Origin of the sequence: Streptomyces sp. NPDC049040, from assembly GCF_043197715.1 — a bacterium.
In the GTDB taxonomy this organism is placed as follows: domain Bacteria; phylum Actinomycetota; class Actinomycetes; order Streptomycetales; family Streptomycetaceae; genus Actinacidiphila.
Window position 1 is genome coordinate 1 of record NZ_JBICTO010000013.1, and the last position, 57671, is coordinate 57671.

Here is a 57671-nt window from a genome sequence, read left to right on the forward strand (position 1 = left end):
CCGGGCGTCACGCCGCCTCGCCCGCGGGGGGGCGGGGGGGGGGGGCGGCCCCCCCCGGGGGGGGGCCCCCGGGGGGGCGGCGGGGGGGGGGGGGGGGGGGGGGGCCCCCCGGCCGCGCGGGGCGCCCCTCCACCGGATTTCTACCGTACGGACGCGGTCAGCGGCCCGCGGGGGGTTGCTCCCGCCGGGGCTCGAGCCGGATGAGGACCGACTTCGCCGCAGGCGTGTTACTGGTGTCGGCGGTGTGGTCCAGCGGGATCAGGACGTTCGTCTCCGGGTAGTAGGCGGCGGCGCAGCCCCTCGGGGTCGGGTAGTGCACCACCCGGAAGCCGTCCGCCCGCCGCTCGCTGCCGTCGGTCCACTCGCTGACCAGGTCGGCGTGGTCGCCGTCGCCCAGACCCGCGGCGGCCGCGTCGTCTGCGTGCACCAGGACCACGCGGCGGCCGCCCTTGATGCCGCGGTAGCGGTCGTCGAGGCCGTAGATCGTGGTGTTGTACTGGTCGTGCGAACGCAGCGTCTGGAGCAGCAGCCGGCCCTCGGGCACCTCGGGGTATTCCACCGGCGCCGCCGTGAAGTTGGCCTTGCCGGTGGCGGTGGGGAAGGTCCGCGAGTCCCGCGGGGCGTGCGGCAGGGTGAAGCCGCCGGGGCGCCGCACCTTGGCGTTGAAGTCGTCGAATCCGGGCACGACGCGGGAGATGCGGTCCCGTATCAGGTCGTAGTCCGCCTCGAAGTCCGCCCACGGCACCCCGCTGCGGTTCCCGAAGACCGCCCTGGCCAGCCGGGAGACGATCGCCGGCTCCGACAGCAGCTGCGGGGACGCGGGCTTCAGCCCGCCGTGGGAGGCGTGCACCATGCCCATCGAGTCCTCGACGCTGACGAACTGCTCGCCGCCTGCCTGCACGTCCTTCTCGGTGCGCCCCAGGGTCGGCAGGATCAGCGCGCGGGCGCCGGTCACCACGTGCGAGCGGTTCAGCTTGGTGGACACGTGGACGGTGAGCCTGGCGCGGCGCATCGCCGCCTCGGTCACCTCGGTGTCGGGCGAGGCGGCCACGAAGTTGCCGCCCATCGCGAAGAAGACCCTGGCCTCGCCGTCCCGCAGCGCCCGTATCGCGCGCACCACGTCGAAGCCGTGCCCGCGGGGCGGCTCGAAGCCGAACTCCTTGCCCAGGGCGTCGAGGAAGGCCGCGGCGGGCCGCTCGAAGATGCCCATCGTGCGGTCGCCCTGCACGTTGCTGTGGCCGCGCACCGGGCACACCCCGGCGCCCGGGCGGCCCACATTGCCGCGCAGCAGCAGGAAGTTGACCACTTCGCGGATGGTGGGCACGGAGTGCTTGTGCTGGGTGAGGCCCATCGCCCAGCACACCACGACGCTCTTCGCGCCGAGCACCAGGGCGTGCAGCTTCTCGATGTCCGCCCGGTCGAGCCCGGTCGCGCGCAGCACCTCGTCCCAGTCGGTGGCCAGGGCCGCGGCCTCGTACTGAGCGAAGCCGTGCGTGTGCTCCGCGATGAAGTCCCGGTCCAGGGCCCCGTCCTCGATCAGCAGCCGGCCGAGGGCGCGGAAGAGCGCCTGGTCGCCGCCGAGCCGGATCTGCAGGAAAAGGTCGGTCAGCACGGTGCCGACGCCCGCCAGGCCCGCGGCCGTCTGCGGGTTGCGGAAGCGTTCGAGGCCCGCTTCCGGCAGCGGGTTGACGGTGACGATCGTCGCGCCGCCGCGCTTGGCCTTCTCCAGCGCCGACAGCATCCTCGGGTGGTTGGTGCCCGGGTTCTGGCCCGCGACGATGATCAGCTCGGCGCGGTCGAGGTCGTCCAGCAGCACGCTGCCCTTGCCGACACCCAGCGTCTCGGTCAGCGCCGACCCCGACGACTCGTGGCACATGTTCGAGCAGTCCGGCAGGTTGTTGGTGCCGAACTCCCTGGCGAAGAGCTGGTAGAGGAAGGCGGCCTCGTTGCTGGTGCGGCCCGAGGTGTAGAAGACGGCGCGGTCGGGGGAGTCCAGGGCGTGCAGCTCCTCGGCGACCAGCTCGAAGGCCCGCTCCCAGGGCACGGCCTCGTAGTGCTCCGCGCCGTCCGCGAGGTACATCGGCTGGGTGATCCTGCCCTGCTGGCCCAGCCAGTAGCCGCTGCGGCGGGCCAGGTCGGCGACCGGGTGCGCGGCGAAGAAGTCGGGGGTGACCCTGCGCACCGTCGCCTCCTCCGCGACGGCCTTGGCGCCGTTCTCGCAGAATTCGAAGGTGTGCCGGTGCTCGGGCTCCGGCCAGGCGCACCCGGGGCAGTCGAAGCCGTTCTTCTGGTTGACCTTGAGCAGCGTCAGCGTCGCCCGTCTCGCCCCCATCTGCGCCCCGGCCGCCTTCACGGTGTGCCCGATCGCGGGCAGCCCGGCGGCAGCCTGCTTCGGCGCGGTGACACGCGGTGCGTCCTGTACGGGGTCCCCTGCGGGCGGCTTCTTGGGCATGGGCCGATCCTGCCACCGTTTCCCGCCACGGGCGCCGGGCCTGTCACGGAGGGGAGGGACGGGAATGTCGGTGGTGCGTGGGAGGATCCGTACGTGGCAAAGAACGCATCGAAGACGACGAACGACCGCCCCCGCCTGATGCTGCTCGACGGGCACTCGCTGGCGTACCGGGCGTTCTACGCGCTGCCCGTGGAGAATTTCAGCACCGCCACCGGGCAGCCGACGAACGCGATCTACGGCTTCACGTCCATGCTGTCGAACACCCTGCGTGACGAGCAGCCGACGCATCTGGCGGTCGCCTTCGACGTCTCGCGCAAGACCTGGCGGTTCGACGAGTATCCGGAGTACAAGGCGACCAGGTCCAAGACGCCCGACGAGTTCCGCAGCCAGGTGGAGCTGATCGGCGAGCTGCTGGACGCGATGGGCGTGAACCGCTTCGCGGTCGACGGGTACGAGGCGGACGACGTCATCGCCACCCTGGCCACCCAGGCCGAGGAGCTGGGGTACGAGGTGCTGATCGTCACCGGCGACCGGGACGCCTTCCAGCTGGTCAGCGACCACGTCACCGTGCTGTACCCGACGAAGGGCGTCTCGGAGCTGACGCGCTACACCCCGGCGAAGGTCGAGGAGAAGTACGGCCTGACGCCTCGGCAGTATCCGGACTTCGCGGCGCTGCGCGGCGACCCCTCGGACAACCTGCCGGGCATCCCCGGCGTGGGCGAGAAGACGGCGGCCAAGTGGATCACCCAGTTCGGCTCCTTCGCCGAGCTGGTCGAGCGGGTCGACGAGGTGAAGGGCAAGGTGGGCGAGAATCTGCGCGCCCACCTGGACGCCGTCAAGCTCAACCGTCGGCTGACCGAGATGGTGCGGGACGTCGAGCTGCCGCTGACCCCCGAGGGCCTGGCACGGGTGCCGTACGACCGGCAGACGCTGGTCGGCGTGCTCGACGTGCTGGAGTTCCGCAACGCGAACTTCCGCGAGCGGCTGTTCGCCGCCGATCCCGGCGCCGAGCAGGAGGAGGCGGAGATCGCCGAGGGCGTCGCCGTCGAGGGCACCGTGCTCGCGGCCGGCGACCTGCCGGACTGGCTGGCCGCGCACAGCGCGGTGCCGCTCGGCCTGGCCAGCGTCGACACCTGGGCGCTCGGCTCCGGGAGCGTCACCCAGGTCGCGCTGGCGTCCGCCGACGACGCGGCCTGGTTCGACCCGTCCCAGCTGGACGAGACCGACGAGCGGGCCTTCGCCGGCTGGCTCGCCGACCCTCAGCTTCCCAAGGTGCTGCACAACGCGAAGAACACCGCCCGGGTCTTCGCCGAGCACGGCTGGTCGGTCGCAGGGGTGTCGATGGACACCGCGCTCGCGGCCTACCTGATCAAGCCCGGCCGCCGGTCCTTCGCGCTGGACGTGCTGTCGGTGGAGTATCTGGGCCGCGAGCTGGCGCCGGTCGACTCCGGCAGCGGGCAGCTGGCGTTCGGCGAGGAGAGCGAGGACGAGGGCGCGGCGGCCGCCGGTGCGCTGATGGTGCAGGCGCGTACGGTCCTCGACCTCGGCGAGGTCTTCGGCCTGCGGCTGCCCGAGGTCGGTGCGGCCGGGCTGCTGCACGACCTGGAGCTGCCGACCTCGGAGCTGCTGGCCCGGATGGAGCGGGCCGGGATCGCGGCCGACCGCGCCCATCTGGAGGGCCTGGAGCAGCAGTTCGCGGCCGCGGTGCAGCACGCGGTGACCGAGGCGCACGCCTCGGTGGGACACGAGTTCAACCTGGGCTCGCCCAAGCAGCTCCAGGAGGTGCTGTTCGGCGAGCTGAATCTGCCCAAGACCAAGAAGACCAAGACCGGTTACACGACGGACGCCGACGCGCTCGCGTGGCTGGCCGCGCAGACCGACCACGAGCTGCCGGTGATCATGCTGCGGCACCGGGAGCAGGCCAAGCTGCGGGTCACCGTGGAGGGCCTGGTCAAGTCGATCGCCCCGGACGGACGGATCCACACCACCTTCAGCCAGATCGTGGCCGCGACCGGGCGCCTGTCGTCCACCGACCCGAATCTGCAGAACGTGCCGGTCCGCACCGACGAGGGCCGGGCCATCCGCCGCGGCTTCGTCGTCGGCGAGGGGTACGAGTCGCTGCTGACCGCCGACTACAGCCAGATCGAGCTGCGGGTGATGGCCCACCTGTCCGAGGACGAGGGCCTGATCGCGGCCTTCACCACGGGCGAGGACCTGCACACCACGGTCGGCTCGCAGGTCTTCGGTGTCGGCAGGGACGCGGTGGACGCCGAGATGCGCCGCAAGATCAAGGCGATGTCGTACGGCCTGGCGTACGGCTTGTCGGCCTTCGGCCTGTCCCAGCAGCTGGCGATCGAGGCGGCCGAGGCGCGGGCGCTGATGGAGACCTACTTCGAGCGGTTCGGCGGGGTGCGGGACTACCTGCGCCGGGTCGTGGAGGAGGCCCGCGGGACGGGGTACACCGAGACGCTGCTCGGCCGCCGCCGCTACCTGCCCGACCTCAGCAGCGACAACCGGCAGCGCCGGGAGACGGCCGAGCGGATGGCGCTGAACGCCCCGATCCAGGGCTCCGCCGCCGACATCGTGAAGCTCGCGATGCTGCGGGTCGACGAGGGGCTGACCCGGGAAGGTCTCGCGTCCCGGATGCTGCTCCAGGTGCACGACGAGATCGTGCTCGAAGTCGCCCCCGGCGAGCGGGAGAAGGTCGAGGAGCTGGTGCGCCGCGAGATGGCCGGGGCCTATCCGCTGCGGGCACCGCTCGATGTGTCGGTGGGTGACGGCGCGGACTGGGAGTCGGCCGCGCACTGACCGCCGCGGGACGCCACGGCCGGCGCCCGGACGGTCGGGGCACGGGCGGTCGGGGCACGGGCGGCCGGCGGCCGGAAAGTGCGGGCCGGCGGGGGCTGGTGAGGGCATGCCGGGCCCGTCGCAGGGGCAGCGCACGCTGCCCCTGCGACGGGCGGGCGGCCACCCGCCGCGGTGCGCGCCCGGCCCGACGACCTGCGGATGACCAGCAGGGAAACGCTGCGCGGTGACAAGCGAACGGTGCCCGTTTGCGCACATTTTGAGCATGCCGACGCGGTGGTCACGTGATGCAAGTTGCCGTAGGGTCGGTCGAGTTGTGGCGCCGGGAACGGCGCGTTCTCACACATGGGAGGGGACCGCTCTATGGCAGCGCGGCGTTATGGCCGGAGGCTACGCAGGGGAGCGGCAGGCACCGCGGTCGCCGCCGCGGCGATGGCGGCGCTCAGCGCGTCACAGGCACCGGGCTTCCTCCCGGTCGCCCATGCCGCCGCCGCGGCGGAGCAGCAGGACCGCACGGTCGTCACACCGCCGCCCGGGCCGCCCATCGACGGCGGTTCGCCGTACATCACGGACCTGCCCCCGCTGAACACCCCGACGGGCCCGCCGCTGGCGTCCCCCACCACCACACCCGGCAGCCAGACGGTGAACGTGCCAGGCGGCGCGGGACTGCCCGCCTCGGTGCTCGCCGCCTACCGGCGGGCCGAGGCGTCCGTCGCCCAGAGCGACCCCGGCTGCCACCTGCCGTGGCAACTGCTGGCCGCCATCGGGCAGGTGGAGTCCGGCCAGGCACGCGGCGGGGCGGTCGACGCCGACGGCACCACGTACTCCCCGATCCTCGGGCCGGTCCTGAACGGCAACGGCTTCGCGAACATCAGCGACACCGACGGGGGCCGCTACGACGGCGACCCGGTGCACGACCGGGCCGTCGGCCCCATGCAGTTCATCCCCTCGACGTGGGAGCACTGGGGCGCGGACGGCAACGGCGACGGGATCGACAACCCCAACAACGTCTACGACGCGGCGCTCGCCGCCGCCCACTACCTGTGCGCCGACGGCCGCGACCTGTCCGTGCCGCAGCAGATGGACCGGGCGATCCTCGGCTACAACCACTCGCAGGCCTACCTGAACCTCGTCAGGTCCTGGTACGACCACTTCGTGCAGGGCGGCGCCGTGTCGGTGCCCGACCGCTCCGGCACGCCCGGCGGCCCGGCGGTCTCCCCGACCGGCACCCCGGCCGCGCCGCCCACCACACCGGCGGGCACCCCCACGCCGTCGACCAGCCTGACGCCGCTTCCGCCGCGGACGCATCCGAGCGGCCCGTCCAAGCCCAGCACCGGCCCCACGACCGGCGAACCGAGCACCGGCCCCAGCACCCCGCCGACCGGTCCCACCACGACGCCGCCGACCGGCGACCCCACCGACCCGCCGACCACACCGGCGTGCCCCTCGCCGTCCGCGACCGGGACGCCGACGGCCACAGCGACCCCGACCCCGACGGACACGCCCACCGACGACCCCTGCGCCACCCCGACGCCGTCGGACTCCGCGACGCCCACGCCGACCGGCAGCGGTGCGGCGACCCCCGACGCGGCACTCTCCCCGGCGCCCTGACCGCGCCCTGACCACAGCCAGGACCGGCGCGCTCCGAACTGAGCGCGCCGATCCTGGGGGTTCGGCTCCTGCCCGCCGCCGCGCCGGCCGTTCCGCGAAAGCCGGCCACGACGAGGCCGGCGGCGGCATCGTCCCCGAGCAGCCCGCCGCCAGGGCCCGATTCCCGGTCGCCGGCCGGTGCGCTCCCGCTCGCACCCGCCGGCCGGCGCGCGCCGATCCGCGGGCTCAGCCGCGCCTGGTGTTGGTGCGCCGGGTCGGCGGGGCCGTCGACGGGTCCTCCGGCCAGGGATGCCGGGGATAACGGCCGCGCAGTTCGGCACGCACCGCGCGATAGCCCTCACGCCAGAAGGACGCCAGGTCCGCGGTCACCGCGGCCGGGCGTCCCGCGGGGGACAGCAGATGCACGAGCACGGGCACCCCGGCGACCCGCGGGGTGTCCGCCAGGCCGAACAACTCCTGCAGCTTCACGGCCAGTACGGGCTGCTCGCCGCCGTAGTCGACCCGGATCCGCGAGCCGCTGGGCACCTCGATCCGCTCGGGCGCCAGCTCACCGAACCTCGCCGCCGCGCCGCTCGCCCACGGCAGCAGCCGGGGCAGTGCGGCGCCCGCGTCGATCCGCTCCAGGTCGGCGCGGCGGCGAGCGGTGGCGAGTTCCTGGCCCAGCCACTCGCCGGCCCTGGCCAGCAGCGCGTCCTCCGCGACATCGGGCCACGGGTCGCCGAGCACCCGGTGGAGGAACGCCATCCGCTGCCTCAGCTCCCGGGAGTCCCGGGTCCACCGCAGCAGCCCGGTGCCCTCGGCCGCGAGGCCGTCGAGCAGCGCCGCCCGCACCGCCTCCCGGTCGGGGGAGCGCAACGGCGCAGCGCTCAGCTCCACCGCCCCCAGCCGCTCCACCCGCCTGGCCACCACATCGCCCTGCGCCCAGCGCACCTCCTCGTAGCGCTCGAGCGCCCAGGCCGCCGCCGTACGCGCCGTCTCCTCGTCCACCACCGCGGCCAGCCGCACCCGCGCCGCCGCCCGCCCTACACCGCGATCGGCCACGGCCACCGCGATCCACTCGGCCCCGCCGAGCCCCGCACCGACCTCGGCGCCGGTGCCGGACACCATCAGATACGCGCCTTCCGCCCGCCGCCGCGCCAGCCGCTCGGGGAAGGCCAGCGCCACGACGAGGCCCGCGGCGGCATCGTCGCCGAGCGACGCGCCGCCGGGGGAGGAGTCCCGCTTGCCGGTCAGCGCGCTCCCGGCCGGTGAGCCGCCGGCCGGTGAGCCGCCGTCCGGTGAGCCTTCGGCCGTGCGCAGGGCGGTCGACAGGCGGCGGGTCTCGGTGCGCCAGCGCGCGCCGTACGCGTCACCGGCGCGGCGGGCCGCGTGCCAGGCGGCGCTGAGGTCGGGCCCGTAGCCGGCAGGTACCTCCTCGGAGAGCAGCGCGGTGACCTCGGCGGCACGTTCTGCGCCCAGCACCGGGGCGGCGTCCAGCAGGGCGCGCGCGAGCCGCGGGTGCAGACCGAGCCGGCCGAGACCGCGCCCGCGTGCCGTGGCGCGGCCCGCCGCGTCGACCGCGCCCAGCGTGCGCAGGGTGCCGCGGGCGGCCGCCAGCGCGCCGGGCGGCGGCGGGTCGAGCAGGGCAAGGCCGGTGGCGTCCGGCTCGCCCCAGCACGCGGCCTGGAGCGCGAAGCCGGTGAGGTCGGCCAGCGCGATCTCCGGCGCGGGCTGCCGGGCCAGCCGGTCGTGCTCGCCCTGCGACCAGCAGCGGTGGACCGTGCCCGGTGCCTCACGCCCGGCGCGCCCGGCCCGCTGCTCGGCCGCGGCCCGCGACACCCTGACGGTGGTCAGCGCCCCGAGGCCCCTGGCGTGGTCCATCCGCGGCTCGCGGGCGAGGCCGCTGTCGACCACGGTCCGCACCCCGGGCACGGTCAGGCTGGACTCGGCGACCGAGGTGGCCAGCAGCACCCGGCGGCGCTCTCCCGGCGCCAGCGCCGCGTCCTGCACCGCCGCCGGCGCCCGGCCGTGCAGTTGCAGGACGTCGACCCCGAGACCCGACAGCATCCCGGCCACCCGGGCGATCTCCCCGACGCCGGGCAGGAAGCACAGCACGTCCCCTTCGCCCTCGGCCAGCGCCCGGCGGACGACCGCCGCCACATGGTCGAGCAGCGCCGGGTCGACGCGCATGCCGTGCGGCGGCCGGACCTGCCGGGGCGGCGGCGCCCAGCGCACGGCCACCGGGTGCAGGACGCCTGCCGCCTCCACCACGGGGGCGTCGAGCAGCGCGGCCCAGGCCGCCGTGTCCGTCGTCGCGGACGCGGCGACCAGCCGCAGGTCCGGCCGCAGCGTGGCGCGCACGTCCAGCAGGAAGGCCATCGCGGTGTCCGCGTCGAGGTGCCGCTCGTGGCACTCGTCGAGCACGACGGTGCCGACGCCTGCCAGTTCGGGGTCGCGCTGCAGCCGCTGCAGCAGCACACCGGTGGTGACGACCTCCACGGCGGTGGCCGCCGACACCCGCCGCTCGCCGCGCACGGTGAAACCGACGGTCCCGCCGACCTGCTCACCGAGCAGCCAGGCCATCCGCCGGGCGGCGGCCCTGGCCGCCATCCGGCGCGGTTCCGCGACGATCACCCGCCCCGCGGGGCGCCCGTCCGCACCGGCCAGCAGCAGCGGCACCAGCGTGGTCTTGCCGGTGCCGGGCGGCGCGGCCAGCACCGCGCAGCCGCGGTCCGCGAGCGCGTCGAGCAGCGCGGGGACGACCGCGGCCACCGGCAGCGCGCGCCCCTCGGGCCTGATCGCCAGGCCCCCGGCGCCGCCTGCTCCCGCCCCGCCGGCTACCGGCCCGGCCACGGCACCGCCCGGCCTGCGGCGGCCCGCGCACGGGCGCTCCGGCCGCCGGCGGCCCGCGGTCGGGCTTTCCGGCCGCTGACGGCTTGCGTACCGGCGCGACGCACCCGGGCGTCCCGCGTACCGGCAGGCCGCGTACCGGCAGGCCGTTTACCGGCGCTCCGCCCGGCAGGCGCCGCGCCCGTACGGCCGGGTACCGTCATTCCGCCACGCAGACGAAGATCGCCGTGCCCGGCAGCAGCCGGCCGCGCAGCGGGGACCAGCCGCCCCACTCCTGCTCGTTCCACGCCGGCCACTCCGGTTCGACCAGGTCGACCAGCCGCAGCCCGGCGGCGGCGATCTCACGGACCCGGTCGCCCAGCGTGCGGTGGTGCTCGACGTAGACGGCGAGGCCGCGGTCGTCCTGCTCCACGTAGGGCGTCCGGTCGAAGTACGAGGAGGCGGCGGTCAGCCCCTCCGCGCCCGGCTCGTCGGGGAAGGCCCAGCGCACGGGGTGGGTGACCGAGAAGACCCAGCGCCCGCCCGGCCGCAGCACCCGGCGCACCTCGCGCTGCACCCTGCCGGTGTCGGCCACGAAGGGCAGCGCCCCGTACGCCGAGCAGGCCAGGTCGAAGGAGCCGTCGGCGAAGGGCAGGAAGGCGGCGTCGGCCTGCACCAGCGGCAGCGGCTCCGCCCCCTGGGCCTCCTCGGCCTCCAGGTCGATCCGCCGGGCGTGCTGGAGCTGCCGCCGCGACAGGTCGAGGGCGACGGGGAGGGCTCCCTGGGCGGCCAGCCAGCGCGAGCACTGGGCCGCGCCGGCGCCGATCTCCAGCACGGCGAGCCCCTTCAGGCCGGCCGCGGGGCCCAGCAGCCCGGCATCGGCCTCGTCCAGCCCCTCGGGGCCCCAGACGAAGCGGTCGTCGCCGAGGAAGTCGCCGTGCTCGACCTGGTAGTCGTCGGCATTGCGGTCCCACCAGCCACGACTGGCCCGGCTGCTCTCCGTGACCCCTGCATTGCGCCGGGTGGCTTCGGGTTCAGGTCCTTGGATCATCGCGGTAGTCGTCGTACTCTCTGAAAAGACCTGTGGTCGTGGGACTTACGCCGGTTTGGTTCGTTACGCGCCCGGTGCGGTCTTCGTGCATTGACCGTGCCCGGCTGCCCCCGTATGCTACAAGTTGCGCTGCGAGCCTGCGCGCCTCAGACGGAGCAGGCCACGCTCGAATCTGTTGCAGATCCCACAGCCCCAGGCTGGCGGTATCAGGGCAGGACCGAAAAAGGCTCCCGGCGTAGCTGTACCTACGACTTACTGTCCGTACCGGAGTCCTTTCCCTAATGACGAGCAGCACCGAGGCCCCTCGTACCACCCCGCAGGTGGCGGTCAACGACATCGGCAACGAGGAAGCCTTCCTCGCCGCGATCGACGAGACGATCAAGTACTTCAACGACGGCGACATCGTCGACGGCGTCATCGTGAAGGTCGACCGGGACGAGGTCCTGCTCGACATCGGTTACAAGACCGAAGGTGTCATCCCCTCCCGCGAGCTGTCCATCAAGCACGACGTCGACCCCAACGAGGTCGTCGCCGTGGGCGATGAGATCGAGGCCCTGGTCCTCCAGAAGGAGGACAAGGAAGGCCGCCTGATCCTCTCGAAGAAGCGCGCGCAGTACGAGCGCGCCTGGGGCACCATCGAGAAGATCAAGGAAGAGGACGGCATCGTCACCGGTACCGTCATCGAGGTCGTCAAGGGCGGCCTCATCCTCGACATCGGCCTGCGCGGCTTCCTGCCCGCGTCGCTGGTCGAGATGCGGCGCGTCCGCGACCTCCAGCCCTACGTGGGCAAGGAGCTCGAGGCCAAGATCATCGAGCTGGACAAGAACCGCAACAACGTGGTCCTGTCCCGCCGTGCCTGGCTGGAGCAGACCCAGAGCGAGGTCCGCCAGACCTTCCTCACCACCCTGCAGAAGGGTCAGGTGCGCTCCGGCGTCGTCTCCTCCATCGTCAACTTCGGTGCGTTCGTGGACCTCGGCGGTGTCGATGGTCTGGTGCACGTCTCGGAGCTGTCCTGGAAGCACATCGACCACCCCTCCGAGGTCGTCGAGGTCGGCCAGGAGGTCACGGTCGAGGTCCTGGACGTCGACATGGACCGCGAGCGCGTCTCCCTGTCGCTGAAGGCGACCCAGGAAGACCCGTGGCAGCAGTTCGCCCGCACGCACCAGATCGGGCAGGTCGTGCCCGGCAAGGTCACCAAGCTCGTTCCGTTCGGTGCGTTCGTGCGCGTCGACGAGGGCATCGAGGGCCTGGTCCACATCTCCGAGCTGGCCGAGCGCCACGTGGAGATCCCGGAGCAGGTCGTCCAGGTCAACGACGAGATCTTCGTCAAGGTCATCGACATCGACCTGGAGCGTCGCCGGATCTCGCTGTCCCTCAAGCAGGCCAACGAGTCCTTCGGCGCCGACCCGGCCTCGGTCGAGTTCGACCCGACCCTCTACGGCATGGCCGCGTCGTACGACGACCAGGGGAATTACATCTACCCCGAGGGCTTCGACCCCGAGACCAACGACTGGCTCGAGGGCTACGACAAGCAGCGCGAGGAGTGGGAGGGCCAGTACGCCACGGCCCAGACCCGCTTCGAGCAGCACCAGGCCCAGGTCATCAAGTCCCGCGAGGCCGACGAGCAGGCGGCGGCCGAGGCCGGCACCGCGGCTCCGGCGCCCGGCGGCGGCGGTGGCACCGGTGGCGGTTCGTACTCCTCGGAGTCCGACGACACCTCCGGCGCCCTTGCCTCCGACGAGGCCCTGGCGGCCCTGCGCGAGAAGCTGGCCGGCGGCCAGAGCTGACCGCTTGCCACCAGCAGTCGCGGCCCCGCTCCCCTTTCCGGGGGGCGGGGCCGCACCGCGTGGTAGGCCCCGCGCCGCCCGGTGGTGGCCGCACGGCGGGAATGGCGGGCCCCCGCCGTTCGTTGTGGTGACCAGATAACGAGGAGGACGATCATCGTGCTGGATCCGCAAGGGCTGTATGAGTACGTGCCGGGCGGGGCCGAGGCCGTGGACGAAGCGGTCGGGGACGCAGGTCCCGTGCTGCTCTACCACTTCGAGGGGTTCATGGACGCCGGCGAGACCGGCGAACAGATCAGCCAGCAGCTGCTCGACCGGCTCGACAACCAGCTCATCGCGCGTTTCGACGCCGACCGGCTGGTGGACTACCGGGCCCGCCGCCCGCTGATGACCTTCGAACGCGACCACTGGACCTCCTACGAGGCGCCGGAAATCGACCTCTATCTGGTCCGCGACACCACCGGCACCCCGTTCCTGCTGCTCACCGGCTCCGAGCCGGACGTGGAGTGGGAGCGCTTCGCCGGCGCGGTCCTCGAGGTCATCGAGCGCCTCGGCGTCCGGATCGCCATCAACTTCCACGGCATCCCGATGGGTGTTCCGCACACCCGCCCGGTCGGGCTGACCCCGCACGGCAACCGGGTGGACCTGATGCCCGGTCACCGCGCCTGGTTCGACGAGGCCCAGGTGCCCGGCAGCGCATCCGCGCTGGTCGAGTTGCGGCTGGCCGAGGCAGGCCGTGACGTGCTGGGCGTCGCCGCCCACGTGCCGCACTACCTGGCACGCTCCCCCTACCCGGACGCGGCCCTGGCCGTGCTGGAGGCGATCACCGCCGCCACCGGGCTGGTGCTGCCCGAGATCGCGCACGCGCTGCGCAACGAGGCGCACACCGTCAGGGTCGAGATCGACCGGCAGGTCGCCGAGGGCGACGGCGAGCTGGTGTCCGTGGTGCGCGGCCTGGAGAGCCAGTACGACGCGGTCGCCGGGTCCCAGTCCCGCGAGAGCCTGATCGCCGAGCCCGTCGACCTGCCTTCGGCCGACGACCTCGCGGCCGAGTTCGAGCGCTTCCTGGCTGACCGTGAGGACGACGGCGGCCGCTGAGTAGGCTGGCCGCCATGCTGACAGTAGGCCTGACCGGCGGAATCGGGGCCGGCAAGAGCGAGGTGGCGCGCCTGCTGGCGTCCTACGGGGCGATCCTGGTGGACTCCGACCGCATCGCCCGCGAGGTGGTCGAGCCCGGTACCGAGGGGCTGGCCGCGGTGGTCGCCGAGTTCGGCGCCGGTGTGCTGGCAGCCGACGGGTCGCTCGACCGGCCGAAGCTCGGCGCGATCGTCTTCGCCGACGAGGGCCGCCGCAAGGCACTCAACGCGATCGTGCACCCGCTGGTCGGGGCCAGGTCGGCGGAAGTCCAGCGCAGCGCGGGCCCAGGGGACATCGTGCTGCACGATGTGCCGCTGCTTGCCGAGAACGGCCTGGCCCCCCACTACGACGTGGTCGTCGTGGTGGACGCGGATTCCGGCACCCGTCTCGACCGCCTGGTGGGGCTGCGCGGCATGACGCCGGACGAGGCCCGGTCCCGGATGGCCGCCCAGGCGAGCCGGGAGGAGCGGTTGGCCGTCGCCGACCTCGTGATCGACAACGACGGCCCGCTCGACGCGCTGGAGCCGCAGGTGAAGGCGGTGTGGGCGCGGCTGCGCGAGCGGCTGCGGTCGCGGGACGGGGCATAGCCGCCCCGGGGTGGCGGCCGTATGGGGGGAATGCGGTTGCCGACCGTCGCGTTGGGTATGTCTGACCAGACGATCATTCGTCCCCGTACCCCGATGTCAGGGAGGCGGACGTGCCCGAGCGCACCCCCGAGACCGACGTGATCGACTTCCGTGCCGCCGAGCAGCTGCTCGCGGCTCGCGACCCGCGCGGCGCGGTCAAGCTGCTTGACCCGGTCATCGCGGCCCACCCGGAGAACACCGCGGCGCGGCTGCTGCGTGCCCGCGCCTTCTTCCTCGCCGCGCAACTGCGCCCCGCGGAGCTGGAATTCCAGATCGTGCTGGAGCGCGAGCCGGACAACGCGTTCGCCCACTTCGCGCTCGGCCGCACCCTGGAGCGCGCCGACCGGGCCGACGAGGCGAAGCGCCACTTCAGGCTGGCCGCGGCCCTCGAACCCCGCCCCGACTACCTCGCCGCGGCCCGCTTCGACGCTTAGGGCCCGCCGTCCGGATCTCCCGCCGGGGCTGATCGCGCGGCCTGCCGACGGCTCGTCAAAGTCCTGTCAAGAAAGCGCCCTCCGGTAGGCAACCGGCGGGCGCCGCCGTTATCTTCACACCCTTGACCGAGGGGAGCGGGGGGACATGGAAGTCGTCGTGGTGCTGGTGGTCATCGCAGCGGTGGTCGGCCTGATATCGCTGGTGAGCGGCGTCCGGGTGGTCAAGCAGTACGAACGCGGGGTCGTCTACCGCTTCGGCCGGGTCAGCGCGCTGCCCAAGGAGCCCGGGCCGCGCCTGCTGGTGCCCTTCATGGACCGGATGACCAAGGTCAACATGCAGGTCGTCACCATGCCCGTCCCCTCGCAGGAGGGCATCACCCGCGACAACGTCTCGGTCCGGGTCGACGCGGTGCTCTACTTCCGGGTCGTCGACCCGGTCAGGGCGACCGTGGACGTGCAGAACTACCAGTTCGCGATGCTCCAGGTCGCGCAGACCTCGCTGCGTTCGATCATCGGCAAGAGCGACCTGGACGACCTGCTGTCCGGGCGGGAGAAGCTGCACGAGGGCCTGGAGCTGATGCTGTCCACTCCCGCCACCGGCTGGGGCGTGCACATCGACCGGGTGGAGATCAAGGATGTGGCGCTGCCCGAGTCCATGAAGCGCTCCATGGCGCGGCAGGCGGAGGCCGACCGCGAGCGGCGGGCCAGGATCATCACCGCCGACGGCGAGCTCCAGGCCTCGCACAAGCTCTCCGAGGCGGCCAGGACCATGGACGCCAACCCGGCGGCTCTGCAACTGCGGATGCTGCAGACCGTGGTGGAGGTCGCCGCGGAGAAGAACTCGACGCTGGTGCTGCCCTTCCCGGTGGAACTGCTGCGCTTCTTCGACCGTGCCTCCCAGGGCGCGGCCGCCGCCGCACCGGCGCCTGAGGCGGGCCGGGAGCCGGCCGTGGAACACGAGCCCGCGGCGGCCGAAGGGCCCGCCGAGGTCGAGCAGGCCGCAGGCCGCACCGAGCTGCCGGGAGCCGCCTCCCCGCTGCCGATCCCCGACCCCAGGGCATCGGAGGAGTGACCGCGCGCCGCCGTGCCCCGCGGTCGCCATGACCCGGGGCCTGGCCGGCGCGGCACGCGCCGGCCCGGCGGCTCTGCGCGCAGGCCCGCGCACCCTTCGTACCGCCGGTGGCGCCGGTCAGAACAGCGGCGCGGGCAGTACCCCTTCGAGTGCCAGCAGGCTCCGCTTGATCTCCAGGCCGCCGCCGAAGCCGCCTATGCCCCCGCCGCTCTCGATCACCCGGTGGCACGGCACCACGACCGGCAGCGGGTTGGCGCCCATCGCGCCGCCCACCGCACGGGCCGCGTCCGGCTCGCCGACCCGGTCGGCCAGATCCTGATACCCCACCACCGTGCCGTACGGCACACCCTCGGCGAGCTCGCGCAGCACCCGCCGCTGGAAGCCGGTGATCAGCGACCAGTCGAGCGGCAGGTCGAAGCCCTGGCGCGTGCCCGCGAAATAGCCGTCCAGCTGCGCGGTCACCGGGGCGAGCCGCGCGGCGTCCTCGACCGGGGTGCAGCCCAGCCGGCGCCCGAGCGCCGCCACCGCCCGCGCGGCGGTCTCCTCGTCGGCCCTGAAGACGACGAGGAGAAGGCCCTGCTCGGTGGCCGCGAGCAGCAGCGGTCCGATGGGCGCGTCGTACATGGTCCAAGCGGCACTCGTCATGTCGGCAACCCTAGGCGCAGGGTCTGACAACGCGTCGGGTGGCGAGGCGGCGGCGGCAGGGGCCGGGCCGCAGGACCGGTCGGGAGGCCGTGCCGCCCTGGCCTCTCACGTTCGGTCGCCGGATGGTCACCTTCGGTCAGGCGCCGGCCGCGATCGGGGCCGGGTGCGCCGGCGCGGTCGCGGCGCGTGTCCGGGGCGGGGCGGCCCGGCGCGCTGCCGTGGTGGCGGCCGGGCGGCCGTGCCGCGGCCCGGCGCGCCGCCCGTGGTCCCGCGGCCCGGCCGATTGTCGGTGGGTGGTCGTACCGTGGTGGGATGCGGCCCGTTTCAGACATCGAACGTACTGTGGCGCCTTTCGAGGTCGTCAGCCCCTTCCAGCCCAGCGGCGACCAGCCCGCTGCCATCGACGACCTGGAGCGGCGGATCCGCGCGGGCGAGCAGGACGTGGTGCTCCTCGGGGCCACCGGCACCGGCAAGTCGGCCACGACGGCCTGGATGATCGAGCGGCTGCAGCGCCCCACCCTGGTGATGGCGCCCAACAAGACCCTGGCGGCGCAGCTGGCCAACGAATTCCGCGAGCTGCTGCCGAACAACGCGGTCGAGTACTTCGTCTCGTACTACGACTACTACCAGCCCGAGGCGTACGTCCCGCAGACCGACACCTACATCGAGAAGGACTCCTCGATCAACGAGGAGGTGGAGCGGCTCCGGCACTCCGCCACCAATTCCCTGCTGACCAGGCGCGACGTCGTCGTGGTCGCCTCGGTGTCCTGCATCTACGGCCTGGGCACCCCGCAGGAGTACATCGACCGCATGGTGCGGCTCAAGGTCGGCGACGTCATCGACCGCGACCAGCTGCTGCGCCGCTTCGTTGACATCCAGTACACGCGCAACGACCTGGCCTTCACCCGCGGCACCTTCCGGGTGCGCGGCGACACCGTCGAGATCTTCCCGGTGTACGAGCAGCTGGCCGTGCGGATCGAGATGTTCGGCGACGAGATCGAGGCGCTGTACACCCTGCACCCGCTCACCGGCGAGGTCATCACCGAGGACGAGCAGATCTACGTCTTCCCCGCCACCCACTACGTGGCCGGTCCCGAGCGGATGGAGCGGGCCATCGCCGGGATCGAGAAGGAGCTGGAGGGCCAGCTCGCGCAGATGGAGAAGCAGGGCAAGCTGCTGGAGGCCCAGCGGCTGCGGATGCGCACCACCTACGACATCGAGATGATGCGGCAGATCGGCAGCTGCTCCGGCATCGAGAACTACTCACGGCACATCGACGGCCGCGAGCAGGGCAGCGCCCCCGACACCCTCATCGACTACTTCCCCGAGGACTTCCTCCTGGTCATCGACGAGTCGCACGTGACCGTGCCGCAGATCGGCGCGATGTACGAGGGCGACGCGTCCCGCAAGCGCACCCTGGTCGACCACGGCTTCCGGCTGCCGTCCGCGCTGGACAACCGCCCGCTGAAGTGGGAGGAGTTCCTGACCAGGGTCGGCCAGTCCGTCTACCTCTCGGCGACTCCCGGCCCCTACGAGCTGTCCCGCGGCGACGGGGTGGTCGAGCAGATCATCCGCCCGACCGGCCTCATCGACCCGGAGGTGGTGGTCAAGCCCACCGAGGGCCAGATCGACGACCTGGTGCACGAGATCAGGCTGCGCACCGAGAAGGACGAACGGGTCCTGGTCACCACGCTGACCAAGAAGATGTCGGAGGACCTCACCGACTACCTGCTGGAGCTGGGCATCCAGGTCCGCTATCTGCACAGCGACATCGACACGCTGCGCCGGGTGGAGCTGCTCCAGGAGCTGCGGGCCGGCGAGTACGACGTGCTGGTCGGCATCAACCTGCTGCGCGAGGGCCTCGACCTGCCCGAGGTGTCGCTGGTGGCGATCCTGGACGCCGACAAGGAGGGCTTCCTGCGGTCCGGCACCTCGCTGATCCAGACCATCGGCCGCGCGGCCCGGAACGTGTCGGGACAGGTCCACATGTACGCCGACCGGATCACGCCCGGCATGGAGCGGGCGATCGAGGAGACCAACCGCCGGCGCGAGAAGCAGATCGCGTACAACACCGAGCGCGGGGTCGACCCGCAGCCGCTGCGCAAGAAGATCGCCGGCATCCTCGACTCCTTCGCCCGCGAGGACGCCGACACCGAGGAGCTGCTCGGCTCCGGGCGGCAGCGCTCGCGCGGCAAGGCGCCGGTGCCCGGCCTGTCGGGGAAGGCGGGCAAGCGCGCGTCGGGGTCGGTGCCGGCCGAGGAGCTGGCCGACCTCATCGGGCAGCTGACCGACCAGATGCACGCGGCCGCGGCCGAGCTCCAGTTCGAGGTGGCCGCCCGGATCCGGGACGAACTGGGAGACCTGAAAAAGGAGTTGCGCCAGATGCGGGAGGCGGGAATGGCGTGACGGCGGCCGAAATCGCCGCAGGACGAACCGGGATACGGTCGGTCCGCGTCTTGTTAGGGTGCGGGCAGCAACCGCACACATCAGGTGACGGGTGAGAGGGGCAAGCGCGTGACGGTCAACATGACCAAGGGCCAGAAGATCAGCCTGAGCAAGGCCGACGGAGGCTCGTTGACGGCGGTCAGGATGGGGCTCGGCTGGAAGGCGGCGCCGCGCCGCGGGCTGTTCGGCAGCCGCACCAGGGAGATCGACCTGGACGCCTCCGCGGTCCTCTTCGCCGACAAGCAGCCGGTCGACGTGGTGTTCTTCCGCCACCTCACCAGCGACGACGGTTCCGTCCGGCACACCGGTGACAACCTGGTCGGCGGTGTCGGCCAGGGCGGCGACGACGAGTCCATCATCGTCGACCTGTCCCGAGTCCCCGTGCACGTCGACCAGATCATCTTCACGGTCAACTCGTTCACCGGCCAGACCTTCGCCGAGGTGGAGAACGCGTTCTGCCGCCTGGTCGACGAGACCAACGGGCAGGAGCTGGCCCGCTACACGCTGACCGGCGGCGGCGCGTACACCGCCCAGATCATGGCGAAGGTGCAGCGCGGCGCGACCGGCTGGTCGATGACGGCGATCGGCACCCCGGCCAACGGCCGGACGTTCCAGGACCTGATCCCGGCCATTCTTCCCGCGCTCTGACGGCGGGTCCGGCCGGACGGCCGTAGCAGTTCACCTACACAGGAAGACGGGGGCGGCGGACATGGCGGCCGAACTGGTCCGGGGACAGAACCACCCGCTGCCCGGCAACCGGCTGGAGATCCGGGTGTCGGCGGGTACACCGGTAGTGGCCGCGGTCACCCTGGGGGACGAGGCGGGCCGGGTCGTCGGCGACGGCGAATGGATAGCCCACCCCGGTGAGCCGCAGCTCGCCGGGGTCGAGGTGCCGCGGCAGGCCGCCGCGGACCACCGCCTCGCCGTGGACCTCGGCGCCATGCCGCCCGCGGTGCACCGGGTGCACGTGCTGCTCGCGCTGCCCGGTGCCGCGGCCCGCCCGGGCGCGCCCGCCGACTTCGGCGCCGCCCCCGCCCCCCGGCTCGCCGTCACCACACCGGACGGCAACGCCATCGCCGGCTTCACCATCACCGGGCTCGGCGCCGAGACCGCCCTGCTGGCCGTCGAGCTCTACCGCCGCCAGTCCGCCTGGAAGGTCCGCGCGGTCGGCCAGGGCTACCGGGGCGGCCTGCCCGCGCTGTTCCTCGACCAGGGGGTGCCGGACCCGCGGGGTACCGCCGAGGCGGTGCACACCGCGGTGGACCGCGAGCAGGCCCGCTCGATCGACCTGCCCGCGCCGCCGCCCACGGGCGGATCAGGCGTGGGCTACCACCGGGCGGACCGCGGCGCCGCCGGCGGCGCGAACCGCCCGGGCACCTCGGCGTACAGCGACGGGCGCGGAACCGGCGCGGGCGCCGGGGCGGGGGCACCGCAGACCTCGGGGCCCGGCACCGAAGCCGGGACACCGGCGGCAGGCGCGGCGGGACCCGTGGACTACCGGCACCCCAGGCGCCGCAACGCGCCCCCCGCGGCGCCGCGGGACACGCCCGCGCGCCCCGCGCAGGTGCCGCCGCCGCGGGAGACCGCACCCGGGCAGGGCTACCCGCCGCCGCCCGCGCAGGCGCCCCGGGTGCCGGTCGCAGGCGACGCGGCCGGGCGCTCCATGGAGGAGCGGCTGTACAACCAGGTCTGGGGCATGTTCGAGGACCTCTCGCGGACCGTGGCTGCCTACCGCAGCGCCGCGGACTTCGCCGAGTCCCGCTTCGAGCAGGAGCTCGACCGGCTGCTGGCCGACCCGCGCACCCGGGGCGGCCCGGCGGCGGAGGCGGCCCGTGAGGCGGCGCAGGGCAAGCAGGCGGCACTGGTCGACCAGGCCAGGGCGGTGCTCGACCGGGACCTGGCGCAGCTCGCCGCGGAGGCGGAAGCCGTCGAGCCGGCGCTGCCGCCGGAATTCGCCGGCTGGGAGAATCCGGCCTGGCACGGCTACCGGGTGCCGGGCCGGCTGCCGCTGGCGGTGCGGCTGGGGAGCCTGTGCCTGCCGGAGGCGCCCGAGCTGCGCATCCCGCTGCTGAGCCGGCTCCCGCTGGAGCGCGGCCTGTGGGTGGACAGCTCGGAGAACCGCCGTGCGGCCATGGAGGTCGCGGTGTCGACAGCGGCCAGGCTGCTGGCCTCGCATCCGGTGGGCAGCTTCGCGGTGCACGCCCTCGACCCCGCGGGTTCCGGCGCCACGGCACTCGCCCCGCTGCACGCCGGCGGTGCGCTGGTGCTGCCGCCCCCGGCGGCGGGCGCGGCAGGGGTCAATGATCTGCTGACCCGGCTCACCGAGCGGGTCGACCTGATCCAGATGGCCAGGCGCGGCGGGGCGGCCGACGACCTGCCGCCCGGTTTCGACACCGCGGAGCAGCTGCTGATCGTCAACGAGTTCCCGTACGGCTTCGACGACCGGTCGGTCAACCTGCTGCGGTATCTCGCCGACGAGGGCCCGTCGGCGGGTGTCCACCTGCTGCTGGTGGCCGACCGGGAGGACGCGGCGGCCTACGGCCCCGTGCTCGATCCGCTGTGGCGTTCGCTGCTGCGGCTCACCCCGCTGCCCAGCGACCACCTGGCCGACCCGTGGGTGGGGCACGCCTGGACGTACGAGCCGCCGCTGGTGCCGGCGGGCAGCCGGATCCTCGGCGACGTGCTCAGGCAGCTGGCCGCAGCACGCCCGGCGTACGGCACCTGACCTGCGTTTTTACTTCCTCCTTTACCATTTCTTGGTTATTCGTGTACGGTTCTTTGACTGAGTCGTTTCGACCCGCCGGAGGACCTGTGGACGTCTCCCTCGCCCTCTGGGTGCTGACCATCGCCGGATTGTGCGCGCTGATCGGCGCGGACTTCCTGGTCGGTCGCACCCCTCACGACGTGTCCGTCCGCGAGGCGGGCCTGTGGACCGCGGTCTGGGTGGTCCTCGCCGCCCTCTTCGGCCTCGGCCTGATGATCTTCTCCGGCGGGCAGCCAGCCGGGGAGTTCTTCGCGGGCTACATCACCGAGAAGTCGCTCAGCGTCGACAATCTCTTCGTCTTCGTGCTGATCATGGGCAAGTTCGCGGTGCCCTCGCAATACCAGCAGCGCGTCCTGCTGGTCGGTGTGCTGATAGCGCTGGTGCTGCGGGCGGTCTTCATCGCCGCGGGTGCCACGATCGTCGCCAGCTTCTCCTGGGTGTTCTTCGTCTTCGGCGCCTTCCTGATCTGGACCGCCTGGAAGCTGGTCAAGGAAGCCCGCACCGAGTCGCAGGACGACGACGAGTTCGAGGAGAACCGGCTGCTGAAGATGGTCGAGAAGCGGGTGCCCGCGACCGACCGCTACCACGGCACGAAGCTGTTCATCACCCGCAACGGCAAGCGGCTGATGACCCCGATGCTCGTGGTGATGCTGGCCATCGGCACCACCGACGTGCTCTTCGCCCTGGACTCCATCCCGGCGATCTTCGGCCTCACCCAGGACCCGTACATCGTCTTCACCGCCAACGCCTTCGCCCTGATGGGCCTGCGCCAGCTGTACTTCCTGATCGGAGGCCTGCTCAAGAAGCTGGTCCACCTGTCCTACGGGCTGTCGGTGATCCTCGGCTTCATCGGCGTGAAGCTGGTGCTGCACGCCCTGCACGAGACGGGCGTCCACGTCCCGGAGATCTCCATCCCGGTCTCGCTCGGCGTCATCGTCACCGTCCTGGCCGTCACCACCGCCACCAGTCTGCTGGCCACCCGCGGCGCCCCCGCGCCCGGTGAGGCCGCGGAGATCAGCGGGGCCGCGGAGGCCGGCGGGGCCGCGGAGATCGGCGGGGCCGACGACGACAGCGACACACCGGCGGACACGTCCGACCAGCGGATAGAGGCCTGACCTCCCCCTGCGTGCCGCGCACCGCCCGCCGGGGTCTACCGTTGCCCCGTATCGGACGGTAGACGTGGAAAGGCGCGGATGTGGCGAGCCCCCAGGCCCTCCCCGAGCTGACCGGAGCCCGGTATCTCGACACCTGGCAGCTCGACTCGGTGGCCCTGGTCGCCGTCCTGCTGCTCGGTGCCTGGTACGCCCACGGGGTGCGCCGCCGGAGACGCGCAGGGGAGCGCTGGCCGCTGTGGCGTAGCGCCGCCTTCTACGTACTGGGGCTCGGCACGCTGGTCGTCGCCACCATGTCCTCGCTGGCGGTCTACGACCGGGTGCTGTTCTGGCCGGCAGCCGTGCAGAACATCCTGCTCGACCTCTTCGCACCGCTCGGCCTCGCCCTCGGCGACCCGCTGGGGCTCGCCGACCCGGGCGGCCGGCTGCACCGGGCCTTCTCCTCCCGGCCGGTGCGCGCCCTCACCTATCCGCTGGTCAGCTCGCTGCTGGTGCTCGCCTCCGAGCTGACCATCTACTTCACGCCCTACTTCGCCACCGCGCTGGGCAACCCGCTGGTCCGCCAGCTGATGCACCTTCAGCTGCTGCTCACCGGCAGCCTGTTCGTCCTGCCGATGCTCAGCCGGCAGGAACTGCTGCCGCGCTGGTGCACCCACCCGGTGCGGGCGGCGCTGGTCTTCCTCGACGGCCTCTTCGACTCGGTGCCGGGCATCGTGGTGATGACCAGCGGCACCCTGGTCGCGGGGCACTGGTACACCGATCACCCCCGCAACTGGGGGCCCAGCGTGGACCACGACCAGATGCTCGGCGGCGGGCTGATGCTGACGCTGGCGGAACTCGTCGGGCTGCCCTTCATCCTGCTGGTCTTCCTGGAGTGGTGGCGGGCGGAACGCACCAAAACCGCGGAACTGGACGCCCGGCTGGACCGCGAGGCACTGGCGGCGGTCCCGCCCGCCGCCGCGCCCGCGGCGGCCACGGCCGGTGCCCCCGCGGCTGCCCCCGCGGCGGCGGCCCCCGCCGCGGCGCCCGCCGTGCCCGGCATGACCAGGCCCTGGTGGGAGACCGACCAGGGGGAAGTCGGCGAACGGATGCGACGGGGCCGCTGACCGCCCCCTCTTCTGCCCGCAGGAGCGTTCGACCGGCCACCCGGCCGGTGCACCGGGCTCACCTGATCAGGTGAAACGCTCGGTCATCTGCCCACATCGCGCAACTGCGGCCCGGCGTGGCACGTCACTCAGAGTGCATCATTCGTGACTCAAGTGACGGTATGGGGTGGGGACCATGGACACGGTCATCGTGCAGCTTCCCGAGGCGCGCGGGCTGCGGCATGCCGAGCGGCCGGGCCGGCCGCGGCTGCTCAGGCTGGGGCCGGGGGAGACCGCCGACTTCGGCCGCGGCACCCCGGGGCGCCCGATGCCGATCCCGCTCACCGACCCCGGGGTGTCCCGGTGCGCCGGGCAGATCACCGCGGCCGAGGACTACTGGCGGCTGTCCAACTACAGCCGTACCGCCACCTACGTGGTGGAGAACCTGGAGGGCGCCGGCGAGCACATCAAGGTGGCGCCGGGGCGGCTCGGCGCACCCGTGCCCTTCGAGTTCGCCCGGGTCGTGCTCCCCTCGGAGGGTGCCGGGGCCGGCTTCAAGGTCTTCGCGCCGCAGCACGCCTACCGCGACGACCCCGGCGGCGGCCCGGCCGGCGGGGAGCACACCGTCATGCCCTTCGCCCTCGACCCGACCGCGAAATACTTCCTCGTCCTGCTCGCCCTGTGCGAGCCGAGGCTGCGCAACGCCTCGACCGGCGCCGTCCCCCGGGTCGGCGACGTCCTGGACCGGCTGCGCCCGCTGGAGAGCTGCCGCGACCTGACCCGGTCCGCCGTCAACTACCACATCGACTACCTCGCCTCGGCCAAACTGCGGCTGCGCGACGAGACCGCGGACCAGGACACGGACACCCTCGCCGGCGGCAAGCGCGCGGAGCTGGTGGCCTTCGCCCTGCGCTTCGACCTGGTCAGGGAGGAGCACCTGGCGCTGCTGCCGCCGCGGCTGCCCACCCGGTCGCCGTCCGCCGCCCGGCAGCCCGCCGGGGCGGGCTGACCCGTGCCCGAGCGCGAGCGCACAGCGGAGGGCGCCAAGGGTCGCAGGCCGCCGGTCGACGTGCCGGACGGCTACCGGGTCGGCGACTGGACCGTCACCGGGCTGATCGGGTCGGGCAGTTGGGGCAGCGTCTACACCGCCGACGGCGCGGACGGCACCCCGGCCGCGGTGAAATTCCTCGGCACCTCGCTGCTGAGCCCCGGCCAGCAGGCCGCGATGGCGGACCTCGTCGGCCGGGAGGTGCGCTTCAGCCTGGCCGCACACCACCCGCATCTGATCCGTACGGTCGAGGCGCTGACCGTCCGCGACAGCGCCCACCCCGGCCTCGACGGCTGCACCGCCCTGGTCATGGACCGCGCCGAACGCAGCGTCCAGGACGTCCTCGACACGGTCGCCGCCGGCCGACCGCCCGCCCGGGCCGAGCGGATCCTGCGCGGTGCCGCCGCCGGGCTGGCGCATCTGCACCGCCAGGGCTGGGTGCACGGCGACCTCAAGCCCGCCAACATCCTGCTGGGCCCGCGGGGCGAGGTGTGGCTCGCGGACTTCGGCCTCACCGCGGAGCTGGACGGCACCCACGCCTACGTCCCGCCGATGGGCACCCTCGACCACCTGCCACCGGAATGGTGGTCGGCCCGCACCGGCAGCCAGGGCACCGCCGTCCGCCCCACCGCCGACATCTGGGCCTACGGGGTGCTCGCCCACGAGGTGCTGTGCGGCGGGCTGCACCCCTTCCCCGGTGCCACCGCCCGCGCCCGGGCGCTCGCCGCCCAGTCCTACGCCCGCGGCGCCGCCCCGCTGCGGCTCGACTCCTCCCTTCCCGACGACTGGCGCCGGCTCATCACCGACTGCCTGGCCCCCGACCACGCCGCCCGCGCCGGGCTGACCGCCGACCTGCTCGCCGAACGCGTCGCGGCACTCACCCCCACCGGCGCAGGAGGCCTCGGGGACGCCCTGGCCCAGGACGCCCTGGCCCAGGCCAGCGGCCCCCAGGGCGGCGCGATCCCGGCGGGCGGCGCCCCGGTGCGCAGGGTCCGGCGCCGGGTCCTGTCGTGGGCAGCCCTGGCCGGGGTGCTGCTCGCGACAGGCGCGGGCCTGCTGCTGACGGACGGAGGGCGCCCGGCCCGCCCGGCGGCAGGGACGGGCGCGCCGCCCGCGGTCACGGCCACCCCGCTCGGCGACACGCTCCCCGCCCACTCCGACATCCCGGCCGCCCTGCGCCCGTCCATCGACCAGGCCGCCCGGCTGTGCGCGCAGCCCGAGGTGTCACCCGCCCTGGTCGCCGCGATGCTCAAGGCGGAGAGCGGCTTCGACGTCGAAGCCCGCCGCCCGGCCACCGACGAGTACGGCGTCGCCATGTGGACCCCGAGGGTCTTCAAGGCCTGGGCGGTCGACGGAGACCTGAACGGCACCAAGGACTACATGTCGCCGCCGGACGCCATCGCCACCATGGGCGTCTACCTCTGCTGGGTCGACCAGCAGCTGAAGCAGGACGGCATGCGCGGCGATCTCCCCTCGTGGATCGCCGCCGCCTACCGCACCAGCGTCCGCACCGTCGTCGACGCCGGGGGTGTACCGGCCCGTGTCCGGCCCTATGTCGACGAGGTCCGCCGCAATCTGGCCGGCTACACGGGCCGCCCGACGGCTACGGCCGGTCCAGGGTGATGGAGTTGACCGGGGTGAGGTCGGCGCGCACTCCGTGCTGCGCGGCCATGTCGTAGTTGCAGTCGGTGCCGTTGTAGCCGAGGCAGAGCCGGGCGTGGGCGCCGCCGGTCTGGTTGTTGAGCACCCAGTGCCAGCCGACCTGGTTGCTCAGGTTGTGGGCGCCGTAGCTCCAGTAGACGGCGGTCGGTGTCACGGCGTCCGCGTCCTGCGCGTAGACGCACACCGCGCCGGACGGGCAGCCGTCCCACGAGTCGCCTGCCGCCTGCGCGTTGGTGATGCCCGCCGTGGTCGCGACGCCCGCCGCGAACGCCAGTGCCGTGACCATCCTGGTGATCTTCCGCATGGTTCTTTCCCTCCGTGAGGGCCGGCGGTGCTGCCGGCCACCAGAAACGTAACCGGCGGCGACTACGCTCCGCTCCTGACGGATGACAGGGTGTGTGGGGGTGTGATCGGCGGGTCACTGCTGGTAGGCCGCGGCGAGCGCGCGGGCCGTGGCCCCGAGGCGGTCCCGCAGTTCCCGCGGCGCCAGCACCTCCGCCTCCGCGCCGAGCGACAGGAAGAACGAGTGCGCCTGATCCGGCGACTCGGTCGGCAGCGTCGCGCGCGTCCAGCCGTCGGGCTCGGCGCTGCCGGTCGCCTCCAGCGCCCGCGCGGCGGGTCCGGTCAGCCGCGCCGCGGCGGCAGGGGAGAGCCGCACCACCGCCTCACCGCGGTGCAGCCGGGCGTGGAAGTCCTCCTGGTATCGCCGCCAGTGGTCGGCCAGGTCGAAGCCGGCCGGCACCTCGAAGCGCTCGTCGCCCACGGCCAGCCGCAGGATCTGGTCGACGCGGTAGGTGCGCGGCCCGGGACCCGCCACCGCGTACCAGCGGCCCGCCTTGAGCACCAGGCCGTAGGGTTCGAGCCGCCGGTCGACGTCCGTCGGCTCCTTCCAGCGCCGGTAGCGCACGTGGAGGACCCTGCCGTGCCACACCGCGTCGGCGACCTGCGGCAGATACGGCACCTCGGCGTCCGCGGCGTACCAGCCGGGCGCGTCCAGGTGGAAGCGGGTGCGCATCCGGTCGGCCTGCTCGCGCAGTTCCGGCGGCAGCGCGGCCCGCAGCTTGAGCTGGGCGGCCGCAAGCGCGGGACCGAGCCCCAGCTCGGCGGCGGGTCCCGGCGCGCCTGACAGGAAAAGCGCCTCGGCCTCGCCGGCGTTCAGCCCGGTCAGCCGGGTGCGGTAGCCGGCGAGCAGCCGGTAGCCCCCGCTGTGCCCGGCGTCGCCGTACAGCGGCACGCCGGCCGCGTGCAGCGACTCCACGTCCCGGTAGACGGTCCGCGGCGACACCTCGAGCTCCGCCGCGAGTTCGGCGGCGGTCATCCGGCCGCGGGTCTGCAGCAGCAGCAGGATCGACAGCAGGCGGCTCGACTTCACTGACACAAGGTGTCAGTGAAGTCGCCGTACGGTCCAGTCATGGCTTTCCGCGAGAAGTTCCTCACGGTGCCGCCGCCGATCGAGGTCGCGGGCCGGCACGTCAAGCGCTATCACGTCACCGCGGACCCGGACGGCATCGCGCCCGACGTCGAGAAGGCGGCGTACGCGATCCTGCCGGACCTGCTGCCGGAAGCCGACGGCACACCGGGCGCGGCCTTCGTCGTCCTCCACAGGGGAGGGGACGACGGGGCGTATCTCAACGCCTACACCTGGGCGTGGGACAACGCGCTGCACTTCGCGGGAGCCACGGCGGGGCAGCCCTTCCTGGGCTGCCCCGACCGGGACCCGACGCATTTCGTACCGCTCGAGTCGCGGCTGATCGGCTGCGTCTGGGAGCTGCCGCCGATCCTGCACGAGCGCGACGCCTGGGTCAGGCACGTCCTCACCCCCGATCGCCCGGACCTGGCCGGCTGGCTCCACGACTCGCTGCCCGCGGGCAGCACGGAGGACCGCACATGAACGACTTCGACTTCCTCACCGGCACCTGGGACGTCGCCAACCACCGGCGCACCGACTTCCTCGACCCGGACAGCGCCTGGGAGGAATTCCCCGGTGTCAGCACCGCCACCCGGCACTTCGACGGCGGCGCGAACTTCGACGAGATCGCCTTCCCCACCAAGGGCACGGCAGGGCTGACGCTGCGGCTGTACGACCCGTCCCGCGACGAGTGGTCCCTTTACTGGTCGAGCAGCAGCACCGGCCGGATCTTCCCGCCGGTGACCGGCCGCTTCACCGGCGGCGAGGGGGTCTTCCACGGCGACGACACCCACGACGGCAAGGACGTCAGGGTGCGCTTCGTGTGGTCCGGCATCACGGGGGAGGCCGCCCGCTGGGAGCAGGCCTTCTCGGTGGACGGCGGCGACACCTGGCTGACCAACTGGGTCATGGAGCTGACCCGCCGATGACGCCCGTGCCCCTGACTGGCATCATCGCCCCTTTGACCGAGCGTCAGCTGACGCGATGTGAACCCAGGGGGACCCTTTGCCGTACGCCCGGACGTCCGCGGCCTGCCTCGCCACCGTGACCGCCGCAGTCGCGGTGGTCGCGCTCACCGGCTGCGGCGGCGGCTCGCACGACAAGAAGACCGGCGTCACCAGGATGCTCCCCAGCCTGACGGGGGACACCCTGGACGCGGCGAGGACGGCCGCGTCGGGGGCGGGCTTCAGGAATGTCAGCGTGACCGACGCGACGGGTGCGAAGCGCTCGGCCTCGTCGGCCGCGGACTGGAAGGTCTGCTTCCAGAATCCCGCGTCCGGCGAGGCCGACACCGGCATATCCGTGCGCCTGTCCGTGGCGAAGGTCGCGGAGAGCTGTCCCGCCAAGGACGGCGGCGGGTCGACGGCGACCACGACGCGCCGGGCCACCCACCGCCCGGTCGCGACCCGTCACGCGTCGTCGCCGCGCAGGAGCCGCACCCGGCGCCACTGACGCCACCGCCCCGCCGGGCGGTTCACCAGCCGCGTGCGCGCCATTCGGCGAGGTGCGGCCGCTCGGCGCCGAGGGTGGTGTCGTCGCCGTGGCCCGGGTAGACCCAGGTCTCGTCCGGGAGCCGGTCGAAGAGCTTCGCGGTGACGCCGTCCAGCAGCGAGGTGAAGGCGGCCGGGTCGTCGTGGGTGTTCCCGACGCCACCGGGGAAGAGGCAGTCGCCGGTGAAGACGTGCGGGTGGCCGTGCGGGTCGTCGTAGACCAGCGCGATGCTGCCCGGGGTGTGTCCGACCAGGTGGCGGGCGGTGAGGGTGATCCGGCCGACGCCGATGGTGCCGCCGTCGTCGAGGGGCACGTCGGTGGTGACCGGGATGCCCGACGCGTCGTCGCGGCCCGCGTACGTGCGGGCACCGGTCGCGTCGACCACGGCGCGCAGCGCCTGCCAGTGGTCGCCGTGCTGGTGGGTGGTGACCACCGAGGCCAGCCCGTCGGAGCCGACGAGGTCCAGCAGGGTGGCCGGTTCCTCCGCGGCGTCGATGAGCAGCTGCTCGCCGGTGGCCCGGCAGCGCAGCAGATACGCGTTGTTGTTCATCGGGCCGACCGCGACCTTGCTGATGATCAAGTCGCTGAGTTCGTGCACGTCGGGGGCCCCGCCCACCGTTACCTGTCCGCTGTACGCCATGGCGTCAGCCTAGCGGCGGCAGCACCGGCAGCGGGTGTCCCGCGGGGCTGACGTCGAGCCCTTCGCCCCGGCCGCGGCCGCAGACCCAGGCGAGCAGGGCGCGGGCGGGCCCTGAGACGGTCAGCTCGGGCTCCGCCGCGGCGCCCAGATCCCAGGAGGTGCCGGAGCCGGTGTCGTGCAGCCGGACGGGGGCCACGCCCTCGTGGGCGGTTAGGCCGTCGACGGCCCAGGCCAGCTGGCGGTCGGCGAAGCCGGCCGGCAGGTCGTCGGCGGTGTGGCCGGTGCCGAGGTCGATGTGGTGCAGCCGCACCTCGACCAGCCGCCGCCAGGGGACCTCGGCCGCGGCGATCACCCGCCCGGAGCGCATGGCGACCTGGCTCGCCCAGGCGGCGGGCGGCATGGCGGCGACGGCCGCGGCGAAACGGTCCGCGGACTCCCGCAGGTCGTCGGCCTGCTCGGCGGGCGGCCTGCCGGCGCCCGCCTCGATCTCGCGGTCGCGGGTGGCCGCGTCCGGGTACATCGGGGTCTCCTCGCCGGTCTCCGCCCAGGTCAGCAGATTGCCCAGGGCGTCGGCATTGCGGGCGAGGTGGGTCAGCACATGGCCCCGGGTCCAGCCGGGCAGCAGGGAGGGGCCCGCCAGGTCCTCGGCGGACAGTTTGGCCACGGCTTCGAGCAGCTGCTCCGTCGCCTCCGCCAGGTCTGCCGCATCGCGGTCGGGGTCGGGTCGTTGGACGGTCACAGGCGCTCCCGGTGGGTTCGGCGGGCTTACGGCATCAGGTTTCCGTATGCCCTGCGGCACGCACCGCGATGCGCACCACACGATCGGGTGAACGTGGCAGCCGTATCCGGTAAATCGAATGCGCGTGCTATATGGTCCTTGTGTCGCAACCACCGCGACAGGAAGAAAACCCGAGCGCACCCCGTTTAGGCTGACTGGGGGGTGTGGTCTCTCCCCCCGTTTCTAGGAAAGGTGCGCACTGGCGTGGCCGATCGACTCATCGTCCGTGGCGCTCGCGAGCACAACCTGAAGAACGTCTCGCTGGAGCTCCCCAGGGACTCGCTCATCGTGTTCACCGGTCTGTCCGGTTCCGGCAAGTCCTCGCTGGCTTTCGACACGATCTTCGCCGAGGGCCAGCGCCGCTACGTCGAGTCGCTGTCGTCCTACGCGCGGCAGTTCCTCGGCCAGATGGACAAGCCGGACGTGGACTTCATCGAGGGTCTGTCGCCGGCCGTGTCGATCGACCAGAAATCCACCTCGCGCAACCCGCGGTCGACCGTCGGCACCATCACCGAGGTCTACGACTACCTGCGGCTGCTCTTCGCCAGGATCGGCAAGCCGCACTGCCCCGAGTGCGGCCGCCCGATCACCCGGCAGTCGCCGCAGGCCATCGTGGACCGCGTGCTGGAGCTGGAGGAGGGCAGCCGCTTCCAGGTGCTCTCGCCGCTGGCGCGCGAGCGCAAGGGCGAGTTCGTCGACCTCTTCGCCGATCTCCAGACCAAGGGGTACAGCAGGGCGAGGGTCGACGGCGCGACGATCCAGCTCACCGACCCGCCGAAGCTGAAGAAGCAGGAGAAGCACACCATCGAGGTGGTCGTCGACCGCCTCACCGTGAAGGACTCCGCCAAGCGCCGGCTCACCGACTCGGTGGAGACCGCGCTCGGCCTGTCCGGCGGCATGGTCATCCTCGACTTCGTCGACCTGCCGGAGGACGACCCGCAGCGCGAGCGGATGTTCTCCGAGCACCTGTACTGCCCGTACGACGACCTGTCCTTCGAGGAGCTCGAACCGCGTTCGTTCTCCTTCAACTCGCCCTTCGGCGCCTGCCCCGACTGCACGGGCATCGGCTCCCGGATGGAGGTCGACCCGGAGCTGATCGTCCCCGACGACCAGAAGACGCTGAAGGAGGGCGCGATCGCGCCCTGGACCGGCGGCATGTCGAAGGGGTATTTCGAGCGGCTGGTCGACGGCCTGGCCACCGAGCTGGGCTTCCGCACCGACATCCCGTTCGCCGGGCTGCCCGCCCGGGCCAAGAAGGCGCTGCTCTACGGCCACAAGTCCGAGGTCAGGGTCGCCTACAAGAACCGCTACGGCCGTGACCGCGTGTACAACGCGCAGTTCGAGGGCGCGGTGCCCTTTGTCAAGCGCCGGCACCAGGACTCGGAGAGCGACTCCAGCCGGGAGCGCTTCGAGGGCTATATGCGGGAGGTGCCCTGCCCCACCTGTGAGGGCAGCAGGCTCAAGCCGATCGTGCTGGCCGTCACCGTGCAGGACCGGTCGATCGCCGACGTCGCCGCGATGTCGATCAGCGACTGCGCCGAGTTCCTGGGCGCGATGAAGCTGGACGCCAGGGACCGCAAGATCGCCGAGCGGGTGCTCAAGGAGGTCAACGAGCGGCTGAGGTTCCTGGTCGACGTCGGCCTCGACTACCTCTCGCTCAACCGGGCGGCGGGCACCCTCTCCGGCGGCGAGGCCCAGCGGATCCGGCTGGCGACCCAGATCGGCTCCGGCCTGGTCGGCGTGCTCTACGTGCTGGACGAGCCGTCCATCGGCCTGCACCAGCGCGACAACCACCGGCTGATCGAGACCCTGGTCCGGCTGCGCGACCTGGGCAACACGCTGATCGTGGTGGAGCACGACGAGGACACCATCAAGACCGCCGACTGGGTGGTGGACATCGGCCCAGGCGCCGGTGAGCACGGCGGCAAGGTCGTGCACTCCGGTTCACTCAAGGAGCTGCTGGTCAACGAGGAGTCGCTGACCGGGCAGTATCTGGCCGGCAAGCGGGCCATCCCGACGCCGGACGTGCGCCGCCCGATCGACCGCAAGCGGCAGCTGACCGTGCACGGTGCCCGCGAGCACAATCTGCAGGACATCGACGTGTCCTTCCCGCTGGGCGTCCTCACCGCGGTCACGGGCGTGTCGGGCTCCGGCAAGTCCACCCTGGTCAACGACATCCTCTATACCCACCTGGCCCGCGAGCTGAACGGCGCGCGCAGCGTGCCCGGCCGGCACACCCGGGTGGAGGGCGACGACCTGGTGGACAAGGTCGTGCACGTCGACCAGTCGCCGATCGGCCGCACCCCGCGGTCCAACCCGGCGACGTACACCGGGGTGTTCGACCATGTGCGGCGGCTGTTCGCCGAGACGATGGAGGCCAAGGTCCGCGGCTACCTGCCCGGCCGCTTCTCCTTCAACGTCAAGGGCGGCCGCTGCGAGAACTGCGCGGGCGACGGCACGATCAAGATCGAGATGAACTTCCTGCCGGACGTGTACGTGCCGTGCGAGGTCTGCCACGGAGCGCGCTACAACCGGGAGACCCTGGAGGTGCACTACAAGGGCAAGTCCATCGCCGAGGTGCTGGACATGCCCATCGAGGAGGCGCTGGACTTCTTCGAGGCGGTGCCCACCATCGCCCGCCACCTGCGCACCCTGCACGAGGTCGGCCTGGGGTACGTACGGCTCGGACAGTCCGCGCCGACGCTGTCCGGCGGTGAGGCGCAGCGCGTCAAGCTCGCCTCCGAGCTGCAGAAGCGCTCCACCGGGCGGACCGTGTACGTGCTGGACGAGCCGACCACGGGGCTGCACTTCGAGGACATCAGCAAGCTGATCAAGGTGCTGTCGGGACTGGTCGACAAGGGCAACTCGGTGATCGTCATCGAGCACAACCTGGACGTCATCAAGACCGCCGACTGGGTCGTCGACATGGGCCCCGAGGGCGGCAGCGGCGGCGGTCTCGTGGTCGCCGAGGGCACCCCCGAGCAGATCGCGGGCGTCCCGGCCAGCCACACCGGCAAGTTCCTGCGCGACGTCCTGGCGGCCGAGCGGATCAGCGACGCGGCCGTGCCCGCGCCGAGGAAGCGCGCGGCGGCCAAGAAGACCGCGGCGCCGAAGAAGGCGGCCGCGCCCCGGAAGAAGGCCGCCAAAGCGTAAGCACAGGCAGGGGACGTAAGGTACGGGTCGCACGGGATCGTGCGCACCCGTACCACCTGGAGCACGTATGACCAGCGAACTGCCCGCCTGCCGCCGTACCGTCCTGCGGGGCGCGGCACTGGCCGGGGCCGCCGGAATCGGACTGACCGCGTGCGGCGGCAAGAACGGCTCGGCCGCCGGGCCCGCCAAGGCGGTGGAGCTGGGCGCGGCGAGCGAGGTGCCGGTCGGCGGCGCCAAGCTCTACCGCGAGGACAAGGTCGTGGTGTCGCAGCCGCAGCAGGGCGCCTTCAAGGCGTTCAGCGCGGTGTGCACCCACCAGGGCTGCGTGGTCGACTCGGTGGAGGGCACGACCGTCTCCTGCCCCTGCCACGGAAGCCAGTTCGACGCCGAGACCGGAGCCGTCGTCCAGGGCCCGGCGACCAAGGCGCTGCCCGCCGTCCACGTCACGGTGGCGGGCGGCAAGATCACCGCGGGACCCGCGAGCTGACCCGTCGGCCGGCCGGACCCCTGACCCCGGACTCCGGGGTTCCGGGAGCCCGAGCCTGACCCCGGTTTGTCGCATCCCGCCAGTAGGGTGGGAGGCATGGCAGACCCCAGCAGCTACCGACCGAAGCCGGGCCAGATCCCCGACTCTCCCGGGGTCTACAAATTCCGGGACGAGCACGGCCGGGTGATCTATGTCGGCAAGGCCAAGAGCCTGCGCCAGCGGCTGTCCTCGTACTTCCAGGACATCACCAACCTGCACCAGCGCACCGCGACCATGGTCACGACCGCCGCCGCGGTGGAGTGGACGGTGGTCTCCACCGAGGTCGAGGCGCTCCAGTTGGAGTACTCCTGGATCAAGGAGTTCGACCCGCGGTTCAACGTCAAATACCGCGACGACAAGAGCTATCCGTCGCTCGCCGTCACGATGAACGAGGAATTCCCGCGGGTCCAGGTGATGCGCGGCCCCAAGCGCAGGGGCGTCCGCTACTTCGGCCCCTACGCCCACGCCTGGGCGATCCGCGAGACCGTCGACCTGCTGCTGCGGGTCTTCCCGGTTCGCACCTGCTCCGCCGGGGTGTTCAAGCGCTCCGCCCAGATCGGCCGGCCCTGCCTGCTCGGCTACATCGGCAAGTGCTCGGCGCCCTGCGTGGGCCGGATCAGCGAGGCCGACCACCGTGAACTGGCCGAGGAGTTCTGCGACTTCATGGCCGGCCACACCGGCACCTATCTGCGCAGGCTCGAACAGCGCATGAAGGACGCCGCCTCCGAGATGGAGTACGAGCAGGCGGCGAGGCTGCGCGACGATCTGGAGGCGCTGCGCCGCGCCATGGAGAAGAACGCGGTGGTGCTCGCCGACGCCACCGACGCCGACCTGATCGCCGTCGCCGAGGACGAACTCGAAGCGGCCGTGCAGATCTTCCACGTCCGCGGCGGCCGGGTCCGCGGCCAGCGCGGCTGGGTCACCGACAGGGTCGAGGCGGTCGACACCGCGGGCCTGGTCGAGCACGCGATCCAGCAGCTCTACGGCGACGAGCAGGGCGACGCGGCGCAGTCCGGCGGCAGCGGCGGCGTGCCCAAGGAGGTGCTGGTCCCGGCGCTGCCCAGCCCCGCGGAGCCGCTCGCCCTGTGGCTGTCGGACCGGCGCGGCTCCCAGGTCAGCCTGCGGGTGCCGCAGCGCGGCGACAAGAAGGACCTGATGGCCACCGTGCAGCGCAACGCGCAGCAGGCGCTGGCCCTGCACAAGACCCGGCGGGCCTCCGACCTCACCACCCGCTCCCGGGCGCTGGAGGAGATCGCCACCGCACTCGACCTGGACACCGCGCCGCTGCGGATCGAGTGCTACGACATCAGCCACCTGCAGGGCGACGACGTGGTCGCGTCGATGGTGGTCTTCGAGGACGGGCTGGCCCGCAAGAGCGAATACCGCCGCTTCCAGATCAAGTCCTTCGCGGGGCAGGACGACGTCCGCTCCATGCACGAGGTGATCTCCCGCCGCTTCCGGCGCTATCTGCTGGAGAAGCAGAAGACCGGCGAGTGGGAGCCGGACCAGCAGCGGACCGCCGCAGAGCCGGGGAACGGCGTCCACGACCAGGCCCCGGAAGGCGCCCGGCACGACGCCCGGCACGACACCGAGGACGGCTCGCCGCACGGGGCGGACGAGGCCGCGGGCGAGCCGGTCGGCGGCCCGATCGATCCGGACACCGGCCGCCCCCGCAAGTTCGCCTACCCGCCGCAGCTCGTCGTCGTCGACGGCGGGCAGCCGCAGGTCGCCGCCGCCCGCCGGGCGCTCGACGAGCTGGGCATAGCCGACGTCTTCGTCTGTGGCCTGGCCAAGCGGCTGGAAGAGGTCTGGGTGCCGGGCGACGACGACCCGGTGATCCTGCCGCGCAGCAGCGAGGGCCTGTATCTGCTCCAGCGGGTCCGCGACGAGGCCCACCGCTTCGCCATCGGCTACCAGCGCAGCAAGCGCTCCAAGTCGATGAAGTCCGGCGCGCTCGACGCGGTGCCGGGCCTCGGCGAGACCCGCAGGCAGGCACTGCTCAAGCACTTCGGTTCGCTCAAGCGGCTGCGTGCGGCGACGGTCGAGGAGATCTGCGAGGTCCAGGGGATCGGCCGCCGTACGGCGGAGACGGTCGCCGCGGCCCTGGCGTCCGCGGCCCCTGCCGCTCCCGCGGTGAACACCGCGACCGGAGAGATCATCGAAGAGGACGACCGTACGGCCGCCGGCACCGCGCAGGCGGCGGCCGGCCCACAGCATCGGGGGAAGAGCACATGAGCGAGCAGGACGAACAGGACAGTACGCATATGACCAGCGGCGGAGCGGGCGAGGCCGGACAGGCCATCCCCGAACTGGTGATCATCTCAGGGATGTCGGGAGCGGGCCGCAGCACGGCGGCGAAGTGCCTGGAGGACCTGGGCTGGTTCGTCGTCGACAACATGCCGCCCGCGCTGATCCCGACCATGGTGGACCTCGGCGCCCGTTCCCAGGGCAATGTGGCGCGTATCGCGGTCGTGGTGGACGTGCGCGGCCGGCAGTTCTTCGACAACCTCAGGGAGTCCCTGGCGGACCTGGCGACCAAGCACGTCAAGCGCCGGGTGATCTTCCTCGAAGCCTCCGACGAGGCGCTGGTGCGCCGCTTCGAGTCGGTGCGCCGCCCGCACCCGCTGCAGGGCCAGGGGCGCATCGTGGACGGCATCGTGGCCGAGCGCGACCTGCTGCGCGAGCTGCGCGGCGACGCCGACCTGGTGGTCGACACGTCGAGTCTGAACGTGCACGAGCTGCGCGCCAAGCTCGATGCGCAGTTCGCCGGCGAGGAGGAGCAGGAACTCCGGGCCACCGTGATGTCGTTCGGATTCAAGTACGGGCTGCCGGTCGACGCCGACCTGGTGGTGGACTGCCGCTTCCTGCCGAATCCGCACTGGGTACCGGAGCTGCGCCCCTTCACCGGGCTCAACGACGAGGTGGCCACGTACGTGTTCAACCAGCCCGGCGCCAAGGAGTTCCTCGACCGGTACGCCGAGCTGCTGCACATCATCGCCGCCGGCTACCGGCGCGAGGGCAAGCGGTACGTGACGATCGCGGTCGGCTGTACCGGCGGCAAGCACCGCAGCGTGGCGATGTCGGAACGGCTGGCCGCGCGGCTGGCGGCGGACGGAGTGGAGACGGTGACGGTGCACAGGGACATGGGGCGCGAGTGATCATGACGGGTCGGCGGCAGCGCCGCACCGGCCGTACGGGTACGGGCCGCGGCCGCGGTGTGCCGCCGAAGGTGGTCGCCCTGGGCGGCGGCCACGGACTTGCCGCCTCGCTGGCGGCGCTGCGCCGGATCACCGGCGACCTCACCGCGGTGGTCACCGTCGCCGACGACGGCGGGTCCAGCGGGCGGCTGCGCAGCGAGATGGGGGTGCTGCCGCCCGGTGACCTCCGCAAGGCGCTGGCCGCCCTGTGCGGGGACGACGAATGGGGCAGGACCTGGTCGCAGGTGGTGCAGCACCGTTTCGTCAGCGGTGGCGACCTGCACGGCCACGCGGTCGGCAATCTGCTGATCGTCGCCTTGTGGGAGCAGCTGAACGACGAGGTCGCCGCCCTCGAATGGGTGGGAAGGCTGCTCGGCGCGCACGGCCGGGTGCTGCCGATGTCCGCCGTCCCGCTCGACCTGCACGCCGTCGTCAGGGGCCACGACCCGGCAGAACCGGACGCGGTCTCCACGGTCCGCGGCCAGGCCACCGTCGCCCTCACCCCCGGTGAGGTGCAGGAGGTGATGCTGCTGCCCGCCGACCCGCCGGCGGTGCCGGAGGCGGTCCAGGCGGTGCTCGACGCCGACTGGGTGGTGCTCGGGCCCGGGTCCTGGTTCTCCTCCGTGATCCCGCATCTGCTGGTCCCCGAACTGGCCGACGCCCTGATGACCACCAGGGCGCGGCGCGTCCTCACTCTCAATCTCGCGCCGCAACCAGGCGAAACCGCCGGATTTTCTCCGCAGCGTCACTTGGAGGTTTTGGGGCGACACGCCCCTAAACTCACCATCGACGTGGTTCTCGCCGACGAGGCCGCCGTCCTGGACCGTGACAGCCTCGAAGAGGCGGCTCTGCGGTTGGGCGGCACGGTCGAGCTGGCTCCTGTCGCAGCCCCCGACGGGCCGCGGCACGACCCGGAGCTGTTGGCCGCCGCGTATGACCGGATTTTTCGTATGCGTGGAAGGATCGGCCCATGGCGATGACGGCAGCGGTGAAGGATGAGATCTCCCGGCTCCCCGTCACCCGGACCTGCTGCCGCAAGGCGGAGGTCTCGTCGATCCTCCGCTTCGCCGGCGGCCTGCACCTGGTGAGCGGCCGGATCGTGATCGAGGCGGAGCTGGACACCGGGATCGCCGCGCGGCGGCTCCGCAAGGACATCCTGGAGATCTTCGGCCACTCCTCCGACCTGGTCGTGATGGCACCGGGCGGCCTGCGCCGCGGCAGCCGCTACGTGGTCAGGGTGGTCGCGGGCGGCGACCAGCTGGCCCGGCAGACCGGCCTGGTGGACGGCCGCGGGCGGCCCATCCGCGGGCTGCCCCCGCAGGTGGTCTCCGGCGCCACCTGCGACGCCGAGGCCGCCTGGCGCGGGGCCTTCCTCGCACACGGCTCCCTCACCGAGCCCGGCAGGTCGTCCTCGCTCGAAGTGACCTGCCCCGGCCCCGAGGCCGCCCTCGCCCTGGTCGGCGCCGCCCGCCGGCTGCAGATCCCGGCCAAAGCGCGCGAGGTGCGCAACGTCGACCGGGTCGTCGTGCGCGACGGCGACGCCATCGGCGCGCTGCTGACCCGGCTGGGCGCCCACGACTCCGTGCTGGCCTGGGAGGAGCGCCGGATGCGGCGCGAGGTCCGCGCCACCGCGAACCGGCTGGCCAACTTCGACGACGCCAACCTGCGCCGTTCCGCGAGGGCCGCGGTCGCCGCGGGCGCGCGGGTGCAGCGGGCGCTGGAGATCCTCGGCGACGAGGTGCCCGAGCACCTCGCGGCCGCCGGGCGGCTGCGGATGGACCACAAGCAGGCGTCCCTCGAGGAGCTGGGCTCGCTCGCCGAGCCGCCGCTGACCAAGGACGCCGTCGCCGGCCGGATCCGGCGGCTGCTGGCCATGGCCGACAAGCGGGCCTCCGACCTCGGCCTGCCGGGCACGGAGGCCAACCTGACCGACGAGATGGTGGGCTGACCTCTTCGCGTGCTCGGCCCACCACCGGCCGTCGTGCGGCAACAGGCGGCCGCCACCCAGGGGTGCCGGGGCGCCCCCGGGCGAAGCACTGGGGGCGGAACCGCGCGCGCAACGGACCACCGGCCGGTGGTCCGTATACGACAGCGACAGCCGCCCTCGGGCCGGTGGCGACCCGTGCGCCCGGTGGGGGCCGGCCGCGCAGTTCCCCTCGCCCCTGATGGGCACCCCCTGACGTAAGGGGAGCGTCGGCCCCCCGCGGCGGCGGGAGAGGCACCCCCTGCCGCGGGGGAACCCCGGACATCGCGCGGCGGCGGTGGGGCGCCCCTGTCCTGAGGGGGGCGGGTGATGTCACCCGGGGGACACAGTCGCGGTAGGGTCGGGGGTGGTCGGGGACATCCCATATTTCGCAGCCGGAGTGGATTCCGGCGACTGAGCGAGGAGATCGGTTCGTGACGATCCGGGTAGGCATCAACGGCTTTGGCCGCATCGGTCGTAACTTCTTCCGCGCCGCCCTGGAGCAGGGCGCGGACATCGAGATCGTGGCTGTCAACGACCTGGGTGACACCGCGACCACGGCGCACCTGCTGAAGTACGACACCATCCTGGGACGCCTCAAGGCCGAGGTCACCCACACCGCAGACTCCATCACGGTCGACGGCAAGACGATCAAGGTGCTGGCCGAGCGCGACCCCGCGGCGATCAAGTGGGGCGACCTGGGCGTCGACATCGTCGTCGAGTCGACGGGCATCTTCACCAAGGCCGCCGACGCGGGCAAGCACATCGCGGGCGGTGCCAAGAAGGTCATCATCTCGGCGCCCGCCACCGACGAGGACATCACCATCGTCATGGGCGTCAACCAGGACGCGTACGACGCCGCGAACCACCACATCATCTCCAACGCCTCGTGCACCACGAACTGTGTGGCGCCGATGGCGAAGGTGCTGCTGGAGAACTTCGGCATCGTCAAGGGCCTGATGACCACGGTCCACGCGTACACCAACGACCAGCGCATCCTGGACTTCCCGCACAAGGACCTGCGTCGCGCCCGCGCCGCCGCGGAGAACATCATCCCGACCACCACGGGTGCCGCCAAGGCCACCGCGCTGGTCATCCCGCAGCTCAAGGGCAAGCTGGACGGCATCGCGATGCGCGTGCCGGTCCCGACCGGCTCGGTCACCGACCTGGTGATCGACCTGGAGCGCGAGGTCACCAAGGACGAGGTCAACGCCGCGTTCCTGAAGGCCGCGCAGGGCCAGCTCAAGGGCATCCTGGAGTACACCGAGGACCCGATCGTGTCCTCCGACATCGTCAACTGGCCGGCCTCCTGCACCTTCGACTCGTCCCTGACCATGGCGCAGGGCAAGACGGTCAAGGTCATCGGCTGGTACGACAACGAGTGGGGCTACTCCAACCGCCTGGTGGACCTGACGGTCTTCGTCGGCGGCCAGCTCTGACCGGGTAACCGGCAGCCGGCAAGCAGCCGACACCGCACAGCGATGTGAGGGACAGGGTCCGTACCGGGCGCAACGGAGCGCCCGGTACGGACCCTGTCTCCGTGCCAGCCCACTCGTAGCAGACCGGAGATACCGCAGAAGATGAAGACGATCGACGACCTCATCGGCCAGGGGCAGGTGGCGGGCAAGCGGGTGTTCGTCCGCGCCGACCTGAACGTGCCGCTCGCCGGGCAGACCATCACCGACGACGGCCGGATCAGGGCCGCAGTACCGACGATCACCAGGCTCGCCGAGGCCGGCGCCCGGGTGATCGTCGCCTCGCACCTGGGCCGCCCCAAGGGCGAGCCCGACCCGCAGTTCTCCCTCGCGCCGGTCGCCGCGCGGCTCGGCGAGCTGCTGGGCAAGCCGGTGGCCTTCGCCGCCGACACCGTCGGCGACAGCGCCCGGGAGACGGTGGCGGGCCTGGCCGACGGCCAGGTGGCGCTGCTGGAGAACCTGCGCTTCAACGCGGGCGAGACCGCCAAGGACGACGCCGCGCGCGGCGCCTTCGCCGACGAGCTCGCCTCGCTCGCCGACACCTACGTCGGCGACGGCTTCGGCGCGGTGCACCGCAAGCACGCCTCGGTCTACGACCTGCCGGCCCGGCTGCCGCACGCGGCGGGCGGTCTGATCGCCACCGAGGTCGGGGTGCTCAAGAAGCTCACCGAGGACGTCTCGCGGCCCTACGCGGTGGTCCTGGGCGGCTCCAAGGTGTCCGACAAGCTCGGCGTGATCGACCACCTGCTGGAGAAGGCCGACCGGATCCTGGTCGGCGGCGGCATGGTCTTCACCTTCCTCAAGGCCCAGGGCCACGAGGTCGGCAAGAGCCTGCTCCAGGAGGACCAGCTCCCCGTGGTGCGCGAGTACCTGGAGCGGGCCGCGGCCAAGGGCGTGGAGTTCGTGCTGCCGGTCGACGTGGTCGGCGCCACGGAGTTCCCCGACATCAAGGCCCAGGCGCCGACCTCGCCGGTCGCCGCCGCCGTGGACGCCATCCCGGCCGATCTGATCGGCCTGGACATCGGCCCGGAGTCCCGCAAGATCTTCGCCGCCTCGCTGGCCGACGCCGCCACCGTGTTCTGGAACGGCCCGATGGGCGTCTTCGAGCACCCCGACTACGCCGAGGGCACCCGTGCCGTCGCCCAGGCGCTGATCGACTCCCCGGCCTTCACGGTCGTCGGCGGCGGCGACTCGGCCGCGGCCGTCCGCACCCTGGGCTTCGACGAGAACGCTTTCGGCCATATTTCCACCGGCGGCGGCGCGAGCCTGGAGTACCTCGAAGGCAAGACCCTGCCCGGCCTGGCTGCGCTGGAGGGCTGACGCCCGAGCCCCCGCCGCGGCCGGCCGGCGCCGCCCCTCCTGCCCGACGGCGGGCGGGGCGTGCGGGGCCGGCCGCGCGGGTGGGGGCATCTCCCGCCGACGGCGGGGGAGAGCAGGAAGTCCGACAGAAGAGCTGGAGAAGTGACGAATCCGATGACAGAGCAGACCCGTACCCCGCTGATGGCGGGCAACTGGAAGATGAACCTCAACCACCTCGAGGCCATCGCGCACGTCCAGAAGCTCGCCTTCGGGCTCAACGACAAGGACTTCGCGGCCGTCGAGGTCGCCGTCCTGGTGCCCTTCACCGACCTGCGGTCGGTGCAGACCCTGGTCGACGGTGACAACCTGAAGATCAAGTTCGGCGCGCAGGACATCTCCGCGCACGACTCCGGTGCCTACACCGGCGAGATCTCCGGCCCGATGCTGGCCAAGTTCAAGTGCAGCTACGTGGCCATCGGTCACTCCGAGCGACGGCAGTACCACGGTGAGGACGAGGAGGTCGTCAACGCCAAGGTCAAGGCCGCCTACCGGCACGGCCTCACCCCGATCGTGTGCGTGGGCGAGGGCCTGGACGTCCGCAAGGCCGGGCAGCAGGTGCCGCACACCCTCGCGCAGCTGGACGGGGCGCTCAAGGACATCCCGGTCGGGCAGGCCGCCACGATCGTCATCGCCTACGAGCCGGTCTGGGCGATCGGCACCGGCGAGGTGGCCACCCCCGAGGACGCCCAGGAGGTCTGCGGGGCGATCAGGGGCCGGCTGGCGGAGCTGTACGACCAGGAGACCGCGGACGCCGTCCGCATCCAGTACGGCGGCTCGGTCAAGTCCGGCAACGTGGCCGCGATCATGGCCCAGCCGGACGTCGACGGCGCCCTGGTCGGCGGCGCGGCGCTGGATTCCGACGAATTCGTGAAGATCGTCCGCTTCCGCGACCAGTGATGTCCGCGGCGCTGTGAAGTACTCTGGCGGGGCCGAACCGTGTAGCCACACCGTTCGGCCCCGTGCCGTTGTCTTGTAGTCGAGAGAGTTGGTCCAGCCGTGGTCATCGGGTTCTCCATCGCCCTCATCATCTTCAGCCTGCTGCTCCTGCTGCTGGTGCTGATGCACAAGGGGAAGGGCGGCGGCCTGTCGGACATGTTCGGCGGTGGCATGCAGTCCTCCGTCGGCGGCTCCTCGGTGGCCGAGCGCAACCTCGACCGGATCACCGTCGTGATCGGTCTGCTGTGGTTCGCGTGCATTGTCGTGCTCGGTCTGGTGATGAAGTACCAGAACTGAGCCCCGCCCCGGCTCCGCGTCCGACTCCCGCGCATCCAGGGTGAACTGACGCCTCGTCGCCACTGCGGCTTACTATGGGAAGACGTCTTCGGGGGGCGGGTCGTGCGCCTGCCACTGGACGGCACGTAAGGTCCCCGTAAACTGGGCGATCTGGCAGCACCATCACGCAGGGAGTTACGACCGTGGCAAGTGGCAACGCGATCCGTGGCAGTCGGGTCGGAGCGGGGCCGATGGGAGAGGCCGAGCGCGGCGAGTCCGCGCCGCGCCTCCGCATCTCCTTCTGGTGCTCCAACGGACATGAGACCCAGCCGAGCTTCGCCAGCGACGCGCAGATCCCGGAGACCTGGGACTGCCCGCGCTGCGGATTCCCGGCCGGCCAGGACGAGGAGAACCCGCCGGCGCCGCCGCGGACCGAGCCGTACAAGACCCATCTCGCCTACGTACGCGAGCGGCGCTCCGCCGCGGACGGCGAGGCGATCCTCGCCGAGGCGCTGGCGAAGCTGCGCGGGGAGATCTGACCGCGCCGCCCCTTCCACCGCAGAGCCCGCTCCTCCAGGGTGCCGCGCCCTCGTTCCGCAGCGTCATCAACTAGCGTTGATCCCGCAGCGAGGACGAGGAGAAGTGGACTGATGTCCGAAACCAAAGCGCAGAGCCGGAACCGTCTCGACCAGCGCCCCGAATGGCATGCGCTCGGCAAGCACCGCGAGGAAGCGGCAGGCACCCACCTGCGGGAGCTGTTCGACGCCGACCCCGGCAGGGCCGACCGCTACACGCTCCGGGTGGGAGACCTCCACCTGGACTACTCCAAGCACCTGGTGACCGACGAGACACTGCGGCTGCTGCGCGAGCTCGCGGCGGCGACCGGTGTCTTCGAGCTGCGGGACGCGATGTTCCGCGGCGAGCGGATCAACACCACGGAGGACCGCGCGGTGCTGCACACCGCGCTGCGCGCCCCGCAGTCCGCGACGATCGAGGTCGACGGCTACAACGTGGTGCCGGCCGTCCACGCGGTGCTCACCAAGATGGGGGTCTTCGCGGACCGCATCCGCTCGGGCGAGTGGACCGGCCACACCGGCAAGCGGATCCGGAACATCGTCAACATCGGCATCGGCGGCTCCGACCTGGGCCCCGCGATGGCCTACGAGGTGCTGCGCTCCTACACCGACCGCGACCTGACCGTACGGTTCGTGTCCAACGTCGACGGCGCCGACCTGCACGAGGCGGTCCACGACCTGGACGCCGCGGAGACGCTGTTCATCATCGCGTCCAAGACCTTCACCACCATCGAGACCATCACCAACGCCACCTCCGCGCGGCAGTGGCTGCTGGGGCAGCTGGGCGCCGGTGACGACGCGGTCGCCAAGCACTTCGTGGCGCTGTCGACCAACGCCGAGAAGGTCACCGACTTCGGCATCGACCCGACGAACATGTTCGAGTTCTGGGACTGGGTCGGCGGCCGCTACTCCTACGACTCGGCCATCGGCCTGTCCCTGATGCTGGCGATCGGCCCGATCGCCTTCCGCGACATGCTGGCCGGATTCCACCTGGTCGACGAGCACTTCAGGACCGCGCCGCCGGAGCAGAACGCGCCGCTGCTGCTGGGCCTGCTCGGTGTCTGGTACGGCGGCTTCCACGACGCCCAGTCGCATGCGGTGCTTCCCTACAGCCACTACCTGAGCAAGTTCACCGCCTACCTCCAGCAGCTCGACATGGAGTCCAACGGCAAGTCCGTGGACCGCGACGGCAATCCGGTCGACTGGCAGACCGGGCCGGTCGTGTGGGGCACCCCGGGCACCAACGGGCAGCACGCGTACTACCAGTTGCTGCACCAGGGCACCAAGCTCATCCCCGCGGACTTCATCGGCTTCGCCCGGCCGATCGCCGAACTCGGTCCGCTGGCGGGGCAGCACGACCTGCTGATGGCCAACTTCTTCGCGCAGACCCAGGCGCTGGCCTTCGGCAAGACCCCGGACGAGGTCAGGGCGGAGGGCGTCCCCGAGGAACTCGTCCCGCACAAGACCTTCCGCGGCAACCACCCCACCACGACGATCCTCGCGAGCGAGCTGACGCCGTCGGTGCTGGGGCAGCTCATCGCGCTCTACGAGCACAAGGTCTTCGTGCAGGGCGCGATCTGGAACATCGACTCCTTCGACCAGTGGGGCGTCGAGCTGGGCAAGGTGCTCGCCAAGCGGATCGAGCCGGCTCTGACCGAGGGCGCCGAGGTGCCGGGCCTCGACCCGAGCACCACGCGCCTGGTGGCCAGGTACCGCGAGCTGCGCGGCCGCTGAGGCCGGCGGGCTGGGCGGGCCCCGGGCGATCACGCCGAAGAGCGCGGCCCCCGGCACCGGACGGTGCTGGGGGCCGCGCTCTTTCGCGTGGTACGGCCGGACTACGAGGAAGCGTGCGGGTAGAGGTCAGGCGGGAGCTTCGCTGCGGCCGCCCGGTCGAGCAGCCACAGGGTGCGGGACAGGCCCTGGGCGCCCGAGGCCGGGGCCTGGAGCTCCCCTGGCGCCGACAGGGCCAGGGCGACCGCACCGGCCTTGTCCTCGCCCGCGGCGAGCAGCCACACTTCGTGCGCCGCCCTGATGGCCGGCAGGGTCAGCGAGATCCTGGTGGGCGGCGGCTTGGGCGAGCCGTGCACGCCGACCACCGTACGGGTCCGCTCCCGCACCGCCGGGTGCTCGGGGAAGAGCGAGGCGACATGGGTGTCGGGTCCGACGCCGAGCATCAGCACGTCGAAGGCCGGCACCCGGCCGTGGTCCCCCGGCCTCGCGGCGGCCGCCAGCTCCGCCGCGTAGGCCTCGGCCGCCGCCTCCACGTCGGAGCCGTAGGGGCCGTCGGACGGCGCCATGGGGTGGACCCTGGCCGGGTCCAGCGGGACGGCGTCCAGCAGCGCGGCCGCCTGGGTGACGTTGCGCTCCGGGTCGCCGTCCGGCAGGAAGCGCTCGTCGCCCCACCACAGGTCCAGCCGCGCCCAGTCCACCGCGTCACGCGCGGGGGACTCGGCGAGCGCGGCCAGCAGCGCGTTGCCGTTGCGGCCGCCGGTGAGCACCACGGAGGCGCTGCCCTTGGCCGCCTGGGCGTCCACGATCCGCGTGATCAGCCGGGCCGCGGCGGCCTTGGCCATCAGCTCCTTGTCCCGGTGGACGACGACCTGGGGGGTGCTCACTTCGACGTCGCCGCCTTGCCTCCCGGGGCCGCCTTCTTCGCGGCCGGAGTCGCGCGCGCCGCGGCGGTCGGGGCGCCCTCGGCGGCCTTGCCGTTCTTGGCGGTGCTGATCAGGTGCTTGACCCCGAACCGCACCGTGGAGCGGTATATGTCGTCGGGGTCGAGCCTGCGCAGCTCCTCCGCGATCAGCTCGGCGGTCTCCCGCCGCTTGAGCGCTACGTGCCGGTCGGGCTGACCCGGCACCGACAGCTCGGCCAGCCGGCCGTCGGAGCGGTCAAGCGCGATGTCGCCGTCGGTGGTGAAAAGCCGCACCGCGGTGATGCCGGGACCGTCGGAGACCTTGCGCTCCACCTCGATGCCCAGCCGGTCGGCCAGCCACAAGGCGAGCAGTTCGGTGCTCGCGTTGTACGGCTCGCCCTCGACCGACGCCGAGGCGATCGTGGAGTGCTTCTGGTCCAGGGCCGCCGCCAGCATCGAACGCCACGGGGTGATCCGGGTCCAGGCCAGGTCGGTGTCACCCGGGGTGTAGGAATCCGCCCGCACCGCGATGGAGCCGACCGGGTCCTCCGCGGAGGACGCGTCGGTGATCCGGCGCTGCGCGAGCCGCCCCAGCGGGTCCGCGCCCGGGTTGGCCGGAGCCTGGTCGGGCCACCAGCACACCACCGGAGCGTCCGGCAGCAGCAGCGGCAGCACGACCGACTCGGCGTGGTTGGCCAGCTCGCCGTGCATCCGCAGCACCACGGTCTCGCCGGTGCCCGCCTCGGCGCCCACCACCACCTCGGCGTCCAGCCGGGCCCCCGCCCGCTCACGGGGGGAGCGGCCGGGCCGCTTGATGACGACGAGGATCCGCGAGGGGTGCTCCCTCGACGCCTCGTGGGCCGCCCTGAGCGCGTCGTAGGCGCTGCCCTCGTCGGTGACGATGACGAGGGTCAGCACCATGCCGACCGCCGGGGTGCCGATGGCCCGCCGGGCGTCGATCAGCCCTGCGTTGATGCGTGCGGACGTGGTGTCCGTGAGGTCGATCTTCATGGCCGGCGCCAGCTCCTGCCGTCTCGTGCGAGCATCTCGTCCGCCTCGGCCGGTCCCCAGGTGCCGGACGCGTACTGCGCGGGCTTGCCGTGCTTCTCCCAGTAGGCCTCGATCGGGTCGAGGATGGTCCAGGACAGCTCGACCTCCTGGTGCCTCGGGAAGAGGTTCGCGTCCCCGAGCAGCACATCGAGGATCAGCCGCTCGTACGCCTCGGGGCTGGACTCGGTGAAGGACTCCCCGTAGGCGAAGTCCATCGTCACGTCCCGCACCTCGGTGGAGGTGCCCGGCACCTTGGAGCCGAACCGCACGGTCACGCCCTCGTCCGGCTGCACCCGGATGACCAGGGCGTTCTCGCCCAGCTCCTCCGTCGCCCCGGACTCGAAGGGCAGATACGGCGCCCGCTTGAAGATCACCGCGATCTCGGTGACCCGGCGGCCCAGCCGCTTGCCGGTGCGCAGGTAGAACGGCACCCCGGCCCAGCGGCGGTTGTTGATCTCCACCTTGATCGCCGCGAAGGTGTCGGTCTTGGACTTGGGGTCGATGCCGTCCTCCTCCAGGTAGCCGAGCACCTCCTCGCCGCCCTGCCAGGCGTGCGCGTACTGCCCGCGCACGGTGTGCTTGCCGAGGTCTTCCGGCAGCTGGACGGCGCCCAGCACCTTGAGCTTCTCCGCGGTCAGCGCCTTGGGGTGGAAGGAGCCCGGCTCCTCCATCGCGGTCAGCGCCAGCAGCTGGAGCAGGTGGTTCTGGATCACGTCACGGGCCGCGCCGATGCCGTCGTAGTACCCGGCACGGCCGCCGATGCCGATGTCCTCCGCCATGGTGATCTGCACGTGGTCGACGTACGACCGGTTCCAGATCGGCTCGTACATCGTGTTCGCGAACCGCAGCGCCAGGATGTTCTGGACGGTCTCCTTGCCCAGGTAGTGGTCGATCCTGAAGACCTCGTTGGGCGGGAAGACGTCGTGCACGATCCGGTTGAGGTCCTGGGCGCTGGCCAGGTCGTGGCCGAACGGCTTCTCGATGACGGCACGCCGCCACGACTCGCCGGTGCCCTGCGACAGCCCGTGCTTCTTGAGCTGCTGCACCACGTTGGGGAAGAACTTCGGCGGTACGGACAGGTAGAAGGCGAAGTTGCCGCCGGTGCCGCGGGCCTTGTCCAGCTCCTCGATGGTCTCCTTCAGCGTCTCGAAGGCCGCGTCGTCGTCGAAGTCGCCCTGCACGAAGCGGCAGCCCTCGGCGAGCTGCTGCCACACCTCCTCGCGGAAGGGGGTGCGGGCGTGCTCCTTGACTGCGTCGTGCACCTCCTGCGCGAAGTCCTCGTTCTCCCAGCTCCTGCGGGCGAAGCCGACCAGGGCGAAGCCCGGCGGCAGCAGGCCGCGGTTGGCCAGGTCGTAGACGGCCGGCATCAGCTTCTTGCGGGACAGGTCACCCGTCACGCCGAAGATGATCAGGCCGGAAGGGCCGGCGATCCGGGGCAGCCGGCGGTCCAGCGGGTCCCGCAGCGGGTTGCCGCCCTGCGCCGAGTTCGGTGTGCTCACCTCAGGCCTCCGAAGGAGCGAGCCGTTCGAGTTCCGCCTTGGTGGAGTCCAGCAGTTCGTTCCAGGCCGTCTCGAACTTCTCGACGCCCTCGTCCTCCAGCAGCTGGACGACGTCGTCGTACGGGATGCCGACCGCCTCGATGGCGTCCAGCTCCGCCCGGGACTGCTCGTAGGTGCCGCGGATGGTGTCGCCGGTGACCGTGCCCTTCTCTGCGGTGGCGTCCAGGGTCGCCTCCGGCATCGTGTTCACGGTGTTCGGCGCGACCAGCTCGGTCACGTACAGCGTGGCCGGGTAGGCCGGGTCCTTGACGCCGGTGGAGGCCCACAGCGGGCGCTGCTTGTTCGCGCCCGCCTTCTCCAGCGCCTCCCAGCGGTCGGAGGAGAAGACCTCCTCGTACGCCTGGTACGCCAGCCGCGCGTTGGCGACCGCGGCCTTGCCCTTGAGGGCCTTGGCCTCCTCGGAGCCGATCTTCTCCAGCCGCTTGTCGATCTCGGTGTCCACCCGGGACACGAAGAAGGACGCCACCGAGTGGATCTTGGAGAGGTCGAGGCCGCTCGTCCTGGCCTTCTCCAGGCCCGTCAGGTAGGCGTCCATCACCTCGCGGTACCGGTCGAGCGAGAAGATGAGCGTGACGTTGACGCTGATACCGCGCGCGGTGACGTCGGCGATGGCCGGCAGGCCCGCCTTGGTCGCCGGGATCTTGATCAGGGTGTTCGGCCGGTCAACCAGCCAGGCCAGCTGCTTCGCCTCGGCGATGGTCGCCCGGGTGTTGTGCGCCAGGCGCGGGTCCACCTCGATGGAGACCCGGCCGTCCTGGCCCTCGGTGGCGTCGAAGATCGGGCGGAAGATGTCCGCCGCGTCACGCACGTCGGCGGTGGTGATCATCCGCACCGCCTCGTCCGGGCTCAGGCCGCGGGCGGCCAGGTCCGAGACCTGCGGGTCGTAGAGCGCGTCGCCGGAGATCGCCTTCTGGAAGATCGACGGGTTGGTGGTCGCGCCCACCACGTGCTGCTGGTCGATCAGCTCGGCCAGGTTCCCGGACGTGATCCGCTTGCGGGACATGTCGTCCAGCCAGATCGCGACGCCTTCGTCGGAGAGGCGCTTGAGTGCGTCTGTCATGAGAGTTGCATCTCCTGATGTGTCGTGTACCTGCGTCAGCGATCAGCGGCGGCGAGAGATTCCCGCGCCGCGGCGGCCACCGCCTCCGCGGTGAACCCGAACTCACGGAACAGCACCTTCGCGTCCGCCGAGGCACCGAAGTGCTCCAGGCTCACGATGCGTCCCGCGTCGCCCACGAAGCGGTGCCAGGTCAGCCCGATGCCGGCCTCCACCGCGACCCGGGCCTTCACCGAGGGCGGCAGCACGCCGTCCCGGTACGCCTGGTCCTGCTGCTCGAACCACTCCACGCACGGCATCGACACCACCCGGGTGGGGATGCCCGCCGCCTGCAGCTCCTCACGGGCGCCGACGGCCAGCTGCACCTCGGAGCCGGTGCCGATCAGGATCACCTGCGCGGGGCCGCCCTCGGCCTCGAACAGCACGTAACCGCCGCGCGCCGCGTCCTCGTTGCGCTCGTACGTCGGCACGCCCTGCCGGGTGAGCGCCAGACCGTGCGGGGCTCCCTTGCCGAACTCCTTCGTCCAGCGCTTGAAGATCTCGCGCCAGGCGATCGCCGTCTCGTTGGCGTCCGCGGGACGGACCACGTTCAGCCCGGGAATGGCCCGCAGCGACGCGAGGTGCTCCACCGGCTGGTGCGTCGGGCCGTCCTCGCCGAGGCCGATCGAGTCGTGCGTCCACACGTAGGTGACCGGCAGGTGCATCAGCGCGGACAGCCGTACCGAGTTGCGCATGTAGTCGGAGAACACCAGGAAAGTGCCGCCGTAGACACGGGTGTTGCCGTGCAGCGTGATGCCGTTCATCTCGGCGGCCATCGAGTGCTCGCGGATGCCGAAGTGGATCGTGCGGCCGTAAGGCTGCGCGCCCGGCAGCGGGTTGCCCTCGGGCAGGAATGACGAGGTCTTGTCGATCGTGGTGTTGTTCGAGCCCGCCAGGTCCGCGGAGCCGCCCCACAGCTCGGGGACGACCGCGCCCAGCGCCTCCAGGACCTTGCCTGAGGCCGCCCTGGTGGCCAGCGAGGAACCGGTCTCGAACGACGGCAGGTGCGACTCCCAGCCCTCGGGCAGCTCGGCCGCGTCCACGCGGTCGAAGGTCGCCGCGTGCTCGGGATTGGCGGTGCGCCAGGCGGCGAAGGACTTCTCCCACGCGGCCCTGGTCTCGCGGGCGCGGTCGCCGACGGCACGGGTGTGTGCGATCACATCGTCCGACACCTCGAAATGCCGCTCGGGATCGAAGCCCAGCACCTCCTTGGTGGCGCGGACCTCGTCCTCGCCCAGCGCCGAGCCGTGCGCGGCCTCGGTGTTCTGCGCGTTCGGGGCCGGCCAGGCGATGATCGAGCGCGCCGCGATGAAGGACGGCCGGCCCGTCTCCGCCTTGGCGGCGAGCAGGGCCTCGTAAAGGGCGTGCGGGTCGAGGTCGCCGTCGGGCAGCGGCTCGACGCGCTGCACATGCCAGCCGTACGCCTCGTAGCGCTTGATCGTGTCCTCGGACACCGCGGTCTCGGTGTCGCCCTCGATGGAGATGTGGTTGTCGTCCCACAGCAGCACCAGATTGCCGAGCTTCTGGTGGCCGGCCATCGAGGACGCCTCGGCGGAGATGCCCTCCTGGAGGCAGCCGTCACCGGCGATCGCCCAGATGGTGTGGTCGAAGGGCGACGTGCCCGGCTCCGCGTCCGGGTCGAACAGGCCGCGCTCGTAACGGGCGGCCATCGCCATGCCCACCGCGTTGGCGACACCCTGGCCCAGCGGGCCCGTGGTGGTCTCGACGCCCGTGGTGTGGCCGTACTCCGGGTGACCGGGGGTGCGCGAGCCCCAGGTGCGGAAACCCTTGAGGTCCTCCAGCTCCAGGCCGTACCCGGCCAGGTAGAGCTGGCAGTAGAGAGTCAGGCTGCTGTGGCCCGCGGAGAGCACGAAACGGTCGCGGCCGGTCCAGTCGGCGTCCGCGGGGTCGTGCCGCATGACCTTCTGGAACAGCAGGTAAGCGGCGGGGGCCAGGCTCATCGCCGTGCCGGGGTGGCCGTTGCCGACCCTCTGCACGGAGTCCATGGCCAGGACTCGGGCGGTGTCAACGGCCCGCCGGTCCAGATCTGTCCAGTCAAGGTCTGCGGTGGTCGGCTGCTTGCTCACCCTGGGTCAGGGCTCCTCTCAACAAATACGTCGAAATGCGCCGGTGACGTGGTGCCTACCCGACGCCGCTGAGCCTACCGCCGAGTGCGCGCACCTTTTCGATCCTGCCCCCGTACGTCCGTATTCGCCTCCCGAACGCCGTTGACGCCTGGTGAACGGGCGCTGTGCAACACGATCCACCCCCGGAAGCAACCGGGGTATTCCCTGCGTCTAGAGTGGCGTGGTACGCGCAGGCCGCACCGTGGCCGGCCCGCCGGTGAAGCCGGCGGCCGGATGTTCCGCCGCCTGCTTGACTCATCTCTCTTGGGGTGTTCGTGACGGCCGTCGAATCCCGACCCGCAGGGGTCATCGGGACGGGCTCAGGTCATCGGCCGCTGCAGGCCCGTGTCATGGGGTTCGTGGCACTGACCAAGCCGCGGATCATCGAGCTGCTGCTCATCACGACGGTTCCGGTGATGTTCCTCGCGGCAGGCGGCGTGCCCGACCTGTGGCTGGTGCTCGCGACCGTGGTCGGCGGCTACCTGTCCGCCGGCGGCGCCAACGCGCTCAACATGTACATCGACCGCGACATCGACGCGCTGATGCACCGTACGGAGCAGCGGCCGCTCGTCACCGGCCTGGTCTCGCCCCGCGAGGGCCTGGTCTTCGGCATCACCCTCTCCGTGGCGTCCACGGTGTGGTTCGCGGTGCTCGTCAACCCGCTGTCCGCGGGACTGTCGCTCACCGCGATCCTCTACTACGTCTTCGTCTACACCCTCGGCCTCAAGCGCCGCACCTCCCAGAACATCGTCTGGGGCGGTGTCGCCGGCTGCCTCCAGGTCTTCATCGGCTGGTCCGCGGTGCGCAACGAACTGGCCTGGGCGCCCTTCGTGCTCTTCCTGGTCCTCTTCTTCTGGACGCCGCCGCACTACTGGCCGCTGTCGATGAAGGTCAAGGACGACTACGAGCGGGTCGGGGTGCCGATGCTCCCGGTGGTCGCGGGCAACCAGGTGGTGGCCCGGCAGATCGTCCTCTACAGCTGGGTGATGGTCCTGACCTCCATGACCCTGTGGTGGCCGCTGGGCGAGACGTCCTGGTTCTACCCGCTGGTCGCGGCGGTGCTCGGCGGCTTCTGGCTCAAGGAGGCGCACGGGCTGCACTCCCGGGCCAAGGCCGGGGTGACCGGTCCCAAGCTCAAGGAGATGCGGCTCTTCCACTGGTCGATCACCTACGCCACGCTGCTCTTTGTCGCCGTGGCCGTGGACCCCTTCCTCCACTAGTCCCTGCGGGCGGCTTTTCGGGGATTCGGGGGGGGCGGCCCCCACGCGCAGTCCTCCGCCGACGGGCGCGGTGCGGGCGGCCCCGTACGCGCCGCCACGCGGGGCCCAGCGCCCCTGGAGGGCACCCTCCTGGCGGAGGGGCCGCACAACGCCCTTGGCCGGGGAGGGCTTGCTCTCTTGGCGACGAACGGTCACCCCTTCAGGGGCGCGTGGGGGCGCCCTCCAGGCGCAGCCCTGGGGGAGAACGGCGCGACCAGCCCCCACCGGGGCGCGGGTCGTCACCGCCCCGAAGGGGCTGTTGCTGTCGCACCCGGACCACCCGCCGGTGGCCGGTTGCGCGCGCCGTTCCGCCCCCAGGGCTTCGCCTGGGGTACCCCCAGCGCCCCTGGGGGTTGCCCTCTTCCGCAAGGGGTACCCCCGGGCGAAGCTCTGGGGAGAACGGAGCGGACAAGCCACGTATGGCCGTCGTGTGGACGACACCGCCACCACCCCAGGGGCGCGGGGAACTGCGCGACAAGCCCCCACTGGGGGCGCGGGTCGTCTCCGGCCCAAAGGGGCTGTTGCTGTCGCACACGGACCACCCGCCGGTGGCCGGTTGCGCGCGCCGTTCCCCGCGCCCCTATGGTTGCCCTCTTCCGCAAGGGCGCCCTTCAAGGGGTGCGTGGGGGTGCCCGCAGGCGAGGCTCTGGGGGAGAACTGCGAGCTTCGCGGGGGTACCCCCAGCGCCCCTGGGGGTACCCCCTTCCGCAAGGGGCACCCCAGGGTTGGCGCCGCACGAGGCATGTGCACCCCTGGCCCGCGCGCGGGTTCTTGGTCGGGGAGGGCTACTGGCAGGTAATGTGCGGGGTATGAGCGAGAAGAGTGAGGCACGCAGGGTCGGCCGGCTCGGGCGGCAGGCGCGGGCGTTCGCGCACAGGCACGGAGGAGCCGACGCCTGCGTCGAATACCTCGGCCGGCGCGGAGCGCGCCTGGTGCTGGTCGGCAAGGACGGCCAGTGGGGCGACCTCGTCGCCCCGACCTACGCCGTCGCCGAGGCGGCAGCCGCCTCGGCGGAGCTGACCGTCCACGAGGAGTTCGGCGGGGAGTTGGCCGCCCAGGTCGGCACAGGGCCGTACGAGTGGCGGCGGATGGCCGGAATTCAGATCGGTGGCAGGCCCAACACCTGACGCCGCCGCTCACCGTTAGGACCATGGCAGGGTCGTGACGGACGCAGGGTGGCGGGAGGGGCGGCGGATGGCCGGGGCACGGGGACACCTGGTGGACGCGTATTGCCACGGGGTGCTCCCGGGCGATCTGGGCATCGGCGCCTTCGAGGCCCGGCTGCCCGGTGCGGCGGCGCCGCGTACGACGCTGTTCGACAGTCCCGCCGGTTTCGCGGTGCGCCGCTGGTGCCCGCCGCTGCTGGGCCTTGAGCCGCACTGCGCCCCGGCGCGCTATCTGGCCCGCCGCCGCGAGCTCGGCGCGTACGAGGCGGCCCGGCTGCTGCTGCGCGGCACCGGCATCCGCTCGTACCTGGTCGACACCGGTGAACCCGGCGATCTGACGCCGCCCAAGGAGCTGGGCGCGGCGGGCGGCGCGGCGGCGTACGAGATCGTGCGGCTGGAACCGCTGGCCCAGCAGGTGGCCGACACCTCGGGCACGGTGGACGGATTTCTGGCCAATCTCGCGGAGTCCGTGCACGGCGCCGCGCTCAGCGCCGTGGGCTTCTCCTGTGCGGCGGGGCCGCTGGCGGACGGCTCCGGGGCCGCGCACGGGCCGCCGGGGCCGGTGGAGGTGCGGTACGCGGCCGCGCACTGGCTGGCGACCCGGCGGGTGGGCGAGCGCCCCGCGGGCCCGGTGCTGGTGCGCCACCTGCTGTGGCACGCGGTGGCGGCAGGTCTGCCGCTGGTGCTGCGGCACCGCCAGGACGGGCCGGGTCCCGCCGCGGTGGCGGGTTTCCTGCGGGCCACGGAAGGCCTCGGCACGGATGTGGTGCTGCTGCCGGGGCCCGTGCACGAGAGCGCGGCGGCCCGGCTGGCCGCCGACCTTCCGCACGTCTACCTGGCGATCGGCACCGATCCGGCGGCGGTGCTGTCCCGCGCGCCTTTCGGGAAGGTCCTGTACGCGGGCGCCGCGGTCGGGCTGCCGGAGCTGTACGTCGCCGGCTCGCGCGGCTTCCTGGCGGCGATGGACCGGCTGGTCGGCGAGCGGGTCGCTGCGGGGGAGTGGTCAGCGGCGGACGGGCAGCGGGTCGCCGCCCTGGTCGGCGAGCGGAACGCGCGCCGCGTCTACCGGCTGCCTGACCAGGCCGGCCCGCTCCTGGGCGGCCGCTGACGGGGTGTCGGGGCCGGCCGCCGGCCGCTCCCTGAAGGCCAGCAGCACCCGCAGGGTCGCGATCCACACCAGGCAGGCGCCGAACATGTGCAGGTCCACCAGCGCCGCGGGCAGGTGGGTGAAGTACTGGACGTAGCCGATGACGCCCTGCCCCATCAGCACGCAGAACAGCTCAAGGGACCTGCGCTGCGGGCCGGGCGGCGCGTCCACGGCGCGCAGGACGAACCACAGCGCGACGGTCAGCCCGACGACCACCCAGGCGAAGTCGGCGTGCAGCTGGGCGATGGTGCGCCAGTCGACCTCGATGCGCTGCATCTTGTACGCGGTGCTGGAGTCCCCCGGGTGCGGGCCGGCCCCGGTGACCAGGGTGCCCACCACGATCAGCACCGCCGCGGCGGCGGCGAGCAGCTGCCCGAGCTGGCGCACCGGCTTGCCGACCAGCGGCCGGGGCGGGGCGTCGCCCTCGGCCACCCGCTGCCAGGTCAGCACGGCGACGGTGATCAGGGCCGCGGAGAGCAGGAAGTGCAGCGAGACCACGTAGGGGTTGAGCTTGGTCAGCACGGTGAGGCCGCCCCACACGGCGTTGCCCACCACGACCCAGAACTGGGCCCAGGCCAGCCGGTACAGGCCGGTGCGGCGCGGCTGCATCGCCCGGATCGCGATGATCGCCCAGCCGACGGCGGCGCACAGGACGTAGGTCAGCATGCGGTTGCTGATCTCGATCGCGTGGTGGACGCCCATCTCGCGGGTGCCGAGCAGGCTGTCGCCGCTGCAGGTGGGCCAGGTGGGGCAGCCGAGCCCGGAGGCGGTCAGCCGGACCGCGCCGCCGGTGATCACGATGACCACCGACATCGCCAGGGCGGCGAGCGTCGCGCGGCGGACCGTCACGGGGTCCGGCGTCCACCGGGCGGCGATGAAGGCGAGAGGGTTTCGCGCGATTTCGGGCAGCTTCGGCACGGACACATGGTAGGCGCCGCCCTTGTGCGCGTTTTCACGAGGGTGCCCCGGGCGGCTTTTCCGGGCGCCCCCGGTTACTCCCAGCGGAAGAACCGGCCTGCCGCGGCCAGCCCGAACGCCGCCCACACCGCGAGGATGCCCAGGTCGCTCCAGGGCATCGCGGCGCCGTGCTGCAGCACGTCGCGCAGGCCGTCGGACAGCGCGGAGACCGGCAGCAGCTCCAGCACGGACCGTACCGGCCCGGAGAACTTGTCCATCGGCACGATCACCCCGCCGCCGACGAGCAGCAGCAGGAAGACCAGGTTGGCCGCGGCGAGCGTCGCCTCGGCCTTGAGGGTGCCGGCCATCAGCAGCCCGAGCCCGGAGAAGGCTGCGGTGCCGAGCAGCAGCAGGACCAGTA

The 57671-nt window shown here is 72.4% G+C and carries 47 protein-coding genes (1 of these 47 running past the window's edge); 32 read left to right on the top strand and 15 right to left on the bottom strand.

Going from position 1 to position 57671, the window contains the following annotated elements; genetic code table 11:
• Nucleotides 1-157: 157 nt before the first annotated feature.
• Nucleotides 158-2452, bottom strand: a complete 2295-nt coding sequence (locus ACGFMP_RS27030) for an FdhF/YdeP family oxidoreductase (RefSeq protein ID WP_393675605.1) — start codon at nt 2450-2452, stop codon at nt 158-160.
• A gap of 93 nt (nt 2453-2545) precedes the next feature.
• Between ACGFMP_RS27030 and polA the strand changes: the two genes are divergently transcribed.
• Complete coding sequence (gene polA / locus ACGFMP_RS27035; protein ID WP_393675606.1) at nt 2546-5260, top strand: DNA polymerase I; 2715 nt, start codon at nt 2546-2548, stop codon at nt 5258-5260.
• Between the two features lie 360 nt (nt 5261-5620).
• Complete coding sequence (locus tag ACGFMP_RS27040) at nt 5621-6868, top strand: lytic transglycosylase domain-containing protein (RefSeq protein WP_393675607.1); 1248 nt, start codon at nt 5621-5623, stop codon at nt 6866-6868.
• A 225-nt stretch (nt 6869-7093) separates the two neighbouring features.
• Here ACGFMP_RS27040 and hrpB read toward each other — a convergent pair whose 3' ends face one another.
• Nucleotides 7094-9652: an ATP-dependent helicase HrpB gene (hrpB, locus tag ACGFMP_RS27045; RefSeq protein WP_393675751.1), complete on the bottom strand. Its 2559-nt coding sequence runs from the start codon at nt 9650-9652 to the stop codon at nt 7094-7096.
• A gap of 244 nt (nt 9653-9896) precedes the next feature.
• Nucleotides 9897-10727 carry a class I SAM-dependent methyltransferase gene (locus tag ACGFMP_RS27050; protein WP_393675608.1) on the bottom strand — a complete coding sequence of 277 codons (831 nt, stop codon included), beginning with the start codon at nt 10725-10727 and terminating at the stop codon, nt 9897-9899.
• Between the two features lie 281 nt (nt 10728-11008).
• On the opposite strand from ACGFMP_RS27050, the gene rpsA reads away from it, so the two are divergent.
• The 5 genes from rpsA (at nt 11009) to ACGFMP_RS27075 (ending at nt 15780) form a co-directional block, all read left to right on the top strand.
• Nucleotides 11009-12514: a 30S ribosomal protein S1 gene (gene rpsA / locus ACGFMP_RS27055; protein ID WP_393675609.1), complete on the top strand. Its 1506-nt coding sequence runs from the start codon at nt 11009-11011 to the stop codon at nt 12512-12514.
• A 156-nt stretch (nt 12515-12670) separates the two neighbouring features.
• Nucleotides 12671-13609, top strand: a complete 939-nt coding sequence (locus ACGFMP_RS27060) for a PAC2 family protein (protein WP_393675610.1) — start codon at nt 12671-12673, stop codon at nt 13607-13609.
• A 14-nt stretch (nt 13610-13623) separates the two neighbouring features.
• Complete coding sequence (coaE, locus tag ACGFMP_RS27065; RefSeq protein WP_393675611.1) at nt 13624-14235, top strand: dephospho-CoA kinase; 612 nt, start codon at nt 13624-13626, stop codon at nt 14233-14235.
• 110 nt (nt 14236-14345) lie between these two features.
• Entirely contained in the window at nt 14346-14708 is a 363-nt protein-coding gene (locus ACGFMP_RS27070; protein WP_393675612.1) for a tetratricopeptide repeat protein, read from the top strand.
• A gap of 145 nt (nt 14709-14853) precedes the next feature.
• Nucleotides 14854-15780, top strand: coding sequence for a slipin family protein (locus ACGFMP_RS27075; RefSeq protein WP_393675613.1), 927 nt, complete (start codon nt 14854-14856; stop codon nt 15778-15780).
• A gap of 117 nt (nt 15781-15897) precedes the next feature.
• On the opposite strand, the gene ACGFMP_RS27080 is transcribed toward ACGFMP_RS27075, so the two are convergent.
• Entirely contained in the window at nt 15898-16425 is a 528-nt protein-coding gene (locus ACGFMP_RS27080; RefSeq protein ID WP_393675614.1) for a methylated-DNA--[protein]-cysteine S-methyltransferase, read from the bottom strand.
• Nucleotides 16426-16737: 312 nt separating this feature from the next.
• On the opposite strand from ACGFMP_RS27080, the gene uvrB reads away from it, so the two are divergent.
• The 7 genes from uvrB to ACGFMP_RS27115 all read left to right on the top strand — a co-directional run bounded on the left by uvrB (nt 16738) and on the right by ACGFMP_RS27115 (nt 26502).
• A complete protein-coding gene (gene uvrB, locus ACGFMP_RS27085) occupies nt 16738-18831 on the top strand; it encodes an excinuclease ABC subunit UvrB (protein WP_393675615.1) in 2094 nt (697 codons plus the stop codon).
• A 108-nt stretch (nt 18832-18939) separates the two neighbouring features.
• Nucleotides 18940-19518, top strand: coding sequence for a TerD family protein (locus ACGFMP_RS27090; protein WP_393675616.1), 579 nt, complete (start codon nt 18940-18942; stop codon nt 19516-19518).
• A 61-nt stretch (nt 19519-19579) separates the two neighbouring features.
• A complete protein-coding gene (locus ACGFMP_RS27095; protein WP_393675617.1) occupies nt 19580-21595 on the top strand; it encodes a TerD family protein in 2016 nt (671 codons plus the stop codon).
• 86 nt (nt 21596-21681) lie between these two features.
• Nucleotides 21682-22749, top strand: a complete 1068-nt coding sequence (locus tag ACGFMP_RS27100; RefSeq protein WP_393675618.1) for a TerC family protein — start codon at nt 21682-21684, stop codon at nt 22747-22749.
• 80 nt (nt 22750-22829) lie between these two features.
• Nucleotides 22830-23852: a cytochrome c oxidase assembly protein gene (locus tag ACGFMP_RS27105; RefSeq protein WP_393675619.1), complete on the top strand. Its 1023-nt coding sequence runs from the start codon at nt 22830-22832 to the stop codon at nt 23850-23852.
• 175 nt (nt 23853-24027) lie between these two features.
• Nucleotides 24028-24840 (top strand): serine/threonine protein kinase, encoded by an 813-nt coding sequence (locus ACGFMP_RS27110; protein ID WP_393675620.1) that lies wholly within the window; start codon nt 24028-24030, stop codon nt 24838-24840.
• Nucleotides 24841-24843: 3 nt separating this feature from the next.
• The gene (locus tag ACGFMP_RS27115; RefSeq protein ID WP_393675621.1) at nt 24844-26502 is read left to right on the top strand and encodes a protein kinase; all 1659 of its coding nucleotides are present in this window, start codon (nt 24844-24846) and stop codon (nt 26500-26502) included.
• Here ACGFMP_RS27115 and ACGFMP_RS27120 read toward each other — a convergent pair.
• Both ACGFMP_RS27120 and ACGFMP_RS27125 read right to left on the bottom strand, forming a co-directional pair.
• The gene (locus ACGFMP_RS27120) at nt 26483-26845 is read right to left on the bottom strand and encodes a hypothetical protein (RefSeq protein ID WP_393675622.1); all 363 of its coding nucleotides are present in this window, start codon (nt 26843-26845) and stop codon (nt 26483-26485) included. The genes ACGFMP_RS27115 and ACGFMP_RS27120 overlap by 20 nt on opposite strands.
• Before the next feature lie 114 nt (nt 26846-26959).
• Complete coding sequence (locus ACGFMP_RS27125) at nt 26960-27913, bottom strand: helix-turn-helix transcriptional regulator (protein ID WP_393675623.1); 954 nt, start codon at nt 27911-27913, stop codon at nt 26960-26962.
• A 39-nt stretch (nt 27914-27952) separates the two neighbouring features.
• Between ACGFMP_RS27125 and ACGFMP_RS27130 the strand changes: the two genes are divergently transcribed.
• From ACGFMP_RS27130 to ACGFMP_RS27140, 3 genes are all read left to right on the top strand, one after another.
• A complete protein-coding gene (locus ACGFMP_RS27130; RefSeq protein ID WP_393675624.1) occupies nt 27953-28432 on the top strand; it encodes a hypothetical protein in 480 nt (159 codons plus the stop codon).
• The gene (locus tag ACGFMP_RS27135) at nt 28429-28878 is read left to right on the top strand and encodes a hypothetical protein (protein WP_393675625.1); all 450 of its coding nucleotides are present in this window, start codon (nt 28429-28431) and stop codon (nt 28876-28878) included. The genes ACGFMP_RS27130 and ACGFMP_RS27135 overlap by 4 nt, the downstream gene beginning before the upstream one ends.
• 115 nt (nt 28879-28993) lie before the next feature.
• Nucleotides 28994-29401 (top strand): PASTA domain-containing protein, encoded by a 408-nt coding sequence (locus tag ACGFMP_RS27140; RefSeq protein ID WP_393675626.1) that lies wholly within the window; start codon nt 28994-28996, stop codon nt 29399-29401.
• Nucleotides 29402-29423: 22 nt separating this feature from the next.
• On the opposite strand, the gene ACGFMP_RS27145 is transcribed toward ACGFMP_RS27140, so the two are convergent.
• Together ACGFMP_RS27145 and ACGFMP_RS27150 are read right to left on the bottom strand one after the other, a co-directional pair.
• Entirely contained in the window at nt 29424-30080 is a 657-nt protein-coding gene (locus tag ACGFMP_RS27145) for an MBL fold metallo-hydrolase (protein WP_393675627.1), read from the bottom strand.
• Between the two features lie 4 nt (nt 30081-30084).
• On the bottom strand, nt 30085-30819 hold the full coding sequence (locus ACGFMP_RS27150) for a maleylpyruvate isomerase family mycothiol-dependent enzyme (RefSeq protein WP_393675628.1): 735 nt from the start codon (nt 30817-30819) through the stop codon (nt 30085-30087).
• 231 nt (nt 30820-31050) lie between these two features.
• Between ACGFMP_RS27150 and uvrA the strand changes: the two genes are divergently transcribed.
• From uvrA to pgi, 12 genes are all read left to right on the top strand, one after another.
• Nucleotides 31051-34011 carry an excinuclease ABC subunit UvrA gene (gene uvrA / locus ACGFMP_RS27155; protein WP_393675629.1) on the top strand — a complete coding sequence of 987 codons (2961 nt, stop codon included), beginning with the start codon at nt 31051-31053 and terminating at the stop codon, nt 34009-34011.
• Nucleotides 34012-34078: 67 nt separating this feature from the next.
• Nucleotides 34079-34498: a Rieske (2Fe-2S) protein gene (locus ACGFMP_RS27160; protein ID WP_393675630.1), complete on the top strand. Its 420-nt coding sequence runs from the start codon at nt 34079-34081 to the stop codon at nt 34496-34498.
• A 96-nt stretch (nt 34499-34594) separates the two neighbouring features.
• Nucleotides 34595-36772, top strand: a complete 2178-nt coding sequence (gene uvrC / locus ACGFMP_RS27165) for an excinuclease ABC subunit UvrC (RefSeq protein ID WP_393675631.1) — start codon at nt 34595-34597, stop codon at nt 36770-36772.
• Nucleotides 36769-37695, top strand: coding sequence for an RNase adapter RapZ (rapZ, locus tag ACGFMP_RS27170; RefSeq protein WP_393675632.1), 927 nt, complete (start codon nt 36769-36771; stop codon nt 37693-37695). The genes uvrC and rapZ overlap by 4 nt, the downstream gene beginning before the upstream one ends.
• A 2-nt stretch (nt 37696-37697) precedes the next feature.
• Nucleotides 37698-38714 carry a uridine diphosphate-N-acetylglucosamine-binding protein YvcK gene (gene yvcK / locus ACGFMP_RS27175; RefSeq protein WP_393675633.1) on the top strand — a complete coding sequence of 339 codons (1017 nt, stop codon included), beginning with the start codon at nt 37698-37700 and terminating at the stop codon, nt 38712-38714.
• Nucleotides 38705-39682: a DNA-binding protein WhiA gene (gene whiA / locus ACGFMP_RS27180; RefSeq protein ID WP_327291665.1), complete on the top strand. Its 978-nt coding sequence runs from the start codon at nt 38705-38707 to the stop codon at nt 39680-39682. The genes yvcK and whiA overlap by 10 nt, the downstream gene beginning before the upstream one ends.
• Nucleotides 39683-40131: 449 nt before the next feature.
• Nucleotides 40132-41136, top strand: a complete 1005-nt coding sequence (gene gap, locus ACGFMP_RS27185) for a type I glyceraldehyde-3-phosphate dehydrogenase (RefSeq protein WP_393675634.1) — start codon at nt 40132-40134, stop codon at nt 41134-41136.
• A 141-nt stretch (nt 41137-41277) separates the two neighbouring features.
• Nucleotides 41278-42492 (top strand): phosphoglycerate kinase, encoded by a 1215-nt coding sequence (locus ACGFMP_RS27190; RefSeq protein WP_393675635.1) that lies wholly within the window; start codon nt 41278-41280, stop codon nt 42490-42492.
• Nucleotides 42493-42645: 153 nt separating this feature from the next.
• Nucleotides 42646-43428: a triose-phosphate isomerase gene (tpiA, locus tag ACGFMP_RS27195; protein WP_393675636.1), complete on the top strand. Its 783-nt coding sequence runs from the start codon at nt 42646-42648 to the stop codon at nt 43426-43428.
• 99 nt (nt 43429-43527) lie between these two features.
• On the top strand, nt 43528-43764 hold the full coding sequence (gene secG, locus ACGFMP_RS27200; RefSeq protein ID WP_393675637.1) for a preprotein translocase subunit SecG: 237 nt from the start codon (nt 43528-43530) through the stop codon (nt 43762-43764).
• A 182-nt stretch (nt 43765-43946) separates the two neighbouring features.
• Entirely contained in the window at nt 43947-44282 is a 336-nt protein-coding gene (locus ACGFMP_RS27205) for an RNA polymerase-binding protein RbpA (RefSeq protein ID WP_073497103.1), read from the top strand.
• 111 nt (nt 44283-44393) lie between these two features.
• Nucleotides 44394-46052: a glucose-6-phosphate isomerase gene (gene pgi, locus ACGFMP_RS27210; RefSeq protein ID WP_393675638.1), complete on the top strand. Its 1659-nt coding sequence runs from the start codon at nt 44394-44396 to the stop codon at nt 46050-46052.
• 101 nt (nt 46053-46153) lie between these two features.
• Here the strand turns inward: pgi and pgl are convergent, their stop codons facing one another.
• Genes pgl through tkt form a run of 5 tightly spaced genes read right to left on the bottom strand, consistent with a single transcriptional unit; the run spans nt 46154 to nt 52742 of the window.
• Nucleotides 46154-46891 carry a 6-phosphogluconolactonase gene (gene pgl / locus ACGFMP_RS27215; protein WP_393675752.1) on the bottom strand — a complete coding sequence of 246 codons (738 nt, stop codon included), beginning with the start codon at nt 46889-46891 and terminating at the stop codon, nt 46154-46156.
• Nucleotides 46892-46929: 38 nt separating this feature from the next.
• Nucleotides 46930-47961 (bottom strand): glucose-6-phosphate dehydrogenase assembly protein OpcA, encoded by a 1032-nt coding sequence (opcA, locus tag ACGFMP_RS27220; protein ID WP_393675639.1) that lies wholly within the window; start codon nt 47959-47961, stop codon nt 46930-46932.
• Nucleotides 47958-49499, bottom strand: a complete 1542-nt coding sequence (gene zwf / locus ACGFMP_RS27225) for a glucose-6-phosphate dehydrogenase (protein WP_393675640.1) — start codon at nt 49497-49499, stop codon at nt 47958-47960. Before zwf ends, opcA begins: the two co-directional genes overlap by 4 nt.
• Before the next feature lies 1 nt (nt 49500).
• Nucleotides 49501-50619, bottom strand: coding sequence for a transaldolase (gene tal, locus ACGFMP_RS27230; RefSeq protein ID WP_393675641.1), 1119 nt, complete (start codon nt 50617-50619; stop codon nt 49501-49503).
• Nucleotides 50620-50654: 35 nt separating this feature from the next.
• Nucleotides 50655-52742, bottom strand: a complete 2088-nt coding sequence (gene tkt, locus ACGFMP_RS27235; protein ID WP_393675642.1) for a transketolase — start codon at nt 52740-52742, stop codon at nt 50655-50657.
• Between the two features lie 314 nt (nt 52743-53056).
• Between tkt and ACGFMP_RS27240 the strand changes: the two genes are divergently transcribed.
• The 3 genes from ACGFMP_RS27240 to ACGFMP_RS27250 all read left to right on the top strand — a co-directional run bounded on the left by ACGFMP_RS27240 (nt 53057) and on the right by ACGFMP_RS27250 (nt 56314).
• Entirely contained in the window at nt 53057-54001 is a 945-nt protein-coding gene (locus tag ACGFMP_RS27240) for a heme o synthase (protein ID WP_393675643.1), read from the top strand.
• A gap of 848 nt (nt 54002-54849) precedes the next feature.
• Nucleotides 54850-55167 carry a hypothetical protein gene (locus ACGFMP_RS27245; RefSeq protein WP_393675644.1) on the top strand — a complete coding sequence of 106 codons (318 nt, stop codon included), beginning with the start codon at nt 54850-54852 and terminating at the stop codon, nt 55165-55167.
• Between the two features lie 67 nt (nt 55168-55234).
• The gene (locus ACGFMP_RS27250; RefSeq protein ID WP_393675645.1) at nt 55235-56314 is read left to right on the top strand and encodes an amidohydrolase; all 1080 of its coding nucleotides are present in this window, start codon (nt 55235-55237) and stop codon (nt 56312-56314) included.
• On the opposite strand, the gene ACGFMP_RS27255 is transcribed toward ACGFMP_RS27250, so the two are convergent.
• Nucleotides 56210-57271, bottom strand: coding sequence for a heme A synthase (locus tag ACGFMP_RS27255; protein WP_393675646.1), 1062 nt, complete (start codon nt 57269-57271; stop codon nt 56210-56212). The genes ACGFMP_RS27250 and ACGFMP_RS27255 overlap by 105 nt on opposite strands.
• A gap of 74 nt (nt 57272-57345) precedes the next feature.
• Nucleotides 57346-57671, bottom strand: partial view of an ABC transporter permease gene (locus ACGFMP_RS27260; protein ID WP_393675647.1) — the final stretch only. It continues 478 nt past the right edge of the window; only the last 326 of its 804 coding nucleotides appear in the window; its start codon lies off the right edge, out of view — the gene reads right to left on this strand; its stop codon occupies nt 57346-57348.

Coding starts and splice junctions, on each gene's coding strand:
- ACGFMP_RS27030 (WP_393675605.1), bottom strand. CDS start 2,452: ATGCCCAAGAAGCCGCCCGCAGGGGACCCCGTACAGGACGCACCGCGT.
- ACGFMP_RS27040 (WP_393675607.1), top strand. CDS start 5,621: ATGGCAGCGCGGCGTTATGGCCGGAGGCTACGCAGGGGAGCGGCAGGC.
- ACGFMP_RS27050 (WP_393675608.1), bottom strand. CDS start 10,727: ATGATCCAAGGACCTGAACCCGAAGCCACCCGGCGCAATGCAGGGGTC.
- rpsA (WP_393675609.1), top strand. CDS start 11,009: ATGACGAGCAGCACCGAGGCCCCTCGTACCACCCCGCAGGTGGCGGTC.
- coaE (WP_393675611.1), top strand. CDS start 13,624: ATGCTGACAGTAGGCCTGACCGGCGGAATCGGGGCCGGCAAGAGCGAG.
- ACGFMP_RS27075 (WP_393675613.1), top strand. CDS start 14,854: ATGGAAGTCGTCGTGGTGCTGGTGGTCATCGCAGCGGTGGTCGGCCTG.
- ACGFMP_RS27080 (WP_393675614.1), bottom strand. CDS start 16,425: ATGACGAGTGCCGCTTGGACCATGTACGACGCGCCCATCGGACCGCTG.
- uvrB (WP_393675615.1), top strand. CDS start 16,738: ATGCGGCCCGTTTCAGACATCGAACGTACTGTGGCGCCTTTCGAGGTC.
- ACGFMP_RS27095 (WP_393675617.1), top strand. CDS start 19,580: ATGGCGGCCGAACTGGTCCGGGGACAGAACCACCCGCTGCCCGGCAAC.
- ACGFMP_RS27110 (WP_393675620.1), top strand. CDS start 24,028: ATGGACACGGTCATCGTGCAGCTTCCCGAGGCGCGCGGGCTGCGGCAT.
- ACGFMP_RS27120 (WP_393675622.1), bottom strand. CDS start 26,845: ATGCGGAAGATCACCAGGATGGTCACGGCACTGGCGTTCGCGGCGGGC.
- ACGFMP_RS27130 (WP_393675624.1), top strand. CDS start 27,953: ATGGCTTTCCGCGAGAAGTTCCTCACGGTGCCGCCGCCGATCGAGGTC.
- ACGFMP_RS27135 (WP_393675625.1), top strand. CDS start 28,429: ATGAACGACTTCGACTTCCTCACCGGCACCTGGGACGTCGCCAACCAC.
- ACGFMP_RS27145 (WP_393675627.1), bottom strand. CDS start 30,080: ATGGCGTACAGCGGACAGGTAACGGTGGGCGGGGCCCCCGACGTGCAC.
- ACGFMP_RS27160 (WP_393675630.1), top strand. CDS start 34,079: ATGACCAGCGAACTGCCCGCCTGCCGCCGTACCGTCCTGCGGGGCGCG.
- uvrC (WP_393675631.1), top strand. CDS start 34,595: ATGGCAGACCCCAGCAGCTACCGACCGAAGCCGGGCCAGATCCCCGAC.
- rapZ (WP_393675632.1), top strand. CDS start 36,769: ATGAGCGAGCAGGACGAACAGGACAGTACGCATATGACCAGCGGCGGA.
- yvcK (WP_393675633.1), top strand. CDS start 37,698: ATGACGGGTCGGCGGCAGCGCCGCACCGGCCGTACGGGTACGGGCCGC.
- whiA (WP_327291665.1), top strand. CDS start 38,705: ATGGCGATGACGGCAGCGGTGAAGGATGAGATCTCCCGGCTCCCCGTC.
- ACGFMP_RS27190 (WP_393675635.1), top strand. CDS start 41,278: ATGAAGACGATCGACGACCTCATCGGCCAGGGGCAGGTGGCGGGCAAG.
- tpiA (WP_393675636.1), top strand. CDS start 42,646: ATGACAGAGCAGACCCGTACCCCGCTGATGGCGGGCAACTGGAAGATG.
- pgi (WP_393675638.1), top strand. CDS start 44,394: ATGTCCGAAACCAAAGCGCAGAGCCGGAACCGTCTCGACCAGCGCCCC.
- pgl (WP_393675752.1), bottom strand. CDS start 46,891: ATGGCCAAGGCCGCCGCGGCCCGGCTGATCACGCGGATCGTGGACGCC.
- opcA (WP_393675639.1), bottom strand. CDS start 47,961: ATGAAGATCGACCTCACGGACACCACGTCCGCACGCATCAACGCAGGG.
- tal (WP_393675641.1), bottom strand. CDS start 50,619: ATGACAGACGCACTCAAGCGCCTCTCCGACGAAGGCGTCGCGATCTGG.
- ACGFMP_RS27245 (WP_393675644.1), top strand. CDS start 54,850: ATGAGCGAGAAGAGTGAGGCACGCAGGGTCGGCCGGCTCGGGCGGCAG.
- ACGFMP_RS27250 (WP_393675645.1), top strand. CDS start 55,235: ATGGCCGGGGCACGGGGACACCTGGTGGACGCGTATTGCCACGGGGTG.